Annotated in this window: 55 protein-coding genes (2 of these 55 only partly in view); 26 read left to right on the top strand and 29 right to left on the bottom strand. The window is 35.3% G+C overall.

Annotation, left to right across the window (positions count from 1 at the left end):
- Positions 1 to 2,109, bottom strand: the 5' portion of a protein-coding gene (gene leuS, locus LY01_RS03115) for a leucine--tRNA ligase (RefSeq protein ID WP_104514340.1). The gene continues 786 nt to the left of window position 1, outside the view; the window shows 2,109 of its 2,895 coding nt (coding positions 1–2,109); the start codon lies at positions 2,107 to 2,109; the stop codon falls past the left edge of the window.
- A 228-nt stretch (positions 2,110 to 2,337) separates the two neighbouring features.
- On the opposite strand from leuS, the gene LY01_RS03110 reads away from it, so the two are divergent.
- The 4 genes from LY01_RS03110 to LY01_RS03095 all read left to right on the top strand — a co-directional run bounded on the left by LY01_RS03110 (position 2,338) and on the right by LY01_RS03095 (position 5,056).
- Positions 2,338 to 3,216, top strand: coding sequence for a cell division protein FtsX (locus LY01_RS03110; RefSeq protein ID WP_104514339.1), 879 nt, complete (start codon positions 2,338 to 2,340; stop codon positions 3,214 to 3,216).
- A 146-nt stretch (positions 3,217 to 3,362) separates the two neighbouring features.
- A complete protein-coding gene (locus tag LY01_RS03105) occupies positions 3,363 to 3,680 on the top strand; it encodes a DUF3098 domain-containing protein (RefSeq protein WP_104514338.1) in 318 nt (105 codons plus the stop codon).
- Positions 3,681 to 4,490 carry an undecaprenyl-diphosphate phosphatase gene (locus LY01_RS03100; protein WP_104514337.1) on the top strand — a complete coding sequence of 270 codons (810 nt, stop codon included), beginning with the start codon at positions 3,681 to 3,683 and terminating at the stop codon, positions 4,488 to 4,490.
- A 50-nt stretch (positions 4,491 to 4,540) separates the two neighbouring features.
- The gene (locus LY01_RS03095) at positions 4,541 to 5,056 is read left to right on the top strand and encodes a DinB family protein (protein ID WP_104514336.1); all 516 of its coding nucleotides are present in this window, start codon (positions 4,541 to 4,543) and stop codon (positions 5,054 to 5,056) included.
- Between the two features lie 115 nt (positions 5,057 to 5,171).
- On the opposite strand, the gene LY01_RS03090 is transcribed toward LY01_RS03095, so the two are convergent.
- Both LY01_RS03090 and LY01_RS03085 read right to left on the bottom strand, forming a co-directional pair.
- Positions 5,172 to 7,235, bottom strand: a complete 2,064-nt coding sequence (locus tag LY01_RS03090; protein WP_104514335.1) for a M16 family metallopeptidase — start codon at positions 7,233 to 7,235, stop codon at positions 5,172 to 5,174.
- A gap of 8 nt (positions 7,236 to 7,243) precedes the next feature.
- On the bottom strand, positions 7,244 to 8,965 hold the full coding sequence (locus tag LY01_RS03085) for an insulinase family protein (protein ID WP_104514334.1): 1,722 nt from the start codon (positions 8,963 to 8,965) through the stop codon (positions 7,244 to 7,246).
- 172 nt (positions 8,966 to 9,137) lie between these two features.
- Between LY01_RS03085 and LY01_RS03080 the strand changes: the two genes are divergently transcribed.
- From LY01_RS03080 to rpmA, 3 genes are all read left to right on the top strand, one after another.
- Positions 9,138 to 9,608 carry a DUF4199 family protein gene (locus LY01_RS03080; RefSeq protein WP_245890615.1) on the top strand — a complete coding sequence of 157 codons (471 nt, stop codon included), beginning with the start codon at positions 9,138 to 9,140 and terminating at the stop codon, positions 9,606 to 9,608.
- A 95-nt stretch (positions 9,609 to 9,703) separates the two neighbouring features.
- Positions 9,704 to 10,342: a 50S ribosomal protein L21 gene (rplU, locus tag LY01_RS03075; protein WP_104514333.1), complete on the top strand. Its 639-nt coding sequence runs from the start codon at positions 9,704 to 9,706 to the stop codon at positions 10,340 to 10,342.
- A gap of 45 nt (positions 10,343 to 10,387) precedes the next feature.
- Positions 10,388 to 10,651 carry a 50S ribosomal protein L27 gene (gene rpmA, locus LY01_RS03070; RefSeq protein ID WP_104514332.1) on the top strand — a complete coding sequence of 88 codons (264 nt, stop codon included), beginning with the start codon at positions 10,388 to 10,390 and terminating at the stop codon, positions 10,649 to 10,651.
- Between the two features lie 295 nt (positions 10,652 to 10,946).
- On the opposite strand, the gene LY01_RS03065 is transcribed toward rpmA, so the two are convergent.
- The 3 genes from LY01_RS03065 to ahcY form a co-directional block, all read right to left on the bottom strand.
- Positions 10,947 to 11,303, bottom strand: a complete 357-nt coding sequence (locus tag LY01_RS03065) for a hypothetical protein (RefSeq protein ID WP_104514331.1) — start codon at positions 11,301 to 11,303, stop codon at positions 10,947 to 10,949.
- Positions 11,304 to 11,443: 140 nt separating this feature from the next.
- Complete coding sequence (locus LY01_RS03060; protein ID WP_104514330.1) at positions 11,444 to 11,662, bottom strand: hypothetical protein; 219 nt, start codon at positions 11,660 to 11,662, stop codon at positions 11,444 to 11,446.
- Positions 11,663 to 11,781: 119 nt separating this feature from the next.
- Positions 11,782 to 13,098 carry an adenosylhomocysteinase gene (gene ahcY, locus LY01_RS03055; RefSeq protein WP_104514329.1) on the bottom strand — a complete coding sequence of 439 codons (1,317 nt, stop codon included), beginning with the start codon at positions 13,096 to 13,098 and terminating at the stop codon, positions 11,782 to 11,784.
- 112 nt (positions 13,099 to 13,210) lie between these two features.
- Here ahcY and LY01_RS03050 point away from each other — a divergent pair, with 112 nt between their 5' ends.
- The 9 genes from LY01_RS03050 (at position 13,211) to LY01_RS03010 (ending at position 19,883) form a co-directional block, all read left to right on the top strand.
- Positions 13,211 to 13,846, top strand: a complete 636-nt coding sequence (locus LY01_RS03050) for a 4'-phosphopantetheinyl transferase family protein (protein ID WP_104514328.1) — start codon at positions 13,211 to 13,213, stop codon at positions 13,844 to 13,846.
- Complete coding sequence (locus LY01_RS03045) at positions 13,839 to 14,570, top strand: geranylgeranylglyceryl/heptaprenylglyceryl phosphate synthase (RefSeq protein WP_104514327.1); 732 nt, start codon at positions 13,839 to 13,841, stop codon at positions 14,568 to 14,570. Before LY01_RS03050 ends, LY01_RS03045 begins: the two co-directional genes overlap by 8 nt.
- Positions 14,571 to 14,595: 25 nt before the next feature.
- Entirely contained in the window at positions 14,596 to 14,856 is a 261-nt protein-coding gene (locus LY01_RS03040) for a hypothetical protein (RefSeq protein ID WP_104514326.1), read from the top strand.
- The gene (gene pnuC / locus LY01_RS03035; RefSeq protein WP_104514325.1) at positions 14,856 to 15,485 is read left to right on the top strand and encodes a nicotinamide riboside transporter PnuC; all 630 of its coding nucleotides are present in this window, start codon (positions 14,856 to 14,858) and stop codon (positions 15,483 to 15,485) included. The genes LY01_RS03040 and pnuC overlap by 1 nt, the downstream gene beginning before the upstream one ends.
- Positions 15,446 to 16,003, top strand: a complete 558-nt coding sequence (locus LY01_RS03030) for an AAA family ATPase (RefSeq protein WP_104514324.1) — start codon at positions 15,446 to 15,448, stop codon at positions 16,001 to 16,003. Before pnuC ends, LY01_RS03030 begins: the two co-directional genes overlap by 40 nt.
- On the top strand, positions 16,003 to 17,556 hold the full coding sequence (locus tag LY01_RS03025) for a DUF4301 family protein (protein ID WP_104514323.1): 1,554 nt from the start codon (positions 16,003 to 16,005) through the stop codon (positions 17,554 to 17,556). Before LY01_RS03030 ends, LY01_RS03025 begins: the two co-directional genes overlap by 1 nt.
- Positions 17,556 to 17,954 carry an alternative ribosome rescue aminoacyl-tRNA hydrolase ArfB gene (gene arfB, locus LY01_RS03020; protein ID WP_104514322.1) on the top strand — a complete coding sequence of 133 codons (399 nt, stop codon included), beginning with the start codon at positions 17,556 to 17,558 and terminating at the stop codon, positions 17,952 to 17,954. The genes LY01_RS03025 and arfB overlap by 1 nt, the downstream gene beginning before the upstream one ends.
- An 11-nt stretch (positions 17,955 to 17,965) precedes the next feature.
- Entirely contained in the window at positions 17,966 to 19,048 is a 1,083-nt protein-coding gene (locus LY01_RS03015; RefSeq protein WP_104514321.1) for an isoaspartyl peptidase/L-asparaginase family protein, read from the top strand.
- Between the two features lie 73 nt (positions 19,049 to 19,121).
- Positions 19,122 to 19,883 carry an exodeoxyribonuclease III gene (locus LY01_RS03010; RefSeq protein ID WP_104514320.1) on the top strand — a complete coding sequence of 254 codons (762 nt, stop codon included), beginning with the start codon at positions 19,122 to 19,124 and terminating at the stop codon, positions 19,881 to 19,883.
- A gap of 109 nt (positions 19,884 to 19,992) precedes the next feature.
- Here LY01_RS03010 and rsmI read toward each other — a convergent pair whose 3' ends face one another.
- The gene (gene rsmI / locus LY01_RS03005) at positions 19,993 to 20,661 is read right to left on the bottom strand and encodes a 16S rRNA (cytidine(1402)-2'-O)-methyltransferase (RefSeq protein ID WP_104514319.1); all 669 of its coding nucleotides are present in this window, start codon (positions 20,659 to 20,661) and stop codon (positions 19,993 to 19,995) included.
- A gap of 183 nt (positions 20,662 to 20,844) precedes the next feature.
- On the opposite strand from rsmI, the gene LY01_RS03000 reads away from it, so the two are divergent.
- On the top strand, positions 20,845 to 21,201 hold the full coding sequence (locus LY01_RS03000; RefSeq protein ID WP_104514318.1) for a hypothetical protein: 357 nt from the start codon (positions 20,845 to 20,847) through the stop codon (positions 21,199 to 21,201).
- A gap of 1 nt (position 21,202) precedes the next feature.
- Here the strand turns inward: LY01_RS03000 and LY01_RS02995 are convergent, their stop codons facing one another.
- The 5 genes from LY01_RS02995 to mutY form a co-directional block, all read right to left on the bottom strand.
- Positions 21,203 to 22,108 carry a DMT family transporter gene (locus LY01_RS02995; protein ID WP_104514317.1) on the bottom strand — a complete coding sequence of 302 codons (906 nt, stop codon included), beginning with the start codon at positions 22,106 to 22,108 and terminating at the stop codon, positions 21,203 to 21,205.
- 75 nt (positions 22,109 to 22,183) lie between these two features.
- Positions 22,184 to 22,753 (bottom strand): gliding motility lipoprotein GldD, encoded by a 570-nt coding sequence (gldD, locus tag LY01_RS02990; protein ID WP_104514316.1) that lies wholly within the window; start codon positions 22,751 to 22,753, stop codon positions 22,184 to 22,186.
- On the bottom strand, positions 22,738 to 24,075 hold the full coding sequence (locus LY01_RS02985; protein WP_245890614.1) for a gliding motility-associated protein GldE: 1,338 nt from the start codon (positions 24,073 to 24,075) through the stop codon (positions 22,738 to 22,740). Before LY01_RS02985 ends, gldD begins: the two co-directional genes overlap by 16 nt.
- 24 nt (positions 24,076 to 24,099) lie before the next feature.
- Entirely contained in the window at positions 24,100 to 24,609 is a 510-nt protein-coding gene (locus LY01_RS02980) for a single-stranded DNA-binding protein (protein WP_104514315.1), read from the bottom strand.
- A 121-nt stretch (positions 24,610 to 24,730) separates the two neighbouring features.
- A complete protein-coding gene (gene mutY / locus LY01_RS02975) occupies positions 24,731 to 25,774 on the bottom strand; it encodes an A/G-specific adenine glycosylase (protein ID WP_104514314.1) in 1,044 nt (347 codons plus the stop codon).
- A 129-nt stretch (positions 25,775 to 25,903) separates the two neighbouring features.
- Between mutY and LY01_RS02970 the strand changes: the two genes are divergently transcribed.
- The 3 genes from LY01_RS02970 to LY01_RS02960 all read left to right on the top strand — a co-directional run bounded on the left by LY01_RS02970 (position 25,904) and on the right by LY01_RS02960 (position 28,886).
- Complete coding sequence (locus LY01_RS02970) at positions 25,904 to 26,194, top strand: HU family DNA-binding protein (RefSeq protein WP_104514313.1); 291 nt, start codon at positions 25,904 to 25,906, stop codon at positions 26,192 to 26,194.
- Positions 26,195 to 26,465: 271 nt separating this feature from the next.
- The gene (locus tag LY01_RS02965; protein ID WP_104514312.1) at positions 26,466 to 28,007 is read left to right on the top strand and encodes an Rne/Rng family ribonuclease; all 1,542 of its coding nucleotides are present in this window, start codon (positions 26,466 to 26,468) and stop codon (positions 28,005 to 28,007) included.
- 366 nt (positions 28,008 to 28,373) lie between these two features.
- Positions 28,374 to 28,886, top strand: coding sequence for an acyl-CoA thioesterase (locus LY01_RS02960; protein WP_104514311.1), 513 nt, complete (start codon positions 28,374 to 28,376; stop codon positions 28,884 to 28,886).
- Positions 28,887 to 29,310: 424 nt separating this feature from the next.
- On the opposite strand, the gene LY01_RS02955 is transcribed toward LY01_RS02960, so the two are convergent.
- From LY01_RS02955 to LY01_RS02905, 11 genes are all read right to left on the bottom strand, one after another.
- The gene (locus LY01_RS02955) at positions 29,311 to 30,516 is read right to left on the bottom strand and encodes a murein hydrolase activator EnvC family protein (RefSeq protein ID WP_104514310.1); all 1,206 of its coding nucleotides are present in this window, start codon (positions 30,514 to 30,516) and stop codon (positions 29,311 to 29,313) included.
- Entirely contained in the window at positions 30,517 to 31,272 is a 756-nt protein-coding gene (locus LY01_RS02950; protein WP_104514309.1) for a DUF4292 domain-containing protein, read from the bottom strand. It lies immediately after the preceding gene.
- A gap of 2 nt (positions 31,273 to 31,274) precedes the next feature.
- Positions 31,275 to 32,645, bottom strand: a complete 1,371-nt coding sequence (locus LY01_RS02945) for a tetratricopeptide repeat protein (RefSeq protein WP_104514308.1) — start codon at positions 32,643 to 32,645, stop codon at positions 31,275 to 31,277.
- A gap of 19 nt (positions 32,646 to 32,664) precedes the next feature.
- Positions 32,665 to 33,681 (bottom strand): sugar phosphate nucleotidyltransferase, encoded by a 1,017-nt coding sequence (locus tag LY01_RS02940; RefSeq protein ID WP_104514307.1) that lies wholly within the window; start codon positions 33,679 to 33,681, stop codon positions 32,665 to 32,667.
- A gap of 161 nt (positions 33,682 to 33,842) precedes the next feature.
- The gene (locus tag LY01_RS02935) at positions 33,843 to 35,273 is read right to left on the bottom strand and encodes a TlpA family protein disulfide reductase (protein ID WP_104514306.1); all 1,431 of its coding nucleotides are present in this window, start codon (positions 35,271 to 35,273) and stop codon (positions 33,843 to 33,845) included.
- A 96-nt stretch (positions 35,274 to 35,369) separates the two neighbouring features.
- Complete coding sequence (locus tag LY01_RS02930; RefSeq protein ID WP_104514305.1) at positions 35,370 to 36,302, bottom strand: tetratricopeptide repeat protein; 933 nt, start codon at positions 36,300 to 36,302, stop codon at positions 35,370 to 35,372.
- Positions 36,303 to 36,355: 53 nt separating this feature from the next.
- Entirely contained in the window at positions 36,356 to 36,790 is a 435-nt protein-coding gene (dut, locus tag LY01_RS02925; RefSeq protein ID WP_104514304.1) for a dUTP diphosphatase, read from the bottom strand.
- Complete coding sequence (locus tag LY01_RS02920) at positions 36,787 to 38,253, bottom strand: lipopolysaccharide biosynthesis protein (RefSeq protein WP_104514303.1); 1,467 nt, start codon at positions 38,251 to 38,253, stop codon at positions 36,787 to 36,789. Before LY01_RS02920 ends, dut begins: the two co-directional genes overlap by 4 nt.
- Positions 38,254 to 38,346: 93 nt before the next feature.
- Entirely contained in the window at positions 38,347 to 39,153 is an 807-nt protein-coding gene (locus LY01_RS02915) for a hypothetical protein (RefSeq protein WP_104514302.1), read from the bottom strand.
- Between the two features lie 100 nt (positions 39,154 to 39,253).
- Positions 39,254 to 39,748 carry a hypothetical protein gene (locus tag LY01_RS02910; RefSeq protein ID WP_146080364.1) on the bottom strand — a complete coding sequence of 165 codons (495 nt, stop codon included), beginning with the start codon at positions 39,746 to 39,748 and terminating at the stop codon, positions 39,254 to 39,256.
- 48 nt (positions 39,749 to 39,796) lie between these two features.
- Positions 39,797 to 40,930, bottom strand: a complete 1,134-nt coding sequence (locus tag LY01_RS02905; protein WP_104514300.1) for a methionine aminotransferase — start codon at positions 40,928 to 40,930, stop codon at positions 39,797 to 39,799.
- A gap of 518 nt (positions 40,931 to 41,448) precedes the next feature.
- On the opposite strand from LY01_RS02905, the gene LY01_RS02900 reads away from it, so the two are divergent.
- Complete coding sequence (locus LY01_RS02900; RefSeq protein WP_104514299.1) at positions 41,449 to 42,465, top strand: fasciclin domain-containing protein; 1,017 nt, start codon at positions 41,449 to 41,451, stop codon at positions 42,463 to 42,465.
- Between the two features lie 453 nt (positions 42,466 to 42,918).
- Here LY01_RS02900 and LY01_RS02895 read toward each other — a convergent pair whose 3' ends face one another.
- Genes LY01_RS02895 through LY01_RS02885 form a run of 3 tightly spaced genes read right to left on the bottom strand, consistent with a single transcriptional unit; the run spans position 42,919 to position 46,400 of the window.
- Positions 42,919 to 43,665: a succinate dehydrogenase/fumarate reductase iron-sulfur subunit gene (locus LY01_RS02895; RefSeq protein WP_104514298.1), complete on the bottom strand. Its 747-nt coding sequence runs from the start codon at positions 43,663 to 43,665 to the stop codon at positions 42,919 to 42,921.
- 56 nt (positions 43,666 to 43,721) lie between these two features.
- Entirely contained in the window at positions 43,722 to 45,725 is a 2,004-nt protein-coding gene (locus LY01_RS02890) for a fumarate reductase/succinate dehydrogenase flavoprotein subunit (protein ID WP_104514297.1), read from the bottom strand.
- A 9-nt stretch (positions 45,726 to 45,734) separates the two neighbouring features.
- Positions 45,735 to 46,400: a succinate dehydrogenase cytochrome b subunit gene (locus LY01_RS02885; protein WP_104514296.1), complete on the bottom strand. Its 666-nt coding sequence runs from the start codon at positions 46,398 to 46,400 to the stop codon at positions 45,735 to 45,737.
- 398 nt (positions 46,401 to 46,798) lie between these two features.
- On the opposite strand from LY01_RS02885, the gene LY01_RS02880 reads away from it, so the two are divergent.
- The 3 genes from LY01_RS02880 to LY01_RS02870 are packed head-to-tail and all read left to right on the top strand — an operon-like array spanning position 46,799 to position 51,232.
- Positions 46,799 to 48,400 carry an SGNH/GDSL hydrolase family protein gene (locus tag LY01_RS02880; protein WP_104514295.1) on the top strand — a complete coding sequence of 534 codons (1,602 nt, stop codon included), beginning with the start codon at positions 46,799 to 46,801 and terminating at the stop codon, positions 48,398 to 48,400.
- Positions 48,393 to 49,769 carry a LysM peptidoglycan-binding domain-containing protein gene (locus tag LY01_RS02875; RefSeq protein ID WP_170034494.1) on the top strand — a complete coding sequence of 459 codons (1,377 nt, stop codon included), beginning with the start codon at positions 48,393 to 48,395 and terminating at the stop codon, positions 49,767 to 49,769. Before LY01_RS02880 ends, LY01_RS02875 begins: the two co-directional genes overlap by 8 nt.
- A complete protein-coding gene (locus LY01_RS02870; protein ID WP_104514293.1) occupies positions 49,766 to 51,232 on the top strand; it encodes an MBOAT family O-acyltransferase in 1,467 nt (488 codons plus the stop codon). Before LY01_RS02875 ends, LY01_RS02870 begins: the two co-directional genes overlap by 4 nt.
- A 7-nt stretch (positions 51,233 to 51,239) precedes the next feature.
- Here LY01_RS02870 and LY01_RS02865 read toward each other — a convergent pair whose 3' ends face one another.
- Entirely contained in the window at positions 51,240 to 52,058 is an 819-nt protein-coding gene (locus LY01_RS02865) for a DUF6624 domain-containing protein (RefSeq protein WP_245890613.1), read from the bottom strand.
- A 257-nt stretch (positions 52,059 to 52,315) separates the two neighbouring features.
- A complete protein-coding gene (gene hemW, locus LY01_RS02860; RefSeq protein ID WP_104514292.1) occupies positions 52,316 to 53,449 on the bottom strand; it encodes a radical SAM family heme chaperone HemW in 1,134 nt (377 codons plus the stop codon).
- Positions 53,450 to 53,621: 172 nt separating this feature from the next.
- On the opposite strand from hemW, the gene LY01_RS02855 reads away from it, so the two are divergent.
- Positions 53,622 to 54,572, top strand: a complete 951-nt coding sequence (locus tag LY01_RS02855) for a serine hydrolase (protein ID WP_104514291.1) — start codon at positions 53,622 to 53,624, stop codon at positions 54,570 to 54,572.
- Positions 54,544 to 57,363, top strand: a complete 2,820-nt coding sequence (locus tag LY01_RS02850) for an Npt1/Npt2 family nucleotide transporter (RefSeq protein ID WP_104514290.1) — start codon at positions 54,544 to 54,546, stop codon at positions 57,361 to 57,363. Before LY01_RS02855 ends, LY01_RS02850 begins: the two co-directional genes overlap by 29 nt.
- A gap of 67 nt (positions 57,364 to 57,430) precedes the next feature.
- On the opposite strand, the gene LY01_RS02845 is transcribed toward LY01_RS02850, so the two are convergent.
- Positions 57,431 to 57,671, bottom strand: partial view of a serine hydrolase gene (locus LY01_RS02845; RefSeq protein ID WP_211289257.1) — the final stretch only. The gene runs 1,025 nt beyond the window's last position; 241 of the gene's 1,266 nt are visible here — the last part of the coding sequence; its start codon lies off the right edge, out of view — the gene reads right to left on this strand; its stop codon occupies positions 57,431 to 57,433.

Genomic DNA, 57,671 nt, shown 5'->3' with positions numbered 1-57,671 from the left:
ATTCTGAAGATTAACTAAAGAAACGTCTGCATGAAGCTTTCTTCCCGACTTGATGTTTAAATCCTTAGCTTTTACACCTTGAGAAATAAATCGTTTTTCAATCTTACCATCAACTTCAATCTCTAATTCCTTCACAAAAGCGCTTTCACCCAAAATCATACCTTGATTGATCATCTTTTGGAACGGTTCTTCTACAGTGACTTTACCTAGATCGTGCAATAACTTTACCCAGAATCTACTGTACAACAAGTGACCTGTCGCATGCTCGCTACCACCTATATATAGATCTACGTTATTCCAGTATTCTTGTGCTGCTGCAGAAAACATTTCGTTTTCATTGTTAGCATCCATGTATCTGAACATGTACCAAGAACTACCTGCCCAACCTGGCATGGTGTTCAATTCTAGTGGATATACACAATCGCGATCGTCATCGTTAGAAACTACTTTATTTTCTTGAGTACACCAGCTCCAAGTTGTTGCACGACCTAATGGCGGCGCACCATCTTCAGTAGGTAAATATTCATCTACCTCTGGTAATGCGATAGGCAAGTGCTTGCTATCTATCATTTGTGGCAATCCGTCCTTATAATATACTGGGAATGGCTCACCCCAATAACGCTGTCTAGAAAATACCGCATCACGCAATCTGTAATTGGTTTTTCCTTTTCCAGATCCTACTTCTTCTAATTTCTCAATCGCTGCTGCCATTGCACCAGTCTGATAACTCATTCCGTTTAAGAAATCACTATTACAAAGCGGTGTTTTATCTTTTGCTCCATAAGCCTCTTCAGATATATCCACACCATCAAAAATGTTTTTGATAGCAGGCATTCCTTCCTGACCTGCAAAGTAGTTGGCAAATGCATAATCACGCTCATCACCGCACGGTACTGCCATTACAGCGCCAGTTCCATAACCTGCAAGCACATAATCACCTATCCAAACCGGCACAGGCTCACCACTTAATGGATGCGTAGCATATGCTCCTGTAAACACTCCAGAGATAGTCTTTACATCGGCCATGCGTTCTCTTTCTGATCGTGCCGCTGTTGCTTTTTTGTAAGCTTCTACCGCGTCTTTTTGTGCCGCAGTAGTAATTTGATCTACTAGTTCATGCTCTGGAGCAAGTGTCATGAATGTAACTCCGTAGATGGTATCTGGACGCGTTGTAAATACATCTATTTTATGGTCATCTAATTGAAAAGACACCATCGCACCTACAGATTTCCCGATCCAGTTGCGTTGTATTTCTTTGATAGATTCTGCCCAGTCTAATCCTTCTAGACCTGTTAATAAACGCTCTGCAAATGCGCTAATTCTCATCATCCACTGACGCATTTTTTTACGCACTACAGGATGTCCACCACGTTCTGAAACGCCGTTTACGATCTCATCATTTGCCAAAACTGTTCCTAGTCCTGGACACCAGTTTACTTCCGTATCTGCAAGAAAAGTTAATCTATAATCAAGCAATATCTCCCGTTGCTCTTTTTCTGTAAACGCGTTCCACTCTGCAGCTGTGAATTGTCTCAAATCTTCTTCTGTGGCAGCGTTGATGTTATTTGTTCCGCTTTCGCGAAAGCGAGATTCTAACAAACTAATAGGTTGCGCCTTATCTGCATCATTATCATACCAACTATCAAATAGCATGATAAAAATCTCTTGTGTATATTTATAATAATCTGGTGAAGAAGTTCTTACCTCACGATCCCAATCAAAACTAAAACCGATGCGATCCATCTGATTGCGGTATCCGGCAATTTTGTTTCCAGACTTATCAGTTCCTCCTTCAATATTTGTTTTAGTAGTCTCTGCAGGATGTTGACCTGTCTGTATCGCATACTGCTCTGCAGGTAGTCCAAAACTATCATAACCCATAGGGTGCAAGACATTAAAACCCTTGTGACGCTTATAACGAGACACAATGTCACTAGCAATATAACCTAACGGATGCCCTACGTGTAGCCCAGCACCACTAGGATATGGAAACATATCGAGTGCATAGAATTTAGGTTTATCAGAGTTATTTGTAGCTTTAAAAGTCTTATTAGTAGCCCAATGTTTTTGCCATTTTGCTTCTATTTCTTTGTGATCGTAGAGTAACATAGTTTCTTCTTGTAAGTAGCAAAAATACTAAAGCGTTTGTGAATTGTGGTATTAAATAAGTTTTGAGATAGAAAATGGTTATTGAGTACCATATCCACCCCATTTTGTCAATAATTAAAGACTAAAAAACAAGTTATACCGTTTGTGAGATAAAATAACTATCTGGAAATCGTTCTAGGTGTGTTACTTTGTTATTTTTGTAAATCAATTCTAGTCGTTGTAAAATTTATGTCATCACAGTCCAGTTATCAGAAACGTCGTTTATTCAGCTCCTATTTTTGGGTGGTAATCAGCTTGTTTCTGGTTTTATTCATGCTAGGTTTACAAGGTTTTTTCTTGCTTAACAGCCAGAAACTAGCCGATTATTTCCGTGAGCAGGTGCCTATGTCTATCTATTTTAAGGACACCGCAAAGGATGTGGACATGCGACAACTAGAAAAAACACTACAAATGGCAGACTATACAAAGAATGCTGTTTTTGTGAGTAGTGAAGAAGGTGCGCAACGTACCAAAGAAGATCTAGGAGAAGATTTTATTGCAAAATTAGATGGATTTAACCCTATCCCTAACTCTATAGATGTGCGACTCAATGCAAATTTTGTTACCGCAACCGAGATACAACAAATCGCAGATGATCTTGCTGCAAAAGAATACGTGCAAGAAGTAAGCTATGATAAACCACTGGTTTCTTTACTTAACAAAAATGTAAAGCGCATCTCTTTCTGGATGCTTATTGTGTCTGGAATTTTTGTTTTAATCGCATTTTTATTAATCAACAGTTCTATAAGACTAAGCGTTTATGCCAAACGTTTTACGATAAAAACTATGCAAATGGTAGGCGCTACTAAAGGTTTTATACGCAGACCATTTATCATGACTAGCATAAAATTAGGATTAATCGCTGCCATACTAGCTCTAGGATTACTAGCCGTAGTAGTTTATTATGCAGACGGTTTTGTGCCAGAATTAGAAATACTTGAAAATTATGAAATGCTGACTATTCTATTTGTTGGTGTCTTAGTTTTCGGAATATTAATAAGTTTGATCAGTACATTTTTTGCAACAACTCGTTATTTGAATTTAAAAACAGATCAGTTGTATTACTAGGTAAGAAACCTTTCCCTAGCATTAAAGGGCAGGTTTCTATAAGGAGAGATTAAAGTAAAGTCTTCTCAACCTTTAGGATTGAGGAATGAAAACTGAGAAAATATAAACAGATTCTGCGATTGATGCGGAATGGCAATATTATAAAAATGAAAAAAGGAATCATTAAAGAATCTTACCATAAAGCTTCTAAACCTCTTGATAGACAAGAGGCTGTCGAAGTAGAAGAGAATATCAAGCCTAATTTTGAATTTGTTTTCAAAAAGAAAAACTATCTGTGGATGGTTATAGGACTCGTAGTTATTGCTGCTGGATTTGCTCTTATGGCCGGTGGTGGTAGTGAAGACCCTGCTGTTTTTAATGAAGATATTTTCTCATGGAGACGCATTAGACTTGCACCTATGATGGTTCTTGCAGGTTTTGGGATCGAGATGTATGCTATTCTTTTAAATCCAGATAAAAAGTAAATGGAGACTATAGACGCATTTGTTTTAGGAGTTATTCAAGGGCTTACCGAGTTTTTACCTGTTTCTTCTAGTGGACACATAGAATTAGGGAAAGCCGTTTTAGGAACCGATATAGCAAACAAAGAGGAGAATTTACTCTTTACAGTGGTAGTACATTTTGCCACAGCGCTAAGTACCATTATCGTTTTCAGAAAAGATATTATAGAATTACTTAAAGGTATTTTTGCTTTTAAGTGGAATGAAGAGACTCAATTTGCTTCTAAAATTGTTCTTTCTATGATACCTGCCGTTATAGTAGGTTTATCATTTGAGAAACAACTAGAAGAACTCTTTGAAGGTAGAATTATACTTGTAGGCTTCATGTTAATTATAACTGGTTTACTATTATTTCTAGCAGGTCGCGCAAAAAAAACAGAGAAAGGTGTCAGCTGGAAAGATGCCTTAATTATAGGAGCATCACAAGCCATAGCTATGTTGCCAGGTATCTCTAGAAGTGGAGCAACCATTTCTACATCAGTATTACTAGGTAATGATAGAGCAAAAGCCGCTCGATTTTCATTCTTAATGGTTGTTCCATTAATTTTTGGAAAAATCGCAAAGGATTTATTAGATGTAGTAAAAGGTGACACTATTATAGAAAATGTATCTACAACTCCTTTAATTGTTGGCTTTTTTGCAGCGTTTATAGTAGGGTTACTAGCTTGTACCTGGATGATATCCTTAGTACGTAAAGCAAAACTTCATTACTTCTCTTACTACTGCTTTGCGGTAGGTATAATAGCTATTATCGCTGGTGTAGTTAATTCCTAAATAATCTAGCTCAGAATAAATAATTACTTTTAGCATACTAAAAATTAGAAATGCAAAAATTAATTATAGCTCTCATATTATTTACAAGTACTGCTAGCATGGCACAACAAACAACCGTTAAAGGCGCTTTTTTAGAAAAATGGAATAACTCACGCGATTACCTTATCGCTGTTGCTGAGGCGATGCCAGAAGAGTTTTATGATTATAAACCTACTGCACGCCAAAAGTCTTTTAAAGAACAACTCTTACATATTCAAGGTAATATCAATTGGATAGATAGCTCTCATTTCTCAAGACGCGAGACAGAAACAGCGTCACAAGATTATTACAGCTTTAATAAAAAGCAAATCATTGATTTACTACAGCGTACTTTTAATGACGCACACAACAGCATAAGTACCACGACAGATGAGGAATTAAAAGAGATTGTAAAATTCTTTGCTGGACCTAAATCAAAATTGCAGCTCATGAATTTACTCCAGGATCATGTAACACACCACCGTGGTCAGTTACTGGTTTATCTTAATCTTAAAGACATCACACCACCTAATTTTAGTGGTTGGTAGATTCTTAATTAATTGCATAAAAAAATGGCTTCTATCTCTAGAAGCCATTTTCAGTTATTATTAAATAGATTTATTTCGCTTTCGCGAAAGCGGAAAACCTATCCATTATACCCTTTTATTTAAAGTCTGCATCCTTAACTGTATTCACAGATACCTTTTCTACTTTAAAGGCAAGATTTTGACCCATCATTTGTTGAGTAATAGTCATTGGAAATTTAACACCGCTAGTCTCTTTATAGTCTGAATATTTAATCATAACAGCTACTTTCTGACCTTGTGCTTCTTGAGTAGTTTCTTCAGCTACTTTTAAACCTGTATTCACATCATAAAAAGCCTTCTTATTATCAGACCATTTAATTACATAAACCTGGTTATCACCCATCATTTCAGCACCTGCAAGAGTTGCTTTATCTGCAGAATAAAATTCTGGAATAAACATAGCCTCTACTTGTGCAAGTTCTAAGTCTGCACCAGATAATTCCTGACTACCGCCCATACCGCTAACACTTGCCTTGTTGTTTGCAACAACCTGACGCATCATAGTATTACCAGCCATTTTAATCGTTTTTACTAGTTTATCATTTTTGGCAGCTTTCATGTCTAATATAAGATCACCTTGAGGTGTCGTATAAATAGCAAAGTAAGAAGTAGAATTTACCGCAGCAACAGCATCTTTTCCACCTATAGCTTTTACATAGCTATCTACTACCGTCTGAGCTGTTAAACCTGCAGGAATCTCTATAGTAGAAGGACGCTCTGTCTCGTTTGCATCTTTGTCATAAAATTTAACCGGTACTGTTTTACCATTTAATTTCATTTTTTCAAGAGGCTCAAGAATATCTGCAGCCTTACCTACTAATACGATACGTAAGTTATCTGGGCTCAGGTACTTGTTTGCAACACGTTTCACATCTTCTTTAGTCACTTTATCTATGTTAGAAATAAAGTTTTTGTAAAAATCTTTATCAAGATCATTCTTCTCGATATTAATAGAACGACTCGCTACTACCGACTTATCTTCTGACTGCATGATAAAGCTACCTAAGAACTTTGCCTTTGCAGTAGAAAGCATTTCATCTTCTACATACTCATCTCTAATTCTATTCAATTCTTTAAAAGTCTCTACTAGAGCGCTATCAGTAACTTCATTACGCACCTTTGCAGTTGCACTAAAAGTTCCTTTATAGTTTCTACCTGTACCTATATTAGAACGTGCACCGTATGTGTAACCATTTGCCTCACGCAAGTTCATATTAAGGTAAGAACCGAAAGAACCACCAAATACATAGTTTGCTACAAGAACAGCATAATAATCTGGATCGCTCATTTTTAATTCAGAAAGACTCATAACAGCAAGTTCTGTTTGAACTGCGTTAGGCACATCAATTAAGTTGATTTGAGTTTCCTCAACATCAGCTAGCTCTGGAAGAACTGGTTTAGGTGCCATTCCCTTATCCCATTTACCAAAGTATTTCTTTACTAACTTCTTAGCTTCTTTTTTCTCGATATCACCAGTGATGATTAAATACCCATTTGACGGCTTAAAGTAATTTGTATAAAACGCGTTAACGTCTTCTAGAGTTACAGAGTTGATAGTCTCCTCTGTAGAAAACTCACCAGCTGGGTGATTTTTACCATAAACTAAAGCACTACGTACTTTACCAGCAATAGCAGCAGCACTGTTCTCTCCAGATTTTAATCCTTCAATAGCTTGAGACTTTTCAAAGTCTAATTCTTTTTGAGTGAAGTTAGGCTTAAAAGCTGCTTCAGTAAAAAGTTGAAAAATTTCTTCTTTGTACTTAGAAAGACCACCAGCAAAACCACCGTTAACTCCTACAAAGATATTTGCTCCTAGATAATCTACCTTTTCATTAAACTCTTCCTTAGAAGTCTCTGTAGAACCTTTACCTATTAAAGCACCAGTTAAAGACTGTACTCCAGCTTTATCACCTTCAAAAACAGGTGGGTTATTAAGGTCAAGACTCATGTTAAGAGTAGGCAGTTTTTTATCTGACACCACAAGAACTTGAAGTCCGTTCTTTAATTCAAATGTGTAAGGTTTACCTAAGTTAATTTCTGGAGTAGGTCCAGAAGTAGGCATTTGTGATCTATCTATTTGTGCAATGGCAGTAGCTCCTGTAAGGAATAGTACCATTAAAAATATAAGTTGCTTTTTCATTGTGGTAATTATTTTTTTGTAATGGTAAATTCAGTTCTTCTAGATTGTTCTAACTCTTCATCAGAACAGTTTTTGCTTTCACAATCTACAATAGGATTCTCTTCTCCACGACCTACAGCTTTAATTCTGTTAGCAGCAATACCTTTTGCAAGCATATAACTTCTTACAGCATCTGCACGTTTTTGAGAAAGAGTTTTATTGTAAGCATCACTTCCTTTGGTATCTGTGTACGTTTCTGCAAGAATCTCCATTGATGCATTCTTATTCATCATGTTAACAATGCGATCTAATTCTTTACTAGCACTAGCTGTAATTACTGCCTTATCGTTATCAAAGTAAATCTTATTGATTTGTAATTTATTATCTACCACTTTAACATCGTCCATGGCATCTTTCATCTCCTCTTCTGTAGGAGCAGTTCCTGCTAGGTAATCTAATTCTAATCTTTGATTAGGCATTAAGTATTGATTTGCAACACGCTTAATATCTTCACGAGTGATACCTCTATAAACGTCTAACTCTTGATTAATTAAACTTGTATCACCCATTAACATATTATAACGAGCTAATGACGCTGCAATACCTTCTACACGAGAATTTGAGCTTACATATTGAGCTTCAAATTGATTTTGTAGTTTTTGATACTCTCTTTCTGAGATTAATTCTGTTTGAAGTTTTACAATTTCTTCATCCATAACCTCAGCTAACTTACTTAACTCAATATCCCCTTTTGCAAGAGCACCCATTGTATAAGTTCCATAATCTTGATTAGACTGTCCGAAAGCTAGTACCTGAAGAGCTATTTGTTCTTCATCTACCATTCTTTTTTGCATTCTAGAACTAGCACCACCTGTAAGTACTGCAGAGATGTAGTCGATTACATAAGCATCACGATCTGTAGATTTAGGAGTGATGTAAGAAAATATCTTAACTGGAATCTGGATATTAGCATCATACTCTGTAGCAAAACGTGTTGAAGTAATAGGCTGTTCAACAATAGACTTACGTACATTTCTAGGTGCCTTGTTCTCGATAGGACCAAAATAATCTTTGATCATCTTCTTAGTAGCATTGATATCGATATCTCCAGCTACAACAAGCACTGCATTATTAGGATTATAATATTTGTCATTAAAATCTTGGAATTCAGAAAGCTTTGCAGCATTTAAATCTTCCATAGATCCAATAACACTCTGGCCATATGGGTGAGATTTAAACAAATGTTTATCAATACCAGTTCTATAGATAATAGCTCCATAAGGTGCATTATCGATACGCTGACGCTTTTCTTCTTTTACAACTTCGTTTTGAGTATCCACTCCTATTTGTTCGATTTTAGGATGTAGCATACGCTCACTTTCCATCCATAAACCCATTTCTAGATTATTAGAAGGAAAGGTTTCATAATAATAAGTACGGTCTTGGGTAGTGTTTGCATTATTGCTACCACCGTTTGCAGAAACAATATCAAACCATTTACCTCTCTCTATATTTTCTGTACCTTCAAAAAGCAAGTGTTCAAAAAAGTGAGCAAATCCAGTTCTTCCAGGCTCTTCATCTTTTGCACCTACTTGATACATAACACCTGTAGTTACAACTGGCGCGCCGTTTTCTTGATGTAAAATAACGTGAAGTCCATTATCAAGGTCATACTCGGTATACTGTACCTCTTGAGCAAAACCAGTAGCTGTTGCAAAAGCAACCGCAAGACTTAAAACAATTTTTTTCATTTGATAGTTTTTATGTTTCTTATTGTGGTTAGTGTCTTATCTATATGAAATGTTACATAAAAATTAAAGACTTCCCAAAAATAAAAGCTTTTTACAATAATTGAGTTAAAGTAAAATCAAAATACCTGATAAATAGACAGCTATGTACGAACTTAGAAGTAAACCAATTATTATGAAAACAACACATACTATAAAGTACGCACTCTTCATGGCTTCGGCTTTAATCATTTATTTTATACTGATCGACATTATAGGATATGCAGGACAAAGCTATCTTAGTTTTTTCAATGCTATAATAGTAGGTGCTGGTATTTACTTTGTACTTAAAGATGTTTACAAGAATGCAAATAAGTTTAAGTATATGGATGGTTTTGTAGCTGGTATCAAAGCAGGTTTTATTGCTACCATATTATATACCATTTTTATGGCGATATATTTATTTGAAATACATCCAGAGCTATGCTTAGAATTAAAAGAACAAGTTGCGATAGCAGGAGAAGGTATAGAAGCTGCCTTATTATTATTTATCTTCTTATCTGGTCTAGCCACCTCAATAGTACTGCCTTTAGTTATTTTACCATTATATAAAAAATCATGGAATACGAGGGATATTAGAGAAAAGCAAAAGCCGTTAAATCAATAGGATAGAAAAAAATTGTATAATCTGTTGATAACTTTGGTATCTAAGCTAATAGAACTATATTTGCAGCCCGAAATTAATAATAATAAGCAACAATTATGTACGCAATCGTAGAGATAGCAGGGCAGCAATTCAAGATCGAGAAAGATCAAAAGTTGTTTGTACATCGTTTACAAGAAGATGAAGGTGCGTCAATTAACATTGACAAAGTTCTTCTTTTAGGTAATGGTGACAACATCACACTCGGCGCCCCAGCTGTAGAAGGAGCATTTGCAGAAGCAAAAGTTCTGGGACACCTTAAAGGTGACAAAGTAATCGTTTTTAAGAAAAAACGTAGAAAAGGATACCGTAAGAAAAACGGACACCGTCAGTACCTAACTCAAATTCAAATTTCAAGTATTTCTGCATCTGGTGGAAAGAAGTCTGAATCTAAGAAAGCTGCAGCACCTGCAAAAGCAGAAAAAGCTCCAGCTAAGAAATCTGCTGGTAAAGCAGATGACCTTAAGAAAATTGAAGGTATCGGTCCTAAAATAGCATCTACTCTAGTAGAAGCTGGTATCGCAACATTTGCAGATCTTGCTAAAGCAGATCCAGCAAACATTTCTGAAATCATTGCTGGCGTAAGAGGTAATCACGTACCAACTACATGGCCACAACAAGCTCAGCTTGCAGTGGACGGTAAATGGGATGAATTACAAGAATTACAAGACCGTCTAGACGGTGGAGTAGAAAAATAAGTTTAACCGTATCTGAATTTTATACAGATCATAAAATAAATTATCATGGCTCATAAAAAAGGAGTAGGTAGTTCGAAAAACGGAAGGGAATCTCACTCAAAACGTCTAGGCGTTAAGATTTACGGAGGTCAAGCAGCAATCGCTGGTAACATCCTAATCCGTCAGCGCGGTATGGAACACCACCCAGGTGAAAACGTATATGCTGGTAAGGACTTTACATTACATGCAAGAGTAGACGGACTAGTGAAGTTTACTAAGAAAAGAAATAATAGATCTTACGTATCTATCGTTCCTGTAGCTGAGGCTTAAGAACGAGTTCTTTTTAAAAGACAAAATCCCAAATCGATTTATTCGGTTTGGGATTTTTTATGTTTTATAGACTATAACTAGAATTCTAACACATGACCACTTTACACTAATTCAGTAAAATAGAAGCGCATATCCATTAAATAAACAGAATAATTATAATGCCATCGTGACATAAATAACATCAAAACTAACTACCTGAGCAACTATTATTTCTAAAGTAGCATTACTATAGGAACATATATATCAACCAAATTAAGAGCGGTATAAAGCAATAGACAGCGTATTTAAAGACAAATTACCTGGCAAGCCCAGCTCTACCCAATTCTACTATAAGAGAGTCGCAAAAAGCACCTTCTTCCAACTCACCTATATTTGCTATTTGAATACTATAAACATCAGTAAAACCTGTCTGATCAACTATAGAGGTATCTCTAAGAGTATTGAGACTTGTTACTAGTCTAGAAATAGGCCAGTCATTCATTTTAATAGAATCACCAGTAATTTTAAGACCTGCCTTACCATAAACACCAGCTGCATTTCCACCCATTATAAAACCACTAAGGTGAGTGGTTTTCACTTCTTTTTTAGGAAAATCTGTACTACATGATGTTATACACAATGCGATCAATAAAACTATAAAAAACTGCTTCATAATAAAGGGTTCATTAGGAATAACGAATATAAAGTTTCTTTATTCTAGAAAGAAACAAAGAGCGATACTTAAAAGATAAAAAAATCCCGATAAAATGTCATGTACATTTTATCGGGATTCCTATTAACTTTTATAGAGAATTATACTCTAATTCCTTTAAGACGTTTTTCGATCTTTTGTTTTTTTGCAGTAAGCAATTTCATAAGATCCATTATCTCTACATCTTTCGTTTCCTTGTAAATCTCATTAAGGCCTAGAATAAGCTCTTTTGCTTTTCTTGATGAATGTACTCTATCACTAGTCGACATATTACTCATCGATGCTCCTAGCCATTCATTTGCGTCTTTTATTATATCCATTTCTTCTTTAATTTTATCTCGCTTTCGCGAAAGCGTAACTATTTAAAAGCAATTACGATGCCAAAAGTTAGTCAATTTATTTGAATTTCCTAACAAATGGCTAGAATATTTAAGAATTCTTAATATCTATAATATTCTGGCTTGAAAGGACCTTCAACTTTTACGCCTATATATTCTGCTTGATCTTCTTTCAATTCAGTAAGCTCTGCTCCCATTCTCTCTAAGTGAAGCGCAGCTACTTTTTCATCAAGATGCTTAGGTAACATGTATACTTCATTTTCATAAGCATCTCTATTATTCCAAAGTTCAATTTGCGCAAGAGTCTGATTAGTAAATGAGTTACTCATTACAAAACTTGGGTGACCAGTCGCACAACCTAAGTTCACAAGACGGCCTTCAGCAAGAAGTATGATGTCTTTACCGTTAATAGTATACTTATCTACTTGTGGCTTAATTTCTACTTTAGAGTCACCATGATTAGTATTTAAGTAAGCCACATCTATCTCATTGTCAAAATGTCCGATGTTACAAACAATAACCTTATCGCGCATAGCCTCAAAGTGCTCACCGCGTATAATATCCTTATTACCAGTGGTAGTAATAACGATGTCTGCATTACCTACCACGTTCTCAAGTTTCTTAACTTCAAAACCATCCATAACTGCTTGTAATGCACAAATAGGATCTATTTCAGTAACCGTAACGATAGAACCAGCACCTTTAAAAGAAGCAGCACTACCTTTACCTACATCACCATATCCACAAACTACCACACGCTTACCAGCAAGCATAGTATCTGTTGCACGACGTACAGCATCTACAGCACTCTCACGACAACCGTATTTATTATCAAACTTAGATTTAGTAACAGAATCATTAACGTTGATGGCTGGCATTACTAGAGTACCATTCTTCATACGCTCGTATAATCTGTGAACACCAGTTGTAGTCTCTTCAGATAAACCATTGATACCAGCAGCTAGTTCTGGATATTCATCAAAAACCATGTTAGTTAAATCACCACCATCATCAAGAATCATATTTAACGGCTTGCGATCTTCTCCAAAGAAAAGAGTTTGCTCGATACACCAGTTAAATTCTTCTTCATTCATACCTTTCCAAGCATAAACAGGGATACCAGCAGCAGCGATAGCAGCAGCGGCATGATCTTGTGTAGAAAATATATTACAAGAAGACCAAGTAACATCTGCTCCTAAAGCGACAAGAGTCTCAATAAGAACTGCAGTTTGAATAGTCATGTGAAGACATCCTGCGATACGAGCACCTTTAAGTGGCTGCTCATCTTTGTATTCTTCTCTCAATGACATTAAACCAGGCATCTCTGCCTCGGCAAGTTGAATTTCTAAACGTCCATACTCTGCAAGAGACATGTCTTTTACTTTATTAGGTACGTAAGGAACTGTTTTATTGCTCATAGAATTTTATTTTAATATATAAGTCGTTGATTCTATTCAAAATCAACAAATTAAAAGTATTTTTTATTTATTAAATTGCGGCTGCAAACTTACAAAAAATCAACCGGTTTTTATGCCACTTTTTCATTCCCTTAACAACCGTGAGAATACAGAGGTTTTTATCTGGAAAATCACTGAGACTGAAGCCTTTCTAAGAACTGACATAGAACTGTCAGAAAACTCTAAGAATAGGTTATTCACCATGAGTTCAGACCTGCATAGAAGAGGTTTCTTAAGTATAAGACATTTACTTAAAATAGCTGGATATAGTGATTTACAACTATTTTACACAGATAACGGTAAACCCCATCTAGAAGATGGCAAGCATATTTCTATAACACATAGTTATGAATTTACTGCTATTATCATAAGTGATGTACCCATAGGTATAGATATAGAAAAGCAACGTGATAAAATAAAACGTATCGCTCCTAAGTTTATAGGCTACGAACAAGATTTTATATCTTCTATCGATAATTCCATAAAAGAACTTACTGTAGTCTGGGGCGCAAAAGAATCCATGTATAAACTTTACGGTAAAAAAGGTTTGGGCTTTAAAGCCCATTGTTTAGTAGAGCCTTTTACAATGCGTAGCGATTTAACTATCTCTCGTATTATTTATGAAAATGATAATTTAAAGTTTGATGTTTATTTTCAAGAAATCGAGAATTTCATGCTAGTTTATGTAATTCCATCTCGCAATGCCTGATATTCTCAAAACAATTGAGCAAGCAAATCGCTGTTTATCCATTCTTATAGATCCAGAAAAAATGGAGATGGATGCGATTCCCGCTTTCGCGAAAGCGGTTTCCATAACCATCCACAACCTTAAAGAAAAACTACAAATAGATCAATTTTATTTTTTTGTAGGTGGCAGCACGATGGAGAACGTAAATTTTGACAAATGGGTTAACAAATTAAAAGAAAATAGCAATATACCGATCGTTATCTTTCCGGGATCTCACCATCAACTATCTGAAAATGCGGATGCATTGCTATTTTTAAATCTAGTTTCAGGACGCAACTCTGATTTTTTAATAGAACAACAAGTCCGTGCTTCAAATAAATTAAAGAAATCAAATCTAGAAGTTGTTCCTACTGGATATTTACTTATAGATGGCGGCAAAGAGACAGCCGTGCAACGCATCTCGCAAACTCTGCCATTACCACAGCACGATATGGATTCTATTGTGAATCATGCATATGCTGCACAACTTATGGGAAATAGATTAGTTTATTTAGAAGCTGGTAGCGGCGCTCTAAAATCGGTTTCTACAGACATAGTGCGTGAAGTAACACAACAACTTCATATTCCATTAATAGTAGGCGGCGGCTTGCGAACTGTTCAAGATATACGGTCCGTTTATGATGCAGGCGCACAAATGGTAGTAGTAGGAACAGCAATTGAAGAGAATATCAAATGGAATGGCTAGCTTTGTAACACCGAAACCAAAAAAAATGAAAGCATCTATTGAACTTACTATGTCGCCATTACAAGATGATTATGAGCAACACATCATCAAATTCATAAAAACGCTGCGTGATTCTGAATTTGAGGTCTTAGAAAACCCATTAGCTACACAAATTTATGGAGATTTTACTGCTATGATGAGTTTCTTAACTAAGGAAATGGCAAAAAGTATGGAAGAGACTAAAGCAGTTCTCTTTTACATGAAAGTGGTTAAAACAGACCGTCATGATTATGAGCCTTTCTTTTAATGGAGGTTTTAGAATTTATTTTTGGCCAGTATAGAGACTATAGTACATCGCATATTGTTTTAGAACAGATAGCTATTACAGCAAGTGTGATAAGTGTTATTTATTCTTATCGCAATAGTGTTTTGGTATTTCCTTTTGGAATCATAGGTTCTATCATATTTGTTTATCTACTAGATGCCTGGAATCTATTGGGTGATATGATCATTAGTATTTATTATTTTGCTATGAGTATATATGGATGGTATATATGGACTAAAAAGGACAATCTTACTGCTGTAACTCCTATAACATCTACTACATCTTTACAATGGTTCAAGTCACTAGGAATTTTTGTCTGCTCTGGAATCTTTGTTTATTTTATTTATTGGAAATTCGATCGTTTTGAAAATTTAGTAAGTTATGTAGATATAATTACTACTGGAATTTTCTTTGCCGGTGCGTGGCTTATGGCATTGCGTAAGCTAGAACATTGGTTGATACTTCTTGTAGGGAACCTTATTTCAATTCCGCTTTATTTTTATAAGGGACTAACTTTTACGGCAATTTTGTATATATTTTTCACGATAATGTCTATAATTGGCTATCAAGAATGGAAAAAATACCTCAACAAACAGAATTCAGTGGCTTAAAAATAGTTCTCTATGGACCTGAAAGCACTGGTAAAAGCACGCTCACACGTCAACTTACCGATCATTTTAAAACAGTAAAAGTAGACGAGTATGCCAGAGAATATCTCCAAGAAAAATTTGATCGAACAGGTAAAATTTGCACTTATGAAGATTTAATACCTATCACAATAGGACAACGCATTACTGAAAATGAAGCCGCTCAAAACGCTACTGATTATCTAATTTGCGATACAGACGCCTTAGAAACCTACGTGTATTCCATAGCATATTTTGACAAAGCACCAGAAGAGCTTAAAACAGCTGTAAGTAAAAGCGAATATGACTTATATTTACTGCTAGATGTTGACATTCCATGGGTCGCAGACGATTTAAGAGATAAACCAGAAGATCGCAAGGGAATGTTTCAACGTTTTGAACAAGGATTACAAGATTTTGATAAAAAATACGTAACCATATCTGGCACTGGAGAAGATAGATTTAAAAATGCTCTAGCCGCCATTGAAAACATTACAAATTAATGAAGTTAACTGACCAACATAAAGAGCAACTCATTGAAAAAGGTATTTCTGAAGAAGTACTACTCAGACAATTAGATCGATTCAAAACAGGATTTCCTGCAATTAGACTAAACCGACCTGCTACAATAAGCGACGGAATTATTTCGTTGAAAAAAATAGATAAACAAGAATCGATTAACTTATATGAAGAGCAAGTCAAACATCTAGATGTTATAAAATTTGTCCCTGCAAGTGGCGCTGCCACACGCATGTTTAAATTTTTACATGAATTTTTAAATGGGTTTGACCCACAAGAAGACTCTATAAATAGTTACATCAACCTTAATAAAGCACCAGAATTATTCACTTTCTTTATAGGAATGGAAAAATTCCCTTTCTATAAAAAGATTATAAAATCTTTAAAAAGGAAACATACAGATTGGGCTGCAAAACCAGTACAATCTAAAAAGATTCTATTCATAGAAGAAATGCTTTCTGAAAACGGTTCTAACTATGGCTCAATGCCCAAAGGCTTAGTTCCATTTCATAAATATAAAGGCCACACAGCGACAGCCTTTGAAGAGCATTTATTTGAAGCTTCTATATATGCTAGTAGTAATCAGCTAGCCAGACTTCATTTTACCATAGCACCAGCTTTTAAAAATCACTTTAAAGAAGAATTTGATCGCATTCAAAAAATAGTAGAAGAAAAAACAAACACTAGATTTGCGATCAGTTTTTCACATCAATCTGCTAGCACAGACACTGTTGCTGTAGATGATAATAATGAAGCTATTGTTCTAGAAAACGGATGCCTTTTTTTCCGTCCTGCTGGACATGGAGCATTGCTAGAAAATCTAGATCAGTTAGACGCCGATTTGATTTTCATCAAGAACATTGATAATGTAACTACGTCAGCTTATGAAAAGCAGGTTAGTGAATACAAAAAATTTCTTGCTGGTTATTTAATACAAATTAGGAATAAAACATATGACTACCTTAAAACTATAGATAGCAAGGAAGTAAGTGATGAATTAAAACTAGAAATAGAAGGTTTTATCACCCAACAGCTCGACAATGTACTACCGACAGATTATAAGAAATATGCTTATGAGTACCAATTAGATTATTTATATGAAAAACTTAACCGCCCGTTGAGAGTTTGTGGTATGGTTAAAAATGAAGGAGAACCTGGCGGTGGCCCTTTCTGGATTCACAATCAAAAAGGAGAACTCTCTCTTCAAATTATAGAAAGCGCGCAAATAGATCCTAAAAATAAAAGTCAGCAAGCGATTGCCGTAAAAGCTACCCACTTTAATCCGGTAGACCTTATATGTAGTGTACGTGATTACAAAGGAAACAAATTTAATCTCATGGATTTTTGTGATGAAGAAACTGGTTTCATAACTCATAAATCTCGCAAAGGAATGTGTATAAAAGCACAAGAATTACCAGGATTATGGAATGGCGGCATGGCATACTGGAACACCATTTTTGTAGAAGTACCTCTTATTACTTTTAACCCTGTGAAAACAGTTAACGACTTATTAAAATCTGCACACCAGCTAGATTAATGAATATAGAACAACTACATAAAGAAGTGCAATATAAAGCAGTTGCCAGCAGTGGTCCCGGTGGACAAAATGTAAATAAGGTGGCCACAAAGGTTCAATTGTATTTTGATGTTTTAAATAGTCTCGCTTTCGCGAAAGCGGAACACGAAAGGATTAAAACAGCGCTATTTAAACAACTTACTAGCGATGGCGTTTTACAAGTCAATTGTCAAGAATCTAGAAGTCAGGCCAAAAATAAAGAACTGGTTTTTAAAAAATTACTAGCCATACTTTCCAAAGCTAGTGTAATCATTAAAGTACGTAGAAAAAGGACTGTACCTAAGTCTGTTAAACGAAAACGTCTTAATGATAAGAAGAAACATAGCGACAAAAAGAAAGATCGCAATTATAGATATTAAACCCTATTACTATGAAGAACTTGCTATACATGCTCATGTCAGTTTTATTGATTTCTTGTAATCAAAAAACTAATGACAGCACAACAACTCCTATAGATTCTAACATTTTAGAAGTAGAAGAAATAACAAATGAATTTGCTATAGTCATTCATGGTGGCGCAGGTACAATAAAAAAGGAGAACATGACTCCAGAACTAGAAGCGCAATACAATGAGAAATTAACAGAATCCATAAAAGCTGGTCATGAAATTCTTGCAAATGGCGGTAGTGCCATGGATGCTGTAGAAGCAAGTATTAGAATAATGGAAGACTCACCTTTATTTAACTCTGGTAAAGGAGCTGTTTTTACGCATGACGGCATCAATTCTCTGGATGCTAGTTTTATGGACGGCACAACACTCAATGCTGGAGCAATTGCTGGTGTAACTACTGTAAAAAACCCTATCTCACTAGCCAGAAAAGTGATGACAGATTCTGAACATGTATTATTAAGTGGGGCTGGTGCAGACTCTTTTGCAACATCCCTTGATGACAAGAACATTGAAATAGTAGATAATAAATATTTCTACACAGAACGTCGTTTCAAATCTTTACAGCGCGTCTTAGAAAGAGAAAAAGCTAAAGATGAGAAAACAGTTGCACGATTAGAAATAGAAGATCCTTTTGTAAAGGATTCTAAATATGGTACTGTAGGCTGTGTTGCTCTCGATAAAAACGGAAATATAGCAGCAGGAACCAGCACTGGCGGTATGACCAATAAAAAATATGGTCGTATAGGTGATTCTCCTATTATAGGAAGTGGCACCTATGCAAACAATAAAACTTGTGGTGTATCAAGTACTGGACATGGCGAGTTTTTTATTAGAGCACAAGTAGCTTATGACATAAGCGCATTAATGGAATACGGTGACCGCACACTAGAAGAGGCTACAGAAGAAGTAATCCAAGAAAAACTAGTTGATCTAGGTGGTACTGGTGGAATAGTCGCTCTAGATCGATTAGGAAACATTTCCATGGAATTTAATACCGCGGGAATGTATCGCGCAATGATGGATGATGATGGGAAACTTACCGTTGGGATGTATAAAGAGTAAATCGACTAACGATTGAAGATTAACGATATCAGATTTTTGATTTGGTCTCAAGATTAAAAAACTATAAAACAAAATGAAAATAATATCCTATAACGTAAACGGTATCAGAGCAGCGATGAAGAAAGAATTCATCAAATGGTTAACAGCGGCAAATCCTGATGTGCTTTGTTTACAAGAAATAAAAGCTCAAGAAGACCAGATAGATACAGAGGCTTTTAAACAAGCTGGATATGAGTACCAATACTACTATAGCGCACAGAAGAAAGGCTATTCTGGTACGGCTATCATTTCTAAGATAAAACCAGATCATGTTGAATATGGTACTGGTATAGAAACTATGGACTTTGAAGGTAGAAACATTAGAGCCGATTTTGGCGATCTATCCATAATGTCTATGTATTTACCTAGCGGTACTAATGATGAACGACTGGGCTTTAAATTTGAATATATGGAGCAGTTTCTAGAGTATTCCAAGGAATTAAGAAAAGAACGTCCTAATCTATTAGTTTGTGGTGATTACAATATATGTCATAAAGCTATAGATATTCATAATCCAGTTGGACTTAAGAAAACATCTGGTTTTTTACCAGAAGAACGTGAGTGGATGGACCGTTTTGTAGAAAGTGGTTTTATAGACACTTTTAGAATGTTTAATCAAGAGCCTGACCAGTACTCCTGGTGGAGTTATCGTGGTGGTTCTCGTGCTAGAAATAAAGGATGGAGATTAGACTACCACATGGTAAACAACTCTTTAAAAGACAGAGTAAAACGCGCTGTAATTTTAAGCGAAGCGGTGCATAGTGATCACTGTCCTGTAATGGTGGAGATAGACTAGTTTCTAATCACTTAAAACACTAAGTAAATCTAAATAAACTAATAAGAACATAAACAGTTATTATTAGTTTATTTTTTTGACCTAAAACATATAGCTATACGCAAACCCTTTAAGAGCAACCTTGTAGCACCACCACAAATTCTCCCTTAGGCTTCTTATGCTCAAAATGGGCAATAGCTTCTGTAACCGTACCTCTAAAATGCTCTTCGTAGAGTTTTGTTATCTCACGAGATACAGAAACCTGTCGTTCTTCTCCGTAGTGCGATTTAAAATCGGCTAGAGTTTTTAATAATTTGTGGGGAGATTCATAAAAAACTATGGTTCTAGTTTCTTCTTTTAAGAATTCTAGTCGTTTCTGGCGTCCTTTTTTAACAGGAAGAAACCCTTCAAATATAAATTTATCACATGGCATTCCAGAAACTGTAAGAGCCGGCACAAAAGCCGTTGCACCAGGTAACGATTGTACTTCTAACTCATTTTCAATAAGCTTACGAGTTAGTAAAAAACCTGGATCACTTATCCCTGGAGAACCAGCATCAGTAATAAGAGCCATAGTCTCACCTGCCTGTATTCTCTTTACAATAGTGTCACTTATTTTATGCTCATTATGCATGTGGTAAGATAGCATTTGAGTAGCAATACCATAATGCTGTAATAATTTACCACTAGTCCTAGTGTCTTCTGCAAGAATAATATCTACCTCTTTTAATATTTCTACCGCACGATAGGTCATGTCTTTAAGATTACCGATAGGTGTAGGAACGAGGTAAAGTTTCATGTGTCTTATTTATTTTACAAAGATAAAGAAGTATAGATGTAAGAAATGACTTTTAAATCTCTAACATTTTATATAACACAGTATGTTTTTATAGAGATGGCTATTGGTGTTCCGCTTTCGCGAAAGCGGAATTAAAACAAATATATACTCCTTAATAAAGCAATCTAGAGGTATCTTTGTTCCATGAATAGAGATGAGCAATTAAAAGATAGATGGGTACGCACAGTGGCGTTTTTTCAATCCCGATTTGCAGATGGTGATGAGATGGATCTGGATGCTATATTATTTATAATAGGCCTACAAGAACTAGGACAATTGCATCGCAAGTTTCAAAAAGATGAGAAATTGCAATTGATGCATATTGCTATATGTAGAGTTTTAGAACCGTATGGTTATTATGAATTTTCTCATTATGACGATGATAAATGGCCGCATTATATTGTTAAGGAAAATTTGCCACCTCTTAAAGCTGGAGAACAATCTTTATTAATGAAAGAAGCGATTGTAAACTATATGGTAGTAAGCGAGGTTATAGATTAATTTATTTAATCACTACTTTCTTCTCTCTAGTTACCAAAACTACGGCTAGAATTATAACACCAGTCGAGACTCCTTGCCAAAAGTGGAATTGTTCTCCATCCATAATACCCCATGTGAGACCTATAACAGGCATTAAATAGGTGACAGAACTAGCAAAAACCGGAGAAGTGATCTGTACAAGTTTGTTAAACATAATTTTTGCTGCAACGGTTCCAAAAATAGATAAGACTACCATATACATTAAACTACGTTGTACCGCTGGACTAGAATACTCTAGAGAAGCACCGTCTGCACTGAAAAATACTATGGCCGCAAGTGGAGCGATGAATACAAAATTACCTGTCGCGATAGCGAGTGGTTTAATGTTTTGAAGATACCTCTTTATAATATTTACATTACTCGCATAACAAGTACACGCTATTAGAACCAGTCCAGCAAATAGATAATTCTGATCTGGATGACTATCCATACCTGTAAGCACTAACCCTACAGCTCCTGCTAGACCTATGATCACGCCTAGAAGTTGCTTTTTTGAGAATGAAATCCCAAAAATAACACTTCCCATTATCAAGGTAATTAATGGTACGGTAGAATTGAGAATAGCACTTATAGCACTGTCTATTTCTGTTTGCGCATAGGCAAATAAGAAAGCGGGAAAAAATGTACCTAGTAAACCTGAGACAGCTAGCCATGGCCAGTCTTTTCTTTTAGTCTCTATAAAGGATTTCCAGCCTATAGCGATAAGTATAACCCCAGAAATCATGGTACGCACCGCGCCTAACTGTAAAGGCTGCAATACTAATTCTCCATTATTCTCACCGAGAGCCTTTTTAATTAAAATAAATGAAGAACCCCAAATAAGGCTTAAAACAACTAGGTAAACGTACTTGAGTCTAGAATTATCCATAAAAATAAAAGGACAAAGATGAACTTTATAACTATTAGAATTGCAAAATATTTACAAAAGTGTTGTGGACTCCTTTTATTCTTTCCACTTTAAAGTTTCCATCATTTTAATCATGTCTTTTTTCACATAATCTACCGCTGGTAAAATGGAGTCATAATTAGGCTGTGTATAGAAATATAAAGACGCTGTAAGAAAGTGTTTTGTACTGTCTGTCACATAGAATTGCGCATTAGAAGCCGCATTACCTTCTATCTCGTACATCATACCATAGGTCTTATTCATCTTATTAACAAATGGGTAATCACCTATTACATCTGCTTTTTGATTATGGTCATAAGACAGTTTCTGACCATCAATAAGTAGTTTTCTCAAATTATCTTGTACCGGTCTATAATTTAAATACACGGTAGCGTCCATACCTGGATATTCTATTTTCATAGAACAATCTGTTTTAGCCAGTATTCTAGCATATTCATTTACCTCAAAAGAAAACGGACAGTTCAAATTGTTAGACTGCACGTAGTCACCTTCAGGAAAATCTAGTGCGAGCTGTGCACTAGGTTTAGGCAACACTTCCTTATCGTTACAGCTAGAGACTGTGATAATAAGAGTTAGTACAAGTAGTATTCTTAAGCTAGCGTACATTTGATTTGTTTAATGCGTTTATTATCCATCACCTCTATTAAAAAGGTAATATTATGAAAAGTTATTTTATCTAATTTTCTAGGAAAATGACCTGTTTGTTCTAATATAAAACCAGCCAGAGTTTCTGACTCACCTTTACTACCATCAAAGATTGCAGCGTCTTCTTCTTCTAGATCTAGAACTCTATAAAAATCTTTTAATTGCGTTTTTCCTTCAAAAACATAATTCTTATCGTCTAGCTTTGAATAGACTAGATCTTCCTCGTCAAACTCGTCACTGATGTCCCCTACTATCTCTTCAATAATGTCTTCTAGAGATATTAAACCACTAGTCCCACCATATTCATCTACTACTATAGCTATATGCTTTTTCTTCTCTTGAAATTCTTGTAATAAATCGTCTAGCTTTTTATTCTCAGGCACAAAATAGACTTCTCTAAGCAGTTTAGTCCATTCATAATTCTTACGCTCTATATAAGGAAGTAAATCTTTTACATAAAGAACACCTGTAATATGATCTATACTTTCTTTATAACATGGTATACGTGAATATCCATGTTCAATTACTTGTGGTATAATATCTTTAAAAGGCAAAGTGTCATCTAGAGCAAAAACATCTGTACGGTTGCGCATCACGTTCTTAGTATGCGTGTTACCGAAACTCACAATACCTTGTAACAGTTGCTGCTCTTCGTCTGTAGTATCGTTCTCATCTGTCAGTTCTAGAGCCTGTGATAATTGAGATATGGTAATATTAGATTTCTTACTACCTAGACGGTCCTGAATCAACAAGGTCACGTATCGCATAGGCAAACTGATAAAACTGAATATTTTATCTAGAATATTAAGCGGTATAGCCATGAAACTGGCAAAACCTTTAGGATTGCGATTTGCATATACTTTAGGAAAAATCTCACCGAATAGCAATATCAAAAAGGTAATAACCACTACCTCAAGAACAAACCTAATGTCTAGGTCAAATTGAAAACCAAAATCTACAGCAACAGGCTCAATATTTGCAAACCACGATTCACTAAGAATACCAAATATTAAAACCGACGTTATATTGATCGCATTATTTGCTATCAATATGGTAGCCAGCAGTTTCTTAGGCCTATCTAATAGTTTCTTTACTATACTACGTCTAGGAAAATCTTCATTTTCATCATCTAACTCTGTGCTAGATAGCGTGAAAAAAGCTACTTCGGCACCGCTTATAAGTGCGCTACCTATTAATAGCAATATAAAAACGGCTAGATATATGAATTGATCTCCACTAGAAATCATTGAAACATTAAGTAAAAGCGCTGGGTCAGGATCCAATTAGTATGAATTAATTCTTTTAAATTAAAATGGTAAATCGTCATCGTCGCTAGCACTACTATCACTAGCTACAGGCTGGCTGTAAGTATTACTAGATGGTGATTGCGGCTGTTGTGGCGCTGCAGTCTGAGGTTGCTGCTGTGTTTGAGGACGAGCAGGAGCACTTTGTTGTGGTCTACTAGGTGCAGCAGCTTCATTTTTAGGTGTTAAGAAAGTAAATTCTTGCACTTGAATTTCGGTCGTGTAGCGTTGCTGTCCATCTTCTCCAGTCCACTGACGGTTTTTAATGCGCCCTTCTACATATACCTTATCTCCTTTCTTCAAGTATTTCTCACATACTTCGGCAGCTTTATTACGTACAACACAATTGTGCCATTCTGTATTTGAAACACGCTCACCAGTACTACGGTTTACATATTCTTCATTTGTAGCCAGTGGGAATCTACCTATGCAATTTCCACCTTCAAAGTACTTCATCTTCACTTCGTCTCCCGTGTGACCTATAAGTATCACTTTATTTACTGTCCCTGCCATAATTAGTCTGTATTGAATTTATAAATATATTGTCTTGTATGGTTGTTTAAAAAAGTTGTCAAAGATATGGAAAAACGCCCACGTCGTGAGATTGTTAGCCCATGTAAATTACAAAATTGTTTTATTTCAATTGCCAAAAATCTTTCATAAAACGCTCCATCAATACATGTACAGGTCTTTCTTGAGCCTCTTCAATAGTAATAGCACCGTTTATCTCATCTTCTACCTCCACAATCCAGAAATAGGCATGTATCTTTCTGTGAGATAATTTATGGATAATAGGCTCTTGGTTGTATACGCTTTCGCGAAAGCGAGACCCACCAACAACATCTTTAAACACTTCATGCTCTGTTAACTCTACTGGCAACAGTCCGCCACTAGCATCTATATAAGGAAACTCAAATAACCCAGCCCATATACTACTGTTATCGCGCTGATTAAATAGAAGTTTTTTGGACGGCGTCTGTATAACTATATAATGATGGAAAAGGCTCTTAACCTTAGTCTTCTTAATCTTTACTGGTAACTCTGCAATTCTACCTTCATTAAATGCGACACAATCTTTTTGAAAAGGACAGGTGTCACAATCAGGATTTTTGGGCATGCACTGCATCGCACCAAATTCCATTATCGCCTGATTATGCGTAGCAGGGTCTTTCTTATTAAGCAATTTACTAGCTAATTCCTTAAATTCTCTAACACCAGCCGGCACATTAATAGGTGTTGCGATACCATATATACGTGACAGGACACGATACACATTACCGTCCACGACAGCAACCGCTTCATTAAAGGCAAAGCTAGCAATCGCCGCTGCGGTATAATCACCTACTCCTTTTAAAGTAAGCAGTTCTTTATAAGTATTAGGAAATTTAAGATCATTATCGACTATTTGCACAGCGGCAGCTTGTAAATTTGTAGCGCGGGAATAATAGCCTAATCCCTGCCATAATTTAAGCACATCATCTTGGGGTGCAGCGGCTAGTTCTTGAACTGTAGGGTAGTTTTTAACAAAACTTTTATAGTAAGGTAACCCTTGTTTAACGCGAGTTTGCTGTAATATGACCTCACTAAGCCAAATAAAATATGGGTTTTGAGTATCGCGCCACGGCAGCTCTCTCTTGTTAACTACATACCAATCAATAAGTTGCCTAGAAAAGTCCATAAAAAGCGTTAAATTGCAGCCTGCAATATATATCTTCTTAAATTTTAATTGATTAGAGATTTCATATTTACTTTTTTAGGGTATATTTGCGCCCTGTTTAATAAACCCTAATTAAATTAAAATTTAAAAATGACTAAAGCAGATATCGTATCTAAGATTTCAGACAAACTGGGAATGGAGAAGACTGATGTACAGGCAACTGTTGAGTCTTTCATGAATGAGGTGAAGGATTCTCTTGAAACTGGAGAGAACGTATATTTACGTGGTTTTGGTAGCTTTATTGTAAAAACTAGAGCTGAAAAGACTGGACGTAACATTTCTAAGAACACAACAATTAAAATTCCTGCTCACAATATACCTGCTTTTAAACCAGCTAAGGTTTTTGTAGACGGAGTAAAATCAAACGTAAAAGTTAAGTAAAAAAATAAGAGATATGCCAAGCGGTAAAAAAAGAAAGAGACATAAGGTAGCAACGCACAAACGTAAAAAACGTAGACGTGCTAATCGTCACAAGAAGAAAAAGTAGTCTCAGACTACTTTTTTTTTATTTTTAAGAGTTCTTTGAAATAGGGTTGCAACTGACAACTCGTTGATTATACAAGTAGTAACAAACTTGTATTAAAAACATATAAACATACTTTACTTGCTACTAATCGTTAGTACATGTAAGGTTATAAACATTACAGGAATTATGGATAAAGAAATTATTATCCGTTCCAGTGCTACAAAAATCGATTATGCTCTTACCAAAAATGGAAGACTAGTCGAATTACACAAAGATGAAGAAGAAAATAAGTTTGCGGTAAGTGATATATTCATTGCGAAATCACGCAAGGTACTTTCTGGTCTTAACGCTACATTTGTAGACGTAGGCTATGAAAAAGATGGTTTTTTACACTATCACGACCTAGGTGTTAAATACCTTACCCAACTTAAATTTACCAAACAAGTTTTAAGTGGTAGACGTAAAAATTTTACGCTTAAGGACATAAAATTTGAAAAAGATTTAGAAAAGCACGGTGCAATTGAAAATGCAATCACACCTACACAACCTATTCTTGTTCAAGTAGTTAAAGAACCTATTTCTACCAAAGGACCTCGCCTAAGTGCAGAGCTTTCTTTACCAGGTAGGTATGTTGTTCTAGTTCCTTTTTCTGATCGCATCTCTATATCTCAAAAGATAGAAGATAAAGAAGAAAAAAGCCGTTTAAAAAGACTTGTAAAAAGCATTAAACCTGAAGGATTTGGCGTCATAGTACGTACAGTCGCAAAAGGTAAACTCGTAGCAGATCTGGACCAAGATTTACAAAATCTTGTAGCAAAATGGGAAACCATGTGTAGCAAAATACACAAGGCACAATTCCCTACTAAGGTTATGACTGAAGTAAGTCGTACCAATTCCCTTATGAGAGATGTTTTTAATGACACATACACTTCTATAGTCGTAGATGACCAAGAGGTTTTTGAAGAAATTAAAAACTATTTAAAAACTATTGCCCCACATAAAGAGTCTATCGTAAAATACCACAATCCGAGAACATCTGTTTTTGAGAAATTTGGTATAGAACGTCAGATCAAAACATCATTTGGCCGTACAGTATCAATGAGCAAAGGTGCATACCTTGTTATAGAGCATACTGAGGCTATGCATGTTATAGATGTAAACTCTGGGAATAGATCTAATAAAGCAGACAGTCAGGAAGACACTGCACTAGAAACCAACATGATATCTGCAACTGAGATTGCACGCCAGTTAAGGCTTAGAGACATGGGTGGTATTATAGTCGTAGATTTTATCGACATGCGTAAAGCAGAGAATCGCAAGAAACTCTATGAACACATGAGAGATGAAATGTCAGAAGACCGCGCAAAACACAAGATCCTTCCACCTAGTAAATTTGGTCTTATCCAGATTACTAGACAGCGTGTAAGACAAGAAGTAAATATTAAAACTCGTGAGGAAAATCCTGATGGAAATGGAAAGGAAATACAAGCTCCTATTCTAGTCATACAGGAAATTACCGAAACATTAGAACGACACCTTAAAGCTGGCGTAAAAAAGATAACGCTCAATGCGCATCCTTTTATCGCTGCTTTTATAACAAAAGGATATCCTTCTATACGATCTAAATGGTTTATGAACCATAAAAAATGGGTCAAGGTAGTACCTAGAGATGCCTATACTTATCTAGAATATAAATTTAAAGATAAGGACGGTAAAGAACTTAAATAATTATAAACGCCTACAGGTTTAGACTTGTAGGCGTTTTTTTTGTGGGTTATTTTTAGGGTCTCGCTTTCGCTAAAGAGAGTTAATAACAAGCTTTATTAACAAATCACACACCAGTAACGACAGAAAACAGTTATGCAAAACTCCTAAACACATGATTATTCACTAAAAGATGGTGGTTATTCAAGCTTTTTACAGATCTTATTATAATCATTAAGAAAAGTACTTAATTCCACAATCCAATAATTAACTGTAGAATTAAAGGTTGAATGACATTAAAAAAAGGTTGAGCGTCTATTTCTCAATATTTTCTAAAATTATTCCTTACCACATTAATTACCGAGTACCTTTGCAAAAAATTTGAGTACTATGCAAGCTAAAACACCTTCACAATCATTTACTACCGTTACTGATATGGTATTACCTAGTGAGACTAATCCGCTTAATAATCTTTTTGGTGGTGAATTACTAGCTCGTATGGATCGCGCGGCGAGTATTGCTGCCAGACGTCATTCTAGACGTATAGTAGTAACAGCTTCTGTAAATAATGTAGGTTTTAATAGAATGGTGCCATTGGGAAGTGTTGTAACCATAGAAGCACAAGTAACAAGAGCTTTTAAGACCTCTATGGAGGTTTATATGGACGTTTGGGTAGAAGATCGTGAAAGCGGTGAGCGTACTAAGGCAAATGAGGCCATTTACTCCTTTGTCGCTGTAGATGACACTGGAAGACCTATCGCAGTTGCACCTATAAGTCCAGAAAGCGAACTTGAAAAGCAACGTTATGATGCAGCTTTAAGACGTAAGCAATTAAGTCTTGTTCTTGCTGGAAAAATGAAAGCAAAAGACGCGACAGAATTAAAAGCACTATTTGCTGAATAAAGTATACAAACTACCAGCATTAAAAAACCGCTATATACCTAATCATAGGTAAATAGCGGTTTTTTATGTTTAACCAAGACTTGCTCGTTACAAAAAAAGTGAAAAATCAAAAAGTCAACCTCATTAATCCTAAATCCTGAATCTCTTTCTAGGCAAGGAGTTTTAAACTCATGTGTCGTTGTGAAAAAACACAATTACAACTTATCATATCGCCTTTGATGCGCAATCTGCTAGAATCGCTATCAATCTATAACTTTTGTAATTTCCAATAAGAGTGAAAAATCAAAAATCTGATATCCTTGATCTCAAATCGTTAATCAAAATAGTTCCTTGCTTTAAAAATATTTGTCAAGTTCAAAATAGGTTTCGACTATCGCTCAACCAAGCATCGTTTTGTGAAAAATCAAAAATCTAATATCGTTAATCATTTTCTCGCAATCCACTGTGCAGGGTCTACGGTATCATTATCCTGCATGAGGACAAATTTAAGTTCTGTTTCTCCAGAATTAGAGGTAAAAATTTCTCCTATGATATCTTTTGTATTTACCATATCTCCTTTTTCGACACTTACAGACTTGAGATTATCATATATAGAAGTGTAGTTACCATGTCTTATGTGTACCGCGAGTATACCATATTTACTTTTTGTAATACGTATCACTTCGCCTTCAAAAATAGCACGCACTTTTGCACCGCCAGGACTTTGTAATCTAATTCCATTTGAATCAATGGTAAGCGATCTTACTACTGGGTGTGGTTGCGTACCATAACGTCTAGAAACAAAACCTTCTTCTACCGGCCATGGTAATTTGCCTTTATTACTTTTAAAATTATTAGCTAGAATTTTTGCTTCAGGTGTTAAGAAGAATTTATTTGCTACGGCACCTGTTTTACCTTTATTAGATGCTTTAATATCGGCTGCAATAAGTGCTTTAAGTTCTCGGTCTATTTTGTTGCGCTCTTTTGCTTTTACCTTTATATCTGCGGCATACTTCTTCTCGTTTTCTTTAACCACCGCAAGCAGGTTCTCTTGTTCTACTTTATCAATTTTAAGTGCTGCCCTTTGCTTTTTATTGAGTGCTAGAACTTTATTCTTTTCTTTTTTCTCTTCTTCTAGCGCTACATTTTTTGCTGCAATAGCGTCGGATTTTATCGTTATTTCTTCTGCTTGTTTCTTACGGTAGTCTGCATAGGATTTTAAATATTGTACTCTTTTATAAGCCTGTAAAAAATCTTCAGAACTCAATAAAAACATCAGTCTACTTTGATCATTTTGTGATTTATATGACTTCACAATCATCTCTGCATACTCTGCTTTTAGAGCTTTTACCTCTGTATTTAATTTTTTAATCTCAGCAGCATTAGCTTTAATATTCCTTGTCAGATTATTTGCTTGCTTATTAGTAATATTAATAATCTCTTGAGTACGTAATATCTTTTTATCAATGGTCTCTACCAGCAGCACCATTGTTTTTTCTTCTTTACGCACGTTTTTGAGCAACCTATCAAATTGATTGATCTCTCTTTGAATTTCTGCTTTACGTTGTTCTAGAGCTGCTTTTTCTGATTGCGCTTTCGCGAAAACGAAACACAACAAAAACAATATCGATAAGTAAAAGTGCTTTTTCATCTACAATTTAAACTCACTGTAACCAGATGGCATGCTGAAAGGAAACGTCATCGATTGATTAAACTCTACATTTTTAAACTCCATCTCTACCTTAGAAACTCGGTCGCGCTGGTTAGCATCTATCTTTACTTCAGTTGGGATTATTCTTCCATCTACCACTTGATACTCGGTATAATTAACTTTTAAGAAGCTATTTTCTGACGGCTTAGCAATAGATTGCTCAGAAACCTTAAAGTCAGACGGACGCAGGCTGAAAAGCTTAGTCACGATGCCTTCTTGTTTAAACTGATACTCGTTATCTACAATTTTAAAATCTTTATTATCCAGAGGCTCTACTGCCTGACCTAATAACAAATCTTCTAACTGTTCAAAGGTGATTTCTTCTCCTAAAAAATCACTTATAAGGCTAAAATCGCCATCAAAAGATCTTCTATGGAGCTTTTCATAAAATTGCACACGGTCTGGAGTTATGTAGACCTTTGCACCTGTAAAACCTAGTACGGTCACACTCATCCATATTTTTTTACCTTTTTCCATGCGCAAATTAACCGTAAATGACCTCGTGTTTTTTGAGTTATCATAACTCATAGAAAGACGGGCTTTCATGGTTTCAAAATCAGTTCGGGCAGCGTTGTGAGACTTCACTACTTTAGATCTTTTTGCAGCAGCGGTAGCATCATTTGCAGCGCGTTGTGTACCACCACAACTGGCTAGTAATATAAAAAGGACTATGGATGCGTATTTTAAGTATCTCATTATTAATTTTTAGACAGCGTCTTTACTTTAGAACGCATTTTTGCGGCTTTAGTTGTATCACCTTTTTGATCATAACTTATCGCTAGTTGTTGATAGATATCACTTTCTAACTTAGGCTCATCGAGTAAAAAACTCAATCCAGATTCTAGCTGATCTATCGCCTTATCTGGTTCATTTAATTTATTATGTGCAACACCATTTAACAAATAGAGCAATGCCTGCGCAGGAAAAACGTCCAGCGCCTCCTCAGTAATCTCTACTGTTTTATTATAATCTTTTATATCGATACTTAAGAGCGCTATCTTTTTAATAAGGTCGTAATTCTTATTATCGATATCCAGTCCTTTTTGATAAAAAGCTATAGAATTACCTACGTCTTTTCTTTTAAGGTAATAATCACCCAGTGCATTAAATGCTTTTACATCTTCTACCTGGTCTGCAAAATCATTTATCGCGTTATCAATATCATTATCTTCTACGTCTGTAGCGTCAGACTGTATAAAATCGTTCAGTACATTTATTTTAGTCTCTGTATCAAACTGTGTAGATTCAAAAACCTTTTGCATGCTCCTGATTCCTTTGCGTGTTTTACCAGCTTCTAGATAGATTTTATAAAGGGCAAGTTGCGCTTTATCACTTTTAGGCAAATTTTTATCCAGCTCCTCAGCTATTTCTTGAACCTTATCTGTATTATTCTTTTTACTGTAGAGGTAAATGAGATTGATATAAGATTTTTCGTCTTTGGGATTTGCAGCGATGGCAGCCTCTAGATCTTCAATATTACCATCTCTAGCTTCATTTGCTCCTAGTCTTGCTTGCACCTGCCTTTTAACCAGTATGCGACGGTCGTCCTCTCCTAGACGTTTATCTAGTTTTTCTATAATCGCTAGCGCTTCTTCATTTTTATTTGCTCTCAAGTATTGAAATGGCAGCAGCTCCTCATAATTTTCATTAATTCTTGCCAATTTCTCAAGTACGGTTAATGATTTTTCATATTCCGTTTGTTTGTTATAAACATCATATAAAGTTTCTAATAACCATTCTGATTCTCCAGATAGTTCTATGGCACGAGTGATTTTCTGTTCCGCTTTCGCGAAAGCGTTACTCATCAAATAGTTCTTACCCATTTCAAACTGAACCACTCCAGTATCTGGCTGTATTTTTTCGCAAGCCTCTAGAAATAAGATAGCCTTATCGTGATTACCGATAGCCTTTGCAGAAAGTGCGTTGAAAAAATTATCCTTAAAACCGTCAGAGACATCACCTAGATCATCCACATTCACATCGTCTGAAGTTACTTCTTCTTGAGCAACAATAAGGTTACTTAAGAAAAATAGAGCTATAAACGAGAGAATGTGAAGTGACTTGATCATAAGTTGTTGTTTTCAATAATTATTCCATAGTAGAATAATCACCGATGCTTATTTTAGTAAAATTAGCATCGTATTTTACGTGACTACCTATCATAGCCTCGTCTAATGTAGCATTTTTAATACTAGAGTTTTTCTGTATCAGTGAGTTAGTAATGGTACAGTTATCTATGACTGTTCCTGCGCCTATAGAAACGTGCGGTCCTACGGTACTATGTTTAAGAACTACACTGCTATCGATAACGCAGGGTTGTATGATAGTTGAGTTTTCTAGAGTAGGTTGCGAGTTGATTTCTTCACTTCCATCTTTTTCCATAAAGGTCATGATGCGCTGGTTGGTCTCTATGGCAACATTCTTGTTACCGCAGTCCATCCACTCGTCTACTGTACCTGTTTTAAAAATATTTCCAGCAGCCATCATTCTTTTTATACCATCGTTGATCTGGTACTCGCCACCGTTAATGATCTCGTTATCGATCACAAATTGCAGTTCTTTTTTAAGGTTTTCTATTTCTTTAAAGTAATAGATACCTATAACTGCCTGGTCGCTTACAAATTGTTCTGGTTTTTCTACCAGCTCTACAATTTCTTCTTGGTCGTTTAATTTCACAACACCATAAGCTTCTGGGCGGTCTACTTGCTTGGTCCATATAACAGCGTCTGCTGCAGGATCAAGTTCAAAACTTGCTCTTATTAACGTGTCTGCATAAGCAACTACTGCCGGACCAGAAAGAGAAGGCTCTGCACACATAATAGCATGACCAGTCCCAAGAGGTTCTAACTGACGGTAAATACTAGCTTTGGCACCTAGACCTTCAGCAAGTTTTTCTAAACTTTTTACCACTTCTTCTCCAAAGAAAGCTGGATCACCTAGAATAAAAGCGATCTCTTCAACTGGTTCTGAAAGTATGCGTGCTATATCCTTAACTAGTCTATGTACAATAGGCTGGTTTGCAATAGGGATTAATGGTTTAGGAACGGTAAGTGAATGTGGTCTAAGTCGTGAGCCACGACCTGCCATAGGTACGATTATTTTCATAGGCGTTATTCCTATTCAGGTAGGAATTTATATATTATTGAGATGGAACTGAATTTTTCTACCTCTTGATTAGTTGATTTTATACTAGAAAAATCTTTGAAATGCTAAGGTAAAAATTTAGAAGAACTTATAAATTAAATTATACGTGCTATTTTCAAACATTACCAGTATTTATGATTCTTAAGATCTCCTATTTTACTTTTAAATTGAGGCTCATATGGAGCATAAAAATCGTGGTCTATGAGTTTTAAATCCTTGTCAAATAGCACATAACGAGGAATTGATTTTATCTCAATAAAATCTAAAAACTCTTTATTTACATCTGATTTTCTTTTTGCAAAATAAGTCACGTCATGACCTAAATCTAAAGTCATTTCTTTCCATTTATACCAATTTTCAAGCTTGTCGGTGCTCACATTAATAATAGTCAAACTCTTAGGTAAAGACATCTTTTCTAGCATTTTCATATTACTTATACAAGGCGCACACCAGGTTGCCCAAAGATCTATCATATAATATTTAGATGGGTGATTTTTAATCACATCTTTTATAAGAATAGTAGTACTATCAACATCTTGCAATTCAAATTTGCTTAAAAGAGATTTGAATTTCTTCTTATCCATAGGAGTGATTAATCGTTCAATCTGTTTACTATTTTCTTTGTAATAATCAGTGGTGCGCAGCCATTCCTTAGCATCTAAATATTTATCTGCTCTTTTATAATCTGAAAAACTTAAGAATTTAACTAAACCATGAGTGAGGTTATCTCGATATTCCTGTGTGTAGAAGGGATTATTCAAACTATCAAAAGGGATGTTTTCAATTTCATTTCTTAAATAAATAAAAACAACTCCACTTCCATCTGAATATGGCATGTACAGAAACTCATTCTTAATTATAGAATCGATAGTAGTGCTTTGAAAATCTAGTTTTTGCAAAACAGAATAATATCCGTATTTATTGAGTGCTTTGTGAGCTTTAAAACGCTCTTCGTCAATCTGACTAAATTCGTCCGCTACATTAAACGTGTTGCTAGAGTATTGAAAATCATACAAATTCTTGATACTATCTAAGGATTTCATGAATTTTGAATCGTCACCTTTCCACTTAAAAACTGCGACTTGTAAACTATCGTAAGCTTCAACCATACGAGTTACATCTGGCGCCATATCTTCTTGTGTAAGAGATAGTTTATCGTCTTTATAGACTAAACTAAGAACAGAAGTAGTATCACTGATCAAAATTGAAGTACTCGGTCTATCAAATTTACTGCTACCAAACATTCTCATACCATGCTTGATTAATTGATTTTTATGCGGATTTAAAATTGTAGTCTCAAAAACACTGTCTTGATCTGTTTTATTTATATGCTCAATAATGAAGTGCTGGGAATATTTATCCACCATATTCAAAATCACAGAACTTTCTGCTGGAAGCTCAACTGTTATAGTAAGGCTATCTTTTTTCGAACTATCAATAAGGCTATCTAGTGCAACTTCCGGTATCGATAATTCTTTATTCTTATTATCAGGCTTACAGCTCGATAGTAAAACACAAAAAACAAAAGCTAGGAAAATAGAAAATTTACACATGATTGGTTTATAAATGATTACAGCTATTTACATCAATAATTGCGCCTTGCAAATGACAATTTAAAAGATAAGGTCGTATAAATTTCCTTCAATTAACTACTCTCCTACAGTAACCTCATACTTCTTCAAGTATTGATCCCAAATAGAAAGCATATCGTTTTCTTTGAGATTATTATAAACTACCTGAATAACATGTTCTGCATCTCTTGCATATGGGCTATTCACCTCATTATATTTAACAAAGGCATTTAGAATATTATCAAGAGCCTTTTCAAATTCTTTTGTTTCTATATAAACTCGTGAAATACCATAATAACCTTCAGCATCGTTGGGAAATACTCTAATGTAGTCTTGATATGCTAGAATTGCTTCTTGTAATTTACCGTCCATAAGAAAAGCTATAGGCTTATTCATAAGCGGCACCGCTCCTGTAGGGTCTAATTCTATAGACTTATCATAAGCCTCTACCGCTTTTTTAAACTGACCATCTTTTCTATAAGAAAGTCCAAGATTATCCCAGGCAAAAGCAAAATTCTTATCTTTTCTTACCGCTTTTTTGTAAGATTTGATGGCATTTTTGTAATCTTCTTTTACATAAAAATCCATTCCTTGCTCATAAAACTCAACAGCTTTTTTCTTTTCAGATATGGAAACTTCTGACTCTACTTCATCGCTAGACATCAATAATTTCATTTTGGGACATCTTTCTAGCAAGGCGCTTTGAACTTCTCTTTTATACTTATCCCGATCAATTATTATATCATTTGTAATAGTAGAATCTTTACCAATACCTAAGGTGTTTTTAATACCTTCTGTCATTTGAAAAGTATTAGATGCGGTTTCAATACAATCGTTAATAGAGTTATATCTTTTCTTTTTTGCTGCATCTAGCTTTATATCAACTAAACATTCACAAGCATCTGCTGCAATAACCTCTATTGCTGGATCTACTTCTTCTTCAGTTTCTTGAGCATATGATATCATTCCCAGAGAAATGAAGAGAATAAAAAATATCTGATTGTTTTTCATAAATATGATTATTAAATTTTCAAAGAGATTCCTGCTTGCGCAAGAATTAGAGCTTACTTCAATCCAGTACTCCCAAAACCGCCTTCTCCGCGTTCTGTAGAGGTTAATTCTTCTACTTTTTGCCAGTCTGCACGTTCATGTTTTGCAATAACTAGTTGTGCAATACGCTCTCCATTTTCTACGGTGAACGACTCGCTAGATAAATTTACAAGAATCACACCTATCTCGCCACGATAATCTGCATCGATAGTTCCTGGCGCATTAAGGACAGTGACTCCTTTTTTTGCTGCTAGACCACTTCTAGGTCTTACTTGCGCCTCAGTCCCTATAGGTAATTCAATAAATAATCCTGTTTTTATGATCGCTCTTTCTAGTGGTTGCAATGTCACTGCTGTTTCTAAATTTGCTCTTAAATCCATTCCTGCACTTGCTTCAGTTTCATAATGAGGTAAAGCGTGCGATGATTTATTTATAATCTTGATGGTCATTTTCTTCTGAGGATTTTATTGATAATTTCTTTTTCGCGCAAGCAAACTACTCCTAATATAATAAGAGTCATTAATACTCCTACTAGGTACGTTTGCCATGTTTCTATACCTAATTCACTTCTTACATAGTAAAAGAAAACTAATGATAATGAGATAGAAAGGCATAAATATAGCAGAATATTTTTGAGATCGTAAGGAACAGCGAGGTGTTTTCTACCTATCAAGTAAGAAACCACCATCATTAATCCATAAGCTGCACAAGTAGCATAAGCACTTGCCATATATCCTATATGCGGAATAAGCAGAACGTTTACTACAATAGTAAGAATCGCTGCTGTAATCGAAATGTAAGCTCCATACCTAGTTTTATCCTGAATTTTATACCACACCGATAGCGTTTGATAGACACCTGAGAAGAAATAAGCAATTAAGATCAATGGCACTACTTCCATGGCTGTTTCAAAACCTTTGTCCACTATAAATGGACGTATAAAATCTACCAGAACTACATAGGCAACTAGAGCTACCGATCCTAGGGCTACAAATGCCTTAGTTATCAAAGCATATTGTTGTGTCGCATTTTTATCGCCAGACTGACTAAAAAAGAATGGCTCTACTCCTAACCTAAACGCTTGTGCATATAAGGTCATTCCTACTGCAAGTCGGTAACCTGCGGTGTAAACACCTACTATACCTTCGGCCTCTTCTTCATTTACAGGTAGTAGTTTTTGTAATAAAATTTTATCTACTGTTTCATTAATAGCAAAAGCAAAACCTGCTAATAAAATAGGCCAACCGTAAGAAAGCATCGTTTTCCACAGTTTCTTATCAAATTCCCATTTTGAGAAATAAGGTTTAATTACAATTAAAAATGTCACAACACTAGCAGAGAGAAAAGCTATAAAGAATAGTTCAATTTTATCTGTAGGTAAAACGTTTTGAATTGCTGGGAAATCCTTTAAAACAGTAAAGAAAAGTAAAGTCATCCCTACTGAAATCACCACGTTAAACAACTTTATTAACGCATAATTTGTAGACTTTCCTTGAGCACGCATATAAGCAAACGGAATCACCATTAAAGTGTCAAAAACAATTACAGCTATCACCCATTTCCAATATTGAGCAGAGAGCTCTGTCACTGCCGCAATTTGATCCATAAATAAATAAGCCGCACCTCCAAAAACTAATGTCGTTACTAATAAAGAAATAAGAGCAGTACTCAATGTCTTTGCCTTAGTAGACGCGTCGTTATAAAATCTAAAAAACGCTGTTTCCATACCATAAGTCAGGATAACATTTGCAAAAATAATATAGGAGAATATTATTGAAACCTCACCAAATTCTACTTTACCTGGCAAATACTCTGTAAGTAACTTAGTAAGTAAAACAGTAAGCAATCGTGGTAAAACCGTCGCCAGACCGTAAATAAAAGTATTCTTAAAAAGGTTTTTTATGGAACTCAAAAACGTAGATTATTTGAATTTCAAAGGTAGGATTATTTTCCAAAGGGCAGAATTAATTCTATCCTTTGAAAAATATAAATAGTCCTTATAAAATTACCCAGCACAAACGACATCATGACTATGCACATGTCGTTTATTGCAGTTAGTTCCACTATAGTCTGTATAACCACCTGGCCATGTGATGCTCCCTTTGGTCATTTGAGCAAGTTTGATATAATCGTCAGTTACGTAATCACATATAATGATATGTACCGGTCTTTTAATCTGACTAGCAAGCGAAATATCTCTTATGCCGCTAGAGTCTGCTATGAGGACAAAATCCTTCTGTCCGTTGCACAATTCCTGACTGGCAAGAACCGCCTCAATATCATTTTCTGGACCGTCGCCTCCATTTCCATTATCTACTGCAGTAGCTACAGTCTTTAAAAATGCATCGATATCAGAATGATCTGGATGGTATATACCACCTGTAGCACCTATAATCTTTGCACCAGAGTTTGCATTGCGGTTTCTATCATCTCCATCATTAAACAACACCATGTTATGTATTAATTGTTTGTCCTTATTTACATGGTGCCATCTCACCACCTGTCCTACATAACTATACATACTACCAGTCCAGTCCACAATGACTGACATGTCTTGCCATTCTGGATGTGCATTAAATGCATCAAAAACAACCGTACTATTAGAAGTACTTGTCCCACCTATATGATGTTCTGTCTTAGCTTTGGCACTTTTTACGTAGTGTGTTTTTCCAGATTTATCTTTTACCTCTATCATTTCCTCAGATACATCGGCATTGATGTAGCCTCTTAATTCCTTTGCGATTTGTTCTCCTTGCGCTTTCGCGAAAGCGGAACTTAAAACAAGAACCGCAACTATAACTAGATTTTTCATAATTTAAATATTTTGATAAACCTATAAAAAGAAAGGACTCACACATAGTTACAATGAGTGAGTCCTTTATATGAATGAGTGAAAGATATATGTCTTCGTTTTAATTCCTGTTACCTTGAGGTGGCGCACTAGGATAAGCTATAGTTTCTTTTTGAATCATCTTATCTAGTTTCACATAAATCGTTTTCCCATTTTTTAAGAAAGCAACAATTGCCTGATCATTATTTAATTGAAACGATAAGTTCTCTAAAGATGGAGACTCGTTACCATATTCCTTTTTAGGATCTAGAGACATTTCTTTATCTCGCTGTGGAGAATCAAAACGAGTTACCAACATTTTTTTATTGTTAGAGGTAAAACTGGCAATTTTTTTCTCCATACCACGGAAGTAAATCGCTAGAAACTGATTTCCTTCTAGTATCGATGCAGGAAAATAGAGCGATACACCACTGCTAGATCCTGGCGCACCACCTGACCAAGATTGATAATAAGGTTCTAGCCCTGTTTGAAAATCTGATGGAGTCATGGTTTCATTTATTTTTTGAGAACTGCAAGAGCTCAAAACAATCGCTATACATATAATAAGGTATTTCATAATAATAAGAATTTAATAAAATCAGGAGTTGCAATCAAACATTTTTTTTTACAAGCTATTCAATATTTTTGCAGCAGCAATTATATCTTCATCTTTCTTTGCAAAACAAAAACGTAATATTTTAGGGTCTGCACCATTCATAAAAACAGAGATAGGAATACTTGCAATTTTATGTTCTATAGTAAGTCTTCTTGCAAAATCAAAATCACCTTCATCAGTTATCGCGCTATAATCTAGCAATTGGAAATAAGAACCTTGCGCAGGTTTAAAGGTGAATTTACTTTCCTGAATCAAGTTAAGGAATAGACCTCGCTTACGTTGATAAAACTTACCTAAATCTAGATAACGTTCTGGTTTTTGAAGATAATGAGCCATTGCATCTTGCACAGGATGACTCACACAAAAAACCATGTATTGATGTATTTTATAAAACTCTTCCATGAGATGTCGTGGCGCGAGGCAATATCCCATTTTCCATCCCGTAACATGAAAAGTCTTACCAAAACTACCAGTTATAAAACTGCGTTCTAGCAAACCTCGGTATCTCGCAGCACTACGGTGCTGTATACCGTCATAAATAATATGTTCATAAACTTCATCACTGAGAAGAACTAGATTATTTGTTACTACTATCTCTTCTAAAATCAACATATCTTGATGACTTAACACATTACCACTAGGATTATGTGGCGTGTTGATCATGATCATCTTTGTACGTGACGTTATTTTATCTTTTACTTCCTGCCAGTCTATGGTAAAGTCTGGTAAAGTCATTGGGATACTTATCGTTTTACCACCAGCTAGTTGAATAGCCGGTTCATAACAATCATAAGCAGGAGTGAAAATTATCACTTCATCACCTGGATGGACCACTGTCTGTATGGCGCAATAAATAGCTTGTGTAGCACCTGCAGTCAGGCATATTTCATTTTCTGGATTGTAAAACGCTTTATGCTGTTGCTGTGTCATATTAGAAATAGCAGCTCGCAAAGAAAGCAATCCTGCCATAGGTGCATACTGGTTCTTGTCTTCTTGTATAGCTTTAATATGCAAGTCCTTTAATATAGGATCTACAGAAAAATTAGGAAAACCTTGAGCAAGGTTAATAGCGCCGTGTTCTTGCGACAGCCTACTCATTATAGTAAAGATGGAGTCTGTAACGTTGGGAAGTTTTGAAATCATGAAGGTAAATTACAACATAGTATTATAAAACCGGAATAAATAAGTGGTATAAAACTAATCCAAATAGTCCGCAGGACAGATTCTTTTTACAATACCATCAAATCAAAATTAAAAAAGTTTCCATTTAACTATCATTATCCTTAAATTCATGTTAATAAATTCACCTTTGTTAATTATAATACCTTTTAAGATTGTTTTTACTAGTTAAAAAACATCATAGAATAAATCAAAAAACGCTTAACTACGTGTATATCTACACATTATAACTATTTCAAAAATGATATAAGCATACGAAATCGATGAAATGCATTTTTAATTAAAATTAAACCAATAACGACACAATAAAAACATCTAGAATCTAAACAATTGATTATCAGTTGATTAATGATTGAAATCAAGTTTAAAAACATCGTTGTAATGCAATAATATCGGTTTTAATTAAAAAATTACAAACCTAAATAGCGATATTTAACTGATAAGCCTGATATTTATACATGTAAACGAATAAACCGAAAATTATGAAAAATATTTACTTCTTACGTACCGTACTTTTAATGTGCTTTGTATCTGTTCTTATTTCTTGTGAAAAGGACGAATTAACTAACGAAGATTTATATGTAGATCCTGCCGGAGGTACTATCTCTTCTTTCATTAAATCTCAAAACAACCTTACTACGCTAGCAACAGCATTAGAACAAGTGAACCTTTTAGGATCGCTAGATGAAGAGGGCACTTCTTACGTTTTCTTGCCAGACAACAATGCCTTTGATGAATTCCTACAAGAAAACGATTATCAATCAATTGAAGAAATACCTAATAGCTACTTAAAACAAATATTACTTAATCATGTAATGAATAGTGATGTAGATATTAAATCACACAGCATTGCTCCAGAATTAATCATCACAACCAAAGCAACTCAGTTATTTAACAGCGATATTAATATTGCTGCAGTAGTACAACACCAAGGCAATACCACAACATTAAATGGGGTAGATGTAATGAATGAAACACTGTCATTTTCTAATGGTAGCGCAACTATAGTAAATAACATTATAGAGCCTTCTACTTTACAATCATTAATCACAACTTGCGAATCTTTCAATATCATGAACGACATTATCTCTCAGAGTTCATCTAGTGAAGAAATCATAGCTTTATGTAATCAAAAAGTTTTAAGAAGTTCTGACACACCTTTTACAGTGTTTTTACCAAGACTAGATGTACTTACAGCTGCGCTTGTATTAGATGCTGACTCTAATAACGCACCAGTTGGCGATAGATTAGGAGACTTTATCAACTCTCACATATCTGTAACAGGAAGTCACTACATAGGACAGTTGCAAGATAATCAAGAAGTAGCAACTAGATTAGCTACTGCAACGACTAACGTAAATACTAATGGTAGCGTTTCTTTGACAATAAATAACGGTTTTCTACCTCACACTGTTAACCTAATAGGAGATCAAGAAGCTATAATTCATGTAGCAAACGGTACTGTTCAAAAAATAGCAGGTTCTCTATACACTAGATAATATTAGATTACACTTATCTAAATTCGGTTTATTAAAAAGCTCCTGTACAAAACTGTACAGGAGCTTTTTACTTTTACAATTCTTAAAAACATTAAATTACTAGCATTTAACTAGACCACAACCCAACAACACTACTTGCGAGTTACCGTTGTAACTCAATTAAATTCTTAATCAACAATACACATCTAAATCAACACCAAAAATCATCATGAAATACGTTGATTAGGATGATTTAAGACCATTACAACTCGCTAGAATAAACGCTACTAGAACATAACAAAGTAATTATACAGGTGTTTAAACACCATGTTACAATATCTACAGACAGTAAGATATTAATGGATGCTATAAAAACCGATGATCAAACTAAATAGATGGATCAAAAAAAAGGCTCAAGAACAGAAAGTTCTTGAGCCTTTTTATAATTATATAGCCGTAATTACAACCCTGAATCTATCCTAATGTTTCTGCCTTAAGATACTCACGATTCATTCTAGCAATGTTTTCTAATTTAATTCCTTTAGGACACTCGATCATACATGCTCCAGTATTCGTACAGTTACCAAAACCTTCCATATCCATCTGACGTACCATGTTCATAACACGATCAGTAGCCTCTACCTCACCTTGTGGTAATAAAGCATATTGAGATACTTTTGCACTAGTAAACAACATAGCACTTGCATTTTTACATGCTGCAACACACGCTCCACAACCTATACAAGTTGCTGAGTGGAATGCCTCATCTGCCTTTGCTTTTTCTACAGGAATAGAGTTAGCATCTTGTGTATTACCAGACGTATTCACAGATACATAAGCACCAGCTTGCTGTATTCTATCAAAAGAAGAACGATCAACAATTAAATCCTTAATTACTGGAAAACCAGCCGCTCTCCATGGCTCGATAGTAATGGTGTCACCATCATTAAATTTTCTCATGTGTAGCTGACATGTTGTTGTCAACCTTTGTGGACCGTGAGGCTGTCCATTAATCATCATAGAACAAGCTCCACAAATTCCCTCACGACAGTCGTGATCAAATTCTACAGGCTCTTCTCCTTTATTAATTAATCCTTCATTAACGATATCCATCATTTCAAGAAAAGACATATCTCCATCTACACCATCGATAGGGTAAGTGATCATGTTTCCTTTAGCTTCAGAATTAGCTTGACGCCATATTTTTAAAGTAAGTTTCATACTTCTATGTATTTAGTTTGTTCCGCTTTCGCGAAAGCGAGACAATTAAAATTCTATTATTTATAACTACGAGTTTTCAATTCCACATTTTCAAAGACTAGGCCTTCTTTGTGTAATTTAGCATCGCGAGGATTCTCGTTATATTCCCATGCGCTTACATAAGCAAAGTTTACATCATCACGTAATGCTTCACCTTCTTCAGTCTGGTACTCTTCTCTAAAGTGACCACCACAACTCTCGTTTCTATCAAGAGCATCCTTTGCAAACAGCTCACCTAATTCAAGGAAATCTGCTACGCGGCCTGCTTTTTCTAGTTCTTGATTCTTAGTATCTGCGCTTCCAGGAACTTTTACGTTTTTCCAGAAATCTGCTCTAAGTTCAGCTATTTCATTCATTGCAGACTTAAGGTCAGCCTCATTACGAGACATACCACACTTGTTCCACATGATTAAACCTAACTTTTTGTGATAATAGTCTACAGAATGTACACCAGCACCATTCATCAATTTCTCGATGCGTGCACGGGTATCCTTTTCTGCTTGATCAAACTCTGCTGTTTCAGTAGAAATAGCTCCAGTTCTAATCTCGTTTGCAAGATAATCACCTATAGTATATGGTAATACGAAGTAACCATCTGCTAGACCTTGCATCAATGCACTTGCTCCTAAACGGTTTGCACCGTGATCAGAGAAGTTAGCCTCACCAGCTGCAAAACAACCTGGCACTGTAGTCTGTAAGTTATAATCTACCCAAAGTCCACCCATCGTGTAGTGTACTGCCGGATATATTTTCATAGGCATCTCATACGGATTCTCATCTGTAATGTTGCGGTACATATCAAATAGGTTACCATACTTATTCTCAATTACCTTTTTACCTAATGCAATAATTTCTGCCTCACTAGCATCTTTATGACCACTAGTTAATGCTTCTATTTTACCATATCTTAAGAAAGATGCAGCAAAATCAAGATAAACTGCCTGACCTGTTTTATTCACACCATAACCTGCGTCACAACGCTCTTTTGCCGCACGAGATGCAACATCACGAGGTACAAGGTTACCAAATGCAGGATATCTTCTTTCTAGATAATAATCTCTATCTTCTTCTTTAAGATCTACACCTTTAAGTCTTCCTTCTTGTATAGCCTTAGCATCTTCTATGTTTTTAGGAACCCAGATACGACCATCGTTACGTAAAGACTCTGACATTAATGTCAGTTTAGACTGGTGTTCACCACTTACAGGAATACAAGTAGGGTGAATCTGAGTATAACAAGGGTTTGCAAAGTGTGCACCACGACGGTGTGTTCTCCACGCTGCCATTACATTACTACCCATTGCATTTGTAGAAAGGAAAAATACATTTCCATAACCACCAGAAGCAATTACTACCGCATGCGCTCCATGTCTTTCTATCTCACCAGTAACTAAGTTACGAGCAATAATTCCACGAGCTTTACCATCTACCTTTACAAGATCTAACATCTCATGACGGTTAAATGGAGTTACTTTACCACGGTTAATCTGTCTGTTTAAAGCAGAATATGCTCCTAACAATAACTGTTGTCCCGTTTGTCCAGCTGCATAAAATGTTCTGGAAACTAATACACCACCGAAAGAACGGTTATCTAATAGTCCACCATATTCACGTGCAAAAGGAACTCCTTGCGCCACACACTGGTCGATAATATTTCCAGAAACCTCTGCTAGTCTGTGTACGTTTGCTTCACGAGATCTATAATCACCACCTTTAATAGTATCATAGAATAAACGGAAATTTGAATCTCCATCACCTTGATAATTCTTTGCAGCGTTAATACCACCTTGTGCAGCAATAGAGTGCGCACGACGTGGTGAATCGTTATAACAAAATGTCTTTACATTATATCCTAGCTCTGCTAGAGTTGCAGCCGCAGCTCCACCTGCTAGTCCAGTTCCTACAACGATAACATCTATGTTACGTTTATTTGCAGGGTTAACTAGGTTAATATGATTTTTATGATTTACCCACTTTTCAGCAAGTGGTCCTTTAGGTACTTTAGAATCTAATACTGACATAACTTCTTATTAGGAGTGAGAAAAATGGTGAAACAATGCGATAAAGATAAATCCAGCAGGAATTATCACAGACCATGCATAAGTGAACTTTCTTAATCCATCACCTTTATTAATAGCCTTTGCTCCCATAGACTGGAACGAACTATTAAATCCGTGCCATAAGTGCATTGCAAGAAGAACGTTTGCAATCACGTAGATGATTGTTCTCCAGAATGGCGCAAATTTATGAACCAACTCTTCATAATATCTAGTAGGATCTTCTGGATTTGCACTGATATACTTGTAACCTATCTCTTCTGCCCAGAAATCGTACATGTGCAATCCTAAAAATGCAAGTACAACTAGTCCAGTAATGATCATGTTACGAGATACCCATTGAGAGTTTGCGTTACCTGAAAACTTTGCATACTTAATAGGACGAGCACTTCTGTTCTTAAGTTCTAACACGATACCCATTATAAAGTGAACTATAAGTCCAATTATCAAGATAGGCTGTGCAATAAACTGTACCATAGGATTGTACCCCATAAAATGAGAAATCTCATTAAAGGTATCTGGTGCAAAGACAGATGTGATGTTGATGACAAAGTGTTGTGTAAGGAAGACAACAAGGAATAATCCTGAAAGTGCCATTACCCACTTTCTGGCAAGCGATGATTTTACTAATGCGCTCATGTGTAATTTTTTAGTTTGACGCAAAGATAACTTTCCGATCCATCAATTTCAATCGTAATAGCCAAAAGCCGTTTAACTTTGTCTTATTTGGATTGAATCTTAATAGCTCTCTAGCCTCAATGCACACAATTAGTAGGATGTTTCTTATTTTCCTTTCATAAAAATGGTTAATTAAATGTTGTTGTTTTGTTTCGCTTTCGCGAAAGCGGAATTAAAACTAATACTAAATCAAAAACCGAATCAAGATCAAAATAAAAAAGTAAATTACATTAAAAGGTAATTTTATAAATTACGGTCAGTAATTATCTAATAAACAATATATCGATTACTATAATAATCCTGAGTATTCTCTTAAATTGCGTCCAATATAACGCGAGTAAAAAGCGTTCCATTTTCACATGCTTTTTAAGGATCAAAAACAATTTTTCTACGCTTTCTTTATTATAGCTATAGGCGCGCTCTTATTTTATTTTACAAAACCTTTCTTACCTAGCAAGATTTTTACAGAAAACTCCAACTCTACTAACATAGTCGTGGATAGTTTAATGTTAAAAGCAATGGAAGACGTAGAACAAGAACCTCTGACACTTGACCAAGACTCCATTAACTTAACTAGTCCTAAGATTGCAACTGATACTGTTTCCATACCGGTAATAGTAAAAGACTCTATCATAACACCTAAAAAAAAGATCTCGTATGCCAGCCTTATTAGAACTACAGATTTTAATTACAACCTAGAACACCCTGTAGACTCTGCCGGTATTGCACTTATTCCTGGCTCGATTTCATACACTAGCTATAAGGGCAGTGAAAATCTAGCGAGGTTTTTTGAAAAATTATACCAGCTAGAACAATCTAAAAAAGGAAAAGTACGCATTGCATATTATGGAGATTCCATGATAGATGGTGATTTAATCGTTCAAGATTTTAGAAGCGCATTGCAGACTCGTTTTGGCGGTCGTGGTGTAGGTTTTGTCTCGATAAAATCAGAAAGTGCTCGATCTCGATATTCTGTTAAACATTATGCTAGCGGTAACTGGACGCAGCGCAATTATATGAAAGGAAGAGCAGACAGCCTGCCTTATGGTGTAAATGGCGCTATTTTTTTTCCAGCAGACTCTACTGCGAGTGTAAAATATCTAGCTAGTGGTATAAAGAACTCGTACAGACTCAATTCTCCACGTCTTTTCTACGGTCCAGCAACAGATAATGCTCTTTTAAAAGTAACAGAAGAAAAAGATACCACCTTTAACTCAATCGCATTAAAAGGTAAGAACGGATTAAATACCGTAAACCTATCAAGTAAAAATCTCAAAAAAATAGAATTGGACTTTTCTGGTGCACAAAACACACCTATTTATGGAATAGACTTTTCTGACGCGACAGGTGTTGCTGTTGATGGGTTTTCTAATCGTGGTAATTCTGGATTGCCTTTAAGTATTTTGAACATAGGTCAAATGAAAAAATTTGATCAAGAATTAGGTTACGACCTCATCATCCTACAATTTGGCGCAAATGTTTTAACTCGCGAGTCTAAAAGTTACAACTGGTATTCTAGCAGAATGACAAAGGTTATAAACCATCTAAAACAGGCTTTTCCTAATACAGACATTCTTATTTTAGGTACTGCAGATAAGGGCACTAAGTTTGAAAACCTTGTGAAAACAGATACTAGCGTGGTAAAATTATTGCGTGCACAGCAACATTATGCAGCAAAAACCGAGTCTGGTTTTATGAGTCTTTTTCACCTGATGGGCGGCGTGAATACTATGCCTATATGGACCGATCAGAAATTAGCTAATAATGACTTTACACATTTCAGCCCTAAGGGCTCTCGTAAAATAGGTCGCATGATTTATGGAACATTGATGGAAGATTATTCCGCTTTCGCGAAAGCGAGATCAAAACAATTACAGTTACAAATAGAACAACATAAAGCAGATAGTCTGGCAACAAGTACGTTAAATGACAGTCTACAAAACACACCTTTACATGATTAAACAGTTACTTTTCTTATGGTTAGGAATTCTAGCCCTGCCAGTAATTGCCCAAGATGTGGAAGATTTACAAATCAATCCATTATTAATAGACCGCAGTTTTCAAGAAATCAAGAATCCGCTGGTGTTGAATGATTTCTTTAAAAAGGTAGTAGAATTAGAAAACGGCACACGTAGTCAAGTAACCGTTATGCAAATAGGAGACTCTCATGTCCAAGGACCTTATTTCCCACAGTTTATAAGACAAGGGTTACAAAATAAACTAGGTAATGCTGGTCGTGGTTTTGTTTTCCCATATCGCGTAGCAGGAACTAATGGTGCCATAGACGTTAAATTTAAAGCAAATGGTGACTGGACTGCCGTACGCAATGTAAAAAGTAAAGGAAATGATAATGTAGGTCTAAGTGGTATAAATCTAGAAACTACAGACAGCAATTTTATCATGGAAGTAGATCTAGATAAATCTCTAGAAACGGTTACAGAGGTAACCATAGCATCACCACATTCTGAGCGATTTAAACTAAGCACAAGTGATCAAAGCAATCTTGTTAAACGAGTAAGTAACACAAAAACGTACAAGGTAAAATCTGGCGATTACTTGGGTAAAATAGCTGCAAAATTTCATACATCAGTAAAAAAAATACAGCGAGCAAATGGGATGAAAAATGTGAATTTGCGTGCTGGGCAATCACTTAAAATACCTGGTGCTACGTCTACAAACAAAGTAAGTGCAAACGCAAATTTCAAGGACCTAACATCTATAGATGGTATTACTTATCAAATACCTGCAGGAACACAACAACTTTATTTGCGAGCTGCAAGAAAAGAATCTAAATACGTCCTAGACGGACTTTTACTGAGTACAGGAAAGAGCGGTGTTAATTTTCACGGAATAGGCGTTAACGGCACAAAATTTAGTGATTACAACAAGTTCCCGAGGTTTTTTGATCAACTAGCAGCCATAGATCCAGATCTTATAATTATCTCTCTAGGGACTAATGAGAGTTTTTATGACACTTATACAGAAGAAAAACTCAAATCTGATATGGATATTTTTAATCGTGAGATGATTAAAAGAGGTATGACTGGTAGTGTGTTATTAACTAGCCCACCACCGTCCATGAAGAAACGCAAGCACATCAATTCTACCGCAACGGTGTATGCTTATGAAATGGGAGTTTTTGCAAGTTTAAACTCTTGGGCGTTTTATGATTTGCATTCTGTTTCTAGAACGAGTGCAGCAATGCCTGACTGGCATGCTGCAAAATTAACGTCTAGCGATAGAATTCATTTTATAAAACCAGGTTATCAACTACAAGCACAATTGCTAGTAGAGTCTATTTTCAACTCTTATGATAATTATAAAAAATGAGTAGATTAGATAGCATATGGAACTGGCTCAGTTATGACTCACAAAAACCTTTACTATTTAACAGTGAGGCATTTTTGTATTTATTTCTAGGATTCTACTTGCTTTATATCTTAATGACTAATGTGCGCAGGATGCGTATATTATACGTTATCGCTTTCTCGCTTTTCTTTTATTATAAATGTAGTGGGATTTACTTCTTACTACTCATCTTTTCTTCTTTTGTAGATTATTATATATCTGATCTTATCTACAAGAGCAATGATGCAAGTAAACGGAAGTGGTTACTTATCACCTCTTGTATTATCAACCTAGGATTATTAGCTTACTTCAAATACACCGGTTTTCTTGCCGATAATTTTAATGCATTGTTTTCTGGCGACTTGAGTTTTGGCAATATTTTTCTGCCTATAGGAATATCATTCTATACGTTCCAAACCATGTCTTATACGATAGATATTTATAGAAGAGAATTAGAACCAGCGAGAAATGTATGGGATTTTATGTTTTTTGTTTCCTTCTTTCCACAATTAGTAGCTGGACCTATAGTAAGAGCCAAAGATTTTATACCGCAGATATATGAAAAACTAGCCCTTTCTAAAAAAGAACTGAGCTATGCCCTGTTTCTAATCATAGGCGGATTGCTTAAAAAAGCAGTGATTTCTGACTATATAAGTGTGAATTTTGTAGATCGTGTTTTTAATTTTCCAGATAATTATAGCGCGTTTGAAAATCTGCTAGCTGTCTATGGTTATACGCTACAAATTTATTGCGATTTCTCAGGTTATTCTGACATTGCTATAGGACTAGCTCTATTAATGGGATTTGAATTACCAGCAAACTTTAGAACACCGTATCAAAGTACCAGTGTGACCGAATTCTGGCGCAGGTGGCACATATCACTTTCTGGCTGGCTGCGTGACTATCTATACATATCTATGGGAGGTAATCGCAAAGGAAAACTACGAACCTATTTTAATCTTTTCATGACCATGCTACTAGGCGGATTATGGCACGGAGCATCCTGGAAATTTGTTTTATGGGGTGCCATGCATGGAACTGTACTTGCGGTAGAAAAGGCGTTTAACATTACTAAGATTACTAGCAAACACTTTACTTTAAAATTTATAGCAGGAATAGTTACATTTCATTTTGTGGCATTTTGCTGGATATTTTTCAGGGCGTCAGATTTTGATAATGCTTTAAACGTAGTTAGTAATATAGGAATGATGGAATGGAACCCACAAATCTGGTGGACTGTTTTAACAGGCTATCAAAACGTGGCTATTGTTCTACTTATAGGTTTCTTATGGCACTTTGTACCTCAACAATGGCAAGATAAACAACTAGCCATTTTTCATAGAATACCGGTTGTAGGTAAAATGATTTTATTTGCAGCGGTAATTTGGGTGATAAGCGCTACTGCTAGCAGTGAAGTACAACCTTTTATTTATTTTCAATTTTAGGACAGTACTATTGTTCTTGAGCGACGTTAAACTCTAAGTCCCAAAAAACAACATATTCAGAAAGTGGTCCCAAGCCCATAATCGCTCTTCTAGAATCTACTTTGCTAGGCTCCTTTAAATCATAAAGTTCATAATTACCGTCTTCATTCATAGTAATTTGAGAGCCGTATAATTGCTGCTTACCAGCATCCATGAGCATTCTATCTTGCATTAAAGCAATATCCTGACGTTCTAAATCTCCTTTTTTTGCAGCTTCTAGCAGTTGCGGAAAATATTTAGTCCTTTTATCTGCACTAGCATGTTGTATCACTAACCAGATAGCACTCATCCCTTTATCTCCAGCGGTATCTACATTAGGCATACCGCATTTTGCAAGAATTTGCTCTACCGATTTTAAGTTGTTTAAATCCAACTCTTCATCCATTAAGTTATCAGTTCTATTTTCCTGATCCCTATCGTAAATGCGTTCTAGAATTCTATTTAAATTACTACAGTCTACCTTATTTATATCTTTAAAGACAGGTTCTTTTTTAAGCGCTATACGTGCCAATTCAGGATCTTGAAACTCGACTTTTCTAAGTACATTTTGATCATTTACAAACCAGTTTGCATAAGGTAAATCTTCAGACAGAGCATCTTTCTCTGTGGTAGTTAGCAGTTTCCCCTCTTTATTATAATAAGCAACATCGTCGGACATAGTAAAGTCATTTACTAATATCAGGTCTGTCATCTCTTCATAATTAATACGCGTGAGTTTTTCTTCTTCTTTCTCTTTACAAGAAATAAGTAACAAGAAAGAAAATAATAAGAGGAAGCGTTTATGCATGACGTCGTGCTTTGTAATCTTTATAACTAATATAATGGAATCTACAAACATTGCGAGTTATAAGGAAGAAATAACTCATAAATCTAGACCCAACTAGTGATAATTCTACTAATGAAAAATATTCTAGCAGATCCCGCACAAATTTGGAATAAACTTTCTCGATTTCTTCAGTATTGTCGTACCAAATTTTGCTGGAAGACAATTAGAGTTTTAACTCCATCTTTCGTCATTAACCTGCGAACCTAACATACCCAAAACTAGGACAGATTAACCATGAATAGGGCGCTAGCAATACCGTCACTTAAAAACTTACCCTTTCTAGTCACTAATAGTGTATCACCATCTATATATAACAAGTGATCTTTAAGATATTCGGCAGCTTGTTTTAAAAGATATTCTTTAAAATTAGGACCGAAATCAGTTTCTATCTTATGTAGTGAGACTCCATAAATAGTCCGTAAACCAGTCATTATGTACTCATTATACCTATCAACTACGGTGAGTTCTTCTATTTCCATAGGTAACTCTCCAGCCTGAATAGCTTTTAGATATTTGACGTTATTATTGATATTCCAGCCGCGTTTTTTACCATCAAAACTATGTGCACTAGGACCTATACCTATATAGCTTTTACCTGTCCAGTAAGCGGTATTATTTTGCGAGAAGAAACCTGGTTTACTGAAATTAGAAAACTCATAGTTTTCAAAGCCATGCAGTTGCATAACATCTAGCAAGATTTGAAAATGCTCTTGTGCCACCTCATCATCTACGTTTTCAATCATTCCTTTTTCAATAAATGATTTAAGCGCTGTATTATCCTCTACCGTTAATGCATAACTAGAAATATGTGGCACTTTTAAATCTATAGCTTTATGTAGATTTTCTCTCCACCGAGCCTCGCTCATGCCTGGAATTCCATAAATGAGATCTATGGATATGTTAGGGAAATAAGGCACGGCAAATTCTATACACTCATGCGCTTCCACAGCATTATGCGCTCTATTCATGAGTTTGAGATCTTCTTCAAAAAAACTTTGAACTCCTATAGAAAGTCTATTGATACGTGTGTTTGAAAAAGCGACTATCTTTTCTTTAGTTAAGTCATCTGGATTTGCTTCTAGAGTAATCTCTGGATTTGAGCTTACCGTATAAACATCAAAAACGGTTTGTATAATTTTTTCTACCTCAGCAACTTCTAGCACACTAGGCGTCCCACCACCTAAGTAAATAGTTTGCACAGTGGTGTTTTTAAATTCGCTTTCGCGAAAGCGTAACTCATCACAAATAGCATCTATAATATCCTTTTTATACTTTAAATTAGTGCTAAAATGGAAATCGCAATAGTGACAAGCCTGCTTACAAAATGGAATATGTATGTAAATGCCGCTCATGGTGGCAAAAGTACTAGTTAAAACACTAGTAAAATCAAGGCATCAGACAAAAAATCTTTATTTTCACTTAAAAGTGTTAAATGTTGGTTTTTAAGGTGTTAAATCGTACAATAAATTTATATTCGGCCTCGTTTCTGTGTACATTACATTAACTCAAATCCCTAAATTATTTATGTTACATAAATTGATGTTTTTCTTCAGTTTACTGGTGATTAACTTAGCCCTGGCAGATGATAAATCTCCTTTAATAACTTCTCAAAATCCTCAATTTGAGGTCGTCAATTATCAAGATGCTGGTTTACAGTTAGCTCTACAAGATCAAATTAACGCAAACGCTCACTGGAGAAATCTTATCCAGCAAAAAATGATGTCTATAAGTCTAGTTGATATGTCTGACCAAGATAATATCAAGTATGCAAATATTAATGGTGATAACATGATGTATGCTGCTAGTATGCCTAAAATCGCTGTTTTATATGCTGCAATGGATGCTATAGAAGAAGGTGACCTTAGACTTACTAAGAAAGTTCAAAACGATATGTGGTTAATGATTAGTAAATCTAATAATGCTGCATCTACGAGAATGATAGATCGTGTAGGTTTTCAAAGAATAGAAGATCTTATGTGTAATCCTGAAAATCCTTTTTATGATAAAGAAGGAAACGGTGGTTTATGGGTAGGTAAAAGATATGCTGCACAAGGAAAACGTAATCCAGAACCTATAAGAGGTCTAAGTCATGCTGCTACTACTGATGCTGTTGCAAAATTTTATTACCAACTTGCTACAGGACAATTAATTAATGAAAGCCGTAGCGCGCAAATGCTTAAGTATCTTAAAAACCCAGGATTGCATCACAAGTTTGTTAATACACTAGATGTTATTGCTCCAGATGCTACTCTTTATAGAAAAAGTGGTTCTTGGAAAAACTGGCATTGCGATTCTATAATGGTTATAGACGAAGCTAGAGGTAAAAAGTACATTCTAGTAGCGATGGTACAGGATACAGATGGAGAGCAAATTATAAGAAGTTTAGTAAAACCTGCAGAGATTGCACTAGATCAAAGCGGTACCTTAGCCCCAGATTTACAAAAGAATGAAGTCATTATTACAGCAGATTCATAAATTTTTTGACATTAGGGATGGAGAAGAATCCATTTCCTTAATGATGCAGCTGTATATATTCCTAATTATATGCGCACTACTGATAGTTAAACCTACAGTGAGTGCGCTTTTTTTATCTCAGTTAGGTGCAGAGAACTTATCAGTTGCCTTTATCATAATCGCTGTAACAGCGGTAGTGGTATCTTTTATTTACAACAAGTCCTTAGAAAAATTTGCCCTGCGCTACATCATAAGAACAACACTTATCTTATTTTCTGTAGGATTTATTGCTATGGGTTGCATAGTTGCATTAGGATGGGTAACACCGTTTTTCTCTTACCTTTTTTATACCATGGTAGGTATGTTTGCTCTTTTAGCGACATCTCAATTTTGGGTATTGGCAAATGTGGTATTTAATGTTAGAGAAGCAAAAAGACTTTTTGGATTTATAGGTGCCGGTGGTATTGCTGGTGGTATTATAGGTGGTTATCTTACTTCTATCCTTGCAGAATATGTAGGTAATGGTATATTAATGATACTAGCAGGACTATTAATAGCGGCCTGTACGGTCGTTTTTAAACGTATCTGGAAAACACGTGTACAAAGCTTGAGTAAATTTAAAAGGAAAGAACGCGCTACCGTATCTACAGAATCTTCTATAAAGCTTATTTACAAATCAAAACACCTCACTTACCTTGCTGCTGTTATAGGACTAGGCGTTCTGGTTGCAAAGCTAGTCGATTATCAATTCAGTTACATAGCGGCTGCAAAAATTCCTGACCCACAGGAACTAGCTTCTTTCTTCGGCTTCTGGTTCAGTACATTTAATATTGTTTCTTTATTAATTCAGCTTTTTGTAACTAATAAAATTTTAGAAAATACAGACATCAGTGTAAGTCTTATCGCCTTACCTATAGGTATAGTTTTGCTTTGTCTTGCTCTACTCGTTTTTCCAGAGCTATGGATAGTTATTATCATTAAAGGTCTCGATGGTAGTTTAAAACAATCATTACATAAGAGTGCTGTAGAATTACTAGCGTTACCTATACCGTCTAGCATTAAGAATAAAACTAAAACTTTTATAGATGTAGTTGTGGATAGCCTGGCCACAGGTATAGCTGGATTTTTATTGATATTTGTAATCAAAGGTTTAGAGTTATCTGCCACATACATCACTTTAATTACTATCCTTATAGTTCTTGTATGGATAATAGTAGTCTTTAAAGTAAGAGATGCCTATCTAGGTACTTTTAAAGAAAGCATCATGATGCGAGAAAACATGGGCAGCACTAAAAAATCAATAGGTCGCATACGTCAGAATATGCGTGTGATTTTTGAATCAGGATCAGAAAAAGATATTCTAGAAATTATTAAGCGTTTACCAGAAATAACGCATCCATCTCTTAAAAACGATGTTCTCAAATTACTAAACCATGAAAGTCATAAAGTAAAAGCTGCTGTTGTTGATAGTCTTAGATATATTACAAAAGAACCTCAAACTAAGGTTCAAGATTTTATTTATATAGAAGATGACACTCTTATCATGGCTACTATGCGTTATCTAATGTCACAAGACAAAATCTCTTATCAGTTCTTTGAACAGTACTTAGATTATGAAAATGAATTTATAGCAACTGCCGCTTTACTAGCGCTAGCAAGAGAGTCTGAAGACAACCCTACTCTAGCTGCAAAATACAATCTCCACCTGAGGATAAAAATGTTTATCGACGAGCTAGAAAGTGAAGATAGCGACCTGAAAATATCTGAAATAGCTAGACTAATAGAAACTCTAGGTTATGTAAAAAGAACGAAGTATCATGACATTATTCAAACGTATTTAAAACACCCTAATCCTATTCTAAAAAATGCTGCAATATTAGCAGCTGGAGAAACAGCAAGAGAAAAATTCTTGCCTGTACTTTATAGCGAATTGGAGAATATCGCTTATCGTGAGAGTAGCATTAAAGCCATCTCTAGTTTTGGTAACGCTATTATACCCACTCTGTATAAAAAGTATCTAAATGCAAACCTTAACAACCAACAAAAATCACAGATACCGACTATTATCAGTAACATCCATACTGAGAAGGCTTATCGTGCTCTGTTTAAAATGAGTCAACGTGGTGATTTTAAATTGAGAACTAAAGTAGCCGACTTACTTTATACATGGCGCAAAGAGGGAATTGATTATTCTATAAATCAGCGTACTTTAAGATTAATGATAGCAAATGAGTCTAAATTGTATAGACAATTATTAGGTTGTTATTTTTCCATACGTATTATAGAACGATCAAAATTGCAACCGCTCAAAGTAATCTCCTTACCTGAAAAAACAGAAAGGTCTCATTTAATTCAACAATTAAAAACATCTCTAGAACTTAACCTAAAAAGAGTTTTCAACTTACTCGCCTTATACTACAATCCAGAAGATGTATTTGTAGCATACAGAGGCTTAAAAAGTGACACTAAAGAGTCTCAACTACACGCTATGGAATACTTAGACGGCTTACTAAGTAGAAACCTTAAAACGCTTCTATTACCGATACTAGAAAGCGGCATGTCTTCTCCTAATCAAGAAATGAGTGACTACCATAAACATGTCTCTTTATTTAATCAAGAAGATTGCCTTAAAACGATTATGTATCTAGAAGATGAGTCCTTACAAATCAAAGCCATCGCTCTATTAAAGATTTTAGAAGATGACTATTCTTATAAATTACTAATAGATGCCTCAGATTTAGCATCTAATAAAGTAACAGACGCTGTCTTAGAAGCATTAAAATTTAAGAATGGCAAACAACGCAGTGCCTAGATAATTCAAATAAAAAAAGCTGACTTCATTAAGAAGTCAGCTTTTTTTTTTAGAAACCATAGAAATATTACTTCTCCTCTATCTCATATTTTTTTCTAATAGCTTTGTCAATAGCACTTGCTAGATAAAGATGTGCACCGGCACTATTTTTACTCAACACGTTACTTTCTAGACATACTATATAATTGACACCACTAGGGTGCTCTACTATACAAACACTGTTCATATAATTGTACACATTTCCTTTATACTCTCCATATGGAGTCCCTAAGGATTTATTATTACTATAAAAACTACCAGATTTAAAA

Origin of the sequence: Nonlabens xylanidelens (assembly GCF_002934445.1) — a bacterium.
GTDB lineage: Bacteria > Bacteroidota > Bacteroidia > Flavobacteriales > Flavobacteriaceae > Nonlabens > Nonlabens xylanidelens.
Note: the sequence above shows the minus strand (reverse complement) of the source record. Positions and strands in the feature narration are given on the sequence as shown.

Bases quoted from the DNA above. Each gene is read 5' to 3' on its own strand.
- LY01_RS02995 (WP_104514317.1), bottom strand. From the start codon at position 22,108: ATGGATAATTCTAGACTCAAGTACGTTTACCTAGTTGTTTTAAGCCTT.
- LY01_RS02930 (WP_104514305.1), bottom strand. From the start codon at position 36,302: ATGAAAAACAATCAGATATTTTTTATTCTCTTCATTTCTCTGGGAATG.
- LY01_RS03100 (WP_104514337.1), top strand. From the start codon at position 3,681: ATGGAGACTATAGACGCATTTGTTTTAGGAGTTATTCAAGGGCTTACC.
- LY01_RS03010 (WP_104514320.1), top strand. From the start codon at position 19,122: ATGAAAATAATATCCTATAACGTAAACGGTATCAGAGCAGCGATGAAG.
- LY01_RS03090 (WP_104514335.1), bottom strand. From the start codon at position 7,235: ATGAAAAAGCAACTTATATTTTTAATGGTACTATTCCTTACAGGAGCT.
- LY01_RS02850 (WP_104514290.1), top strand. From the start codon at position 54,544: ATGAAGTCATTATTACAGCAGATTCATAAATTTTTTGACATTAGGGAT.
- LY01_RS02875 (WP_170034494.1), top strand. From the start codon at position 48,393: ATGATTAAACAGTTACTTTTCTTATGGTTAGGAATTCTAGCCCTGCCA.
- LY01_RS02870 (WP_104514293.1), top strand. From the start codon at position 49,766: ATGAGTAGATTAGATAGCATATGGAACTGGCTCAGTTATGACTCACAA.
- gldD (WP_104514316.1), bottom strand. From the start codon at position 22,753: ATGTACGCTAGCTTAAGAATACTACTTGTACTAACTCTTATTATCACA.
- LY01_RS02955 (WP_104514310.1), bottom strand. From the start codon at position 30,516: ATGAAAAAGCACTTTTACTTATCGATATTGTTTTTGTTGTGTTTCGTT.
- LY01_RS02900 (WP_104514299.1), top strand. From the start codon at position 41,449: ATGAAAAATATTTACTTCTTACGTACCGTACTTTTAATGTGCTTTGTA.
- LY01_RS02865 (WP_245890613.1), bottom strand. From the start codon at position 52,058: ATGCATAAACGCTTCCTCTTATTATTTTCTTTCTTGTTACTTATTTCT.
- LY01_RS02915 (WP_104514302.1), bottom strand. From the start codon at position 39,153: ATGAAAAATCTAGTTATAGTTGCGGTTCTTGTTTTAAGTTCCGCTTTC.
- LY01_RS03030 (WP_104514324.1), top strand. From the start codon at position 15,446: ATGGAAAAAATACCTCAACAAACAGAATTCAGTGGCTTAAAAATAGTT.
- LY01_RS02940 (WP_104514307.1), bottom strand. From the start codon at position 33,681: ATGAAAATAATCGTACCTATGGCAGGTCGTGGCTCACGACTTAGACCA.
- LY01_RS02945 (WP_104514308.1), bottom strand. From the start codon at position 32,645: ATGATCAAGTCACTTCACATTCTCTCGTTTATAGCTCTATTTTTCTTA.
- LY01_RS02890 (WP_104514297.1), bottom strand. From the start codon at position 45,725: ATGTCAGTATTAGATTCTAAAGTACCTAAAGGACCACTTGCTGAAAAG.
- LY01_RS02970 (WP_104514313.1), top strand. From the start codon at position 25,904: ATGACTAAAGCAGATATCGTATCTAAGATTTCAGACAAACTGGGAATG.
- LY01_RS03050 (WP_104514328.1), top strand. From the start codon at position 13,211: ATGCCACTTTTTCATTCCCTTAACAACCGTGAGAATACAGAGGTTTTT.
- arfB (WP_104514322.1), top strand. From the start codon at position 17,556: ATGAATATAGAACAACTACATAAAGAAGTGCAATATAAAGCAGTTGCC.
- LY01_RS03065 (WP_104514331.1), bottom strand. From the start codon at position 11,303: ATGAAGCAGTTTTTTATAGTTTTATTGATCGCATTGTGTATAACATCA.
- ahcY (WP_104514329.1), bottom strand. From the start codon at position 13,098: ATGAGCAATAAAACAGTTCCTTACGTACCTAATAAAGTAAAAGACATG.
- LY01_RS02880 (WP_104514295.1), top strand. From the start codon at position 46,799: ATGCTTTTTAAGGATCAAAAACAATTTTTCTACGCTTTCTTTATTATA.
- LY01_RS03040 (WP_104514326.1), top strand. From the start codon at position 14,596: ATGAAAGCATCTATTGAACTTACTATGTCGCCATTACAAGATGATTAT.
- LY01_RS03080 (WP_245890615.1), top strand. From the start codon at position 9,138: ATGAAAACAACACATACTATAAAGTACGCACTCTTCATGGCTTCGGCT.
- LY01_RS03060 (WP_104514330.1), bottom strand. From the start codon at position 11,662: ATGGATATAATAAAAGACGCAAATGAATGGCTAGGAGCATCGATGAGT.
- LY01_RS02980 (WP_104514315.1), bottom strand. From the start codon at position 24,609: ATGGCAGGGACAGTAAATAAAGTGATACTTATAGGTCACACGGGAGAC.
- LY01_RS03000 (WP_104514318.1), top strand. From the start codon at position 20,845: ATGAATAGAGATGAGCAATTAAAAGATAGATGGGTACGCACAGTGGCG.
- LY01_RS03015 (WP_104514321.1), top strand. From the start codon at position 17,966: ATGAAGAACTTGCTATACATGCTCATGTCAGTTTTATTGATTTCTTGT.
- LY01_RS03105 (WP_104514338.1), top strand. From the start codon at position 3,363: ATGAAAAAAGGAATCATTAAAGAATCTTACCATAAAGCTTCTAAACCT.
- rpmA (WP_104514332.1), top strand. From the start codon at position 10,388: ATGGCTCATAAAAAAGGAGTAGGTAGTTCGAAAAACGGAAGGGAATCT.
- LY01_RS02895 (WP_104514298.1), bottom strand. From the start codon at position 43,665: ATGAAACTTACTTTAAAAATATGGCGTCAAGCTAATTCTGAAGCTAAA.
- LY01_RS03045 (WP_104514327.1), top strand. From the start codon at position 13,839: ATGCCTGATATTCTCAAAACAATTGAGCAAGCAAATCGCTGTTTATCC.
- pnuC (WP_104514325.1), top strand. From the start codon at position 14,856: ATGGAGGTTTTAGAATTTATTTTTGGCCAGTATAGAGACTATAGTACA.
- LY01_RS03085 (WP_104514334.1), bottom strand. From the start codon at position 8,965: ATGAAAAAAATTGTTTTAAGTCTTGCGGTTGCTTTTGCAACAGCTACT.
- LY01_RS02910 (WP_146080364.1), bottom strand. From the start codon at position 39,748: ATGAAATACCTTATTATATGTATAGCGATTGTTTTGAGCTCTTGCAGT.
- LY01_RS03110 (WP_104514339.1), top strand. From the start codon at position 2,338: ATGTCATCACAGTCCAGTTATCAGAAACGTCGTTTATTCAGCTCCTAT.
- mutY (WP_104514314.1), bottom strand. From the start codon at position 25,774: ATGGACTTTTCTAGGCAACTTATTGATTGGTATGTAGTTAACAAGAGA.
- LY01_RS02960 (WP_104514311.1), top strand. From the start codon at position 28,374: ATGCAAGCTAAAACACCTTCACAATCATTTACTACCGTTACTGATATG.
- hemW (WP_104514292.1), bottom strand. From the start codon at position 53,449: ATGAGCGGCATTTACATACATATTCCATTTTGTAAGCAGGCTTGTCAC.
- LY01_RS03025 (WP_104514323.1), top strand. From the start codon at position 16,003: ATGAAGTTAACTGACCAACATAAAGAGCAACTCATTGAAAAAGGTATT.
- LY01_RS02855 (WP_104514291.1), top strand. From the start codon at position 53,622: ATGTTACATAAATTGATGTTTTTCTTCAGTTTACTGGTGATTAACTTA.
- rsmI (WP_104514319.1), bottom strand. From the start codon at position 20,661: ATGAAACTTTACCTCGTTCCTACACCTATCGGTAATCTTAAAGACATG.
- dut (WP_104514304.1), bottom strand. From the start codon at position 36,790: ATGACCATCAAGATTATAAATAAATCATCGCACGCTTTACCTCATTAT.
- LY01_RS02965 (WP_104514312.1), top strand. From the start codon at position 26,466: ATGGATAAAGAAATTATTATCCGTTCCAGTGCTACAAAAATCGATTAT.
- LY01_RS03095 (WP_104514336.1), top strand. From the start codon at position 4,541: ATGCAAAAATTAATTATAGCTCTCATATTATTTACAAGTACTGCTAGC.
- LY01_RS02885 (WP_104514296.1), bottom strand. From the start codon at position 46,400: ATGAGCGCATTAGTAAAATCATCGCTTGCCAGAAAGTGGGTAATGGCA.
- rplU (WP_104514333.1), top strand. From the start codon at position 9,704: ATGTACGCAATCGTAGAGATAGCAGGGCAGCAATTCAAGATCGAGAAA.
- LY01_RS02950 (WP_104514309.1), bottom strand. From the start codon at position 31,272: ATGAGATACTTAAAATACGCATCCATAGTCCTTTTTATATTACTAGCC.
- LY01_RS02935 (WP_104514306.1), bottom strand. From the start codon at position 35,273: ATGTGTAAATTTTCTATTTTCCTAGCTTTTGTTTTTTGTGTTTTACTA.
- LY01_RS02905 (WP_104514300.1), bottom strand. From the start codon at position 40,930: ATGATTTCAAAACTTCCCAACGTTACAGACTCCATCTTTACTATAATG.